This is a genomic window from Peribacillus sp. B65, from assembly GCF_058513295.1.
The window spans coordinates 4,846,428-4,904,098 of sequence record NZ_CP195840.1 but is presented as its reverse complement, the minus strand read 5'-3'; the positions used below and the strand labels follow the sequence as shown (position 1 = coordinate 4,904,098).

Below are 57,671 nucleotides of genomic sequence, written 5' to 3'. Positions count from 1 at the left end.
TTGTCTGCAGCAAGGGAGTTAGCCTTGCTTGGCTACAGTGTAACCATTTTCGAAGCTGAAAAGAATCCAGGCGGATTAAATACTTACGGGATTGTATCGTTCCGTTTGCCTCAGAGCATTTCTTATTGGGAAGTTGAACAAGTAAAGAGTTTGGATGTTGATATTAAAACGAATACACGGGTCGGAGTGGATGTTTCCGCAAACCAGCTGACTGCCGACTATGATGCGGTCATTTTAGCTATCGGCATGTCCGATGTCCCTAAGCTTGGAATTGAAGGGGAGGATTTGGCTGAAGTTTATGATGCAATCGATTTCGTAAAAGCAACGAAAACAGGGGCAATCACTGATAAATTCATTGGGAAGAAGATGGCGGTGATTGGAGCTGGAAACACGGCGATCGATGCCGCAACCTGTTCTGTACGCCTGGGCGCCGAACAGGTGAGCATTATTTATCGTCGTACCCAAAAGGAAATGACAGCCTATGATTTTGAATATGAGTTTGCCAAACAAGAAGGTGTCGGGTTTCACTGGCTGACTGCACCCTCCAGGATCCTCTCGGATGAAAGAGGTCAGGTTACGGGCATCGAGTGCGTGAAGATGGTGCTTAGCGAGGCAGGGGAAGATGGGCGGCGCCGTCCAGTCCAAATTCCCGGGTCGGAGTTCGTCATACCGGTCGATGGGGTAATTCGTGCTATAGGCCAATCCAGGTATATAGGATTGATTGAACAGTTCGGCATTGAACATGATGATGGTGTCGTTACATTGGATGGTGATTCCTATAAGACATCGCATGAAAAGATCTTTGCGTGCGGTGACGTGATCTTCGGAAAAGGCCAAGGTGAGGCAATGGTTGTTTCAGCTGCCCAGCAAGGGAAAAAGACAGCCTATGAAATTGACTCGATTTTGATGGGCGAAGCGGTGGATATTGCTTAATAACTATGAAAAATAGGAGGCTTATCATGGCTGATTTATCAATTGATCTTGCAGGTATTAAATCTCCCAATCCTTTTTGGCTTGCTTCAGCACCACCTACTAATTCAGGTTATCAAGTCCAGCGCGCATTTGAAGCTGGCTGGGGAGGAGCCGTTTGGAAGACATTGGGTGACCCAATCCTGAATGTCTCATCACGTTTTGCAGCGGTCAGCTTTAATGGACAGAGAGTTGCCGGGTTCAACAATATAGAATTGATTACGGATCGTCCGCTTGAAGTGAATCTTAAAGAAATATATGAAACGAAGAAAAGGTTCCCTGATCATGCAATCATTGCATCGGTGATGGTGGAGCCGCAACAGGAAAAGTGGCATGAAATCATCAAGCGTATAGAAGATGTAGGGGTCGATGGTTACGAGTTGAACTTTGGCTGCCCGCACGGTATGGCAGAGCGTGGGATGGGAGCTGCTTCGGGACAGGTTCCTGAACTTGTGGAAAAGCAAACATACTGGGCCAAGGAAGCTGCATCCAAACCCGTCATCGTCAAGCTTACACCGAATATAACCGACATTACGGTTACGGCTGAAGCGGCGGTGCGCGGCGGTGCGGATGCAATAAGCATGATCAATACGATCAACAGCTTGGCAGGAGTGGATATCCATTCATGGAATACGATTCCCCATGTTGGCGGCAAGGGGGCTCACGGAGGGTATTGTGGTCCCGCTGTGAAGCCGATCGCTTTGAATATGGTGGCAGAGTGTGCAAGGAATAATAAGATCAATGTTCCCATTTCCGGAATAGGCGGTATTTCAAATTGGCAGGATACGGTGGAATTTTTATTGATGGGTTCGACTGGCGTGCAAATTTGTACGGCTGCCATGCATCACGGTTTTAGAATAGTAGAAGACTTGATTGATGGACTTTCCAATTACCTTGATGAAAAAGGGATATCCTCCGTGATGGATATTGTCGGTAAGTCCGTACCGCGCTATTCCGACTGGGGGAATTTAGATCTTAATTATAAGGTCGTTGCGCGCATTAATAATGATGTGTGCATTAACTGCAATAAATGCCATATTGCATGTGAAGATACTTCTCATCAATGTATAGATATGTTCAAGGACACGTCAGGCAGCTCCTTTTTGAGAGTGCGCGAAGAAGATTGCGTAGGCTGTAATCTATGCTCGATCGTCTGTCCGGCCGATGGGGCGATCGATATGATCGAATTGACAAATGAATTACCGCCAATGACGTGGAATGAACGCCAATCGTTCCTTGGGGGCATAAGCAGTGAAAGTGTTGATTTCGTAAAATGATGGAGGGGTCTAATATGAAGAAGATCATTAAAAATGGAACGATTGCAACGGCTGCAGATACGTATCAAGCCGATATATTGATTGAAAATGAGAAGATTGCAATGATTGGCAAGGACCTCCCGGCTGAGGGGGCTGAAATCATTGATGCAAGAGGCGCTTATATTTTTCCGGGGGGCATTGATCCGCATACACATCTCGATATGCCGTTTGGCGGGACAACGACAAAGGATGATTATGAAACGGGGACGATTGCCGCTGCATATGGAGGCACGACAACGATCATCGACTTTTGTTTGACCGAAAAAGGGGTGCCGTTAAAGAAAGCGATAGAAACATGGCATGAAAAGGCCACTGGAAAAGCGGCCATAGATTACGGTTTCCATTTAATGATCAGTGAGATTAACGATGATGTATTGGCTGAGCTGCCGAGCATCATCGATAATGAAGGGATTTCTTCCTTTAAAGTGTTCATGGCTTACAAGAATGTTTTTCAGGCTGATGATGCCACGCTATACCGCACTCTGTTGCAAGCAAAGGAACTTGGGGCACTTGTCATGGTTCATGCTGAAAATGGCGATGTCATCGATTATCTTACGAAGCAGGCGCTGGCTGAAGGTAACACCGATCCAATTTACCATGCATTAACAAGGCCTCCAGAGCTTGAAGGGGAAGCAACTGGACGGGCTGCCAAACTTACGGAAATGGCAAATGGCCAGCTCTATGTCGTTCATGTCACCTGTGAAGATGCGGTTGAAAAGATTACTGAGGCAAGAAATAAAGGGGTGGATATTTGGGGGGAGACTTGTCCGCAATATCTGGTTCTTGACCAATCTTATCTTGAAAAGCCCCATTTCGAGGGATCTAAATATGTATGGTCCCCGCCGTTAAGGGAGAAGAAAAACCAGGAAGTGCTATGGAATGCTTTGAAAACGGGCCAGCTGCAAACGATCGGCTCCGATCAATGCTCTTTTGATTTTAAGGGACAGAAGGAACTTGGACGTGAAGATTTCACGAAAATACCGAACGGCGGGCCAACGATTGAGGATCGCATGAGTATCCTCTTTTCTGAAGGGGTCATGAAAGAGCGTATTACCTTGAATCAATTCGTCGACATGACATCCACGCGTGCCGCCAAGCTATTTGGATTATTCCCGAAGAAAGGTACGATAGCGGTAGGTTCGGATGCTGATATTGTCATTTTTGACCCGAAAGTTGAAAGAGCCATTTCTGCAGAAACCCATCACATGGCTGTAGATTATAATGCTTTTGAAGGTATGGGAATTACAGGTGAACCGGTGTCCGTTTTATCGAGAGGTCAATTCGTCATTAAAGACAAACAATTTGTAGGCGAAGCTGGAAAAGGGCAATTCCTGAAACGGGCAAAATATAATGCGGCGCTGAAGCCGGATACAGGGAAAAAGCTTACAGTCTAACTTTGGTAAGGAATCTTGCAAATTAAATTAGGGGGATTTTCTATGAGTGATAAGAAAGATTATTTAAAGTCTCCCGATTTGCTGCCTATACCTCATAGTGAGAAAAACATAAGTGCAGCCGGATTTGGTTTCATTTGGGTGGGCATGGCTGTAGTATTGGCTGCCTTCGCAATCGGTGGGAACGGTGTCCAAAGTTTATCCTTAGGCTGGGTCGTTCTTGCAACGGTCATTGCCTGTGTGGTTCTCGGCTTTTTGATGACAATGACAGGGGATATAGGTGTTGAACATGGAATATCATTCCCTGTTTATATGAGGGCGCCGTTCGGTACGATTGGCACCCACATCCCTTCGGTTGTACGCGGTTTTGTAGCGTCATGCTGGTTCGGCTTAAATACTTACTTTGGAGCCACTGCAATGAACGCTATCTTCACAACCCTTTTTGATTTTGATAATTGGTTTATCTGCTTCCTCATTTTTGCCGTTTTACAATTAGTCAACACGGCAATGGGAATAAAGTCGATAGAACGATTCGCCGACTTGGCGGCGCCCGTCATCATTTTAATTTCCGGCTGGATGTATTTCACCCTATCCGATCAGGCTGTAGCCCAAGGAAGAGATGTATGGTCCTGGATTGAAAGTCCGGTCACTGGCGGGGCCGCCGCAACGGCTTTCATGGTCGTCATTATGGCAAATATGGGATTTTGGGGCACGTTGACTGCAGATATGCCAACGCTTTCCCGCTTTATAAAGGCACCAAAAAATGAAAAAAATTGGTTCAAGCGCAATAAGGGGCAAATAATTGGGAATATTATCACCTATCCCATCACTCAGACGTTCATGGTGATTATCGGAGCGGTTTCTTATATGGCTGTTTCCAATTATGATCCTGTAGTTGCCATACAGGGATCAGCAAGTGGAATTGCCCTCGGCGTCCTTTTGATCATGATCGTATTTGCTCAATGGTCGACGAATACTACGGCCAATGTCATTCCCGCAGCTACCATTTTCTCCAATGTCATGGGTCCTAAAATGCCATTTTGGGCGGGAGTCGTTGTAGCGGGGGTGATTGGGATAGTAGTTCAGCCATGGAGCCTGTTCGGCATCATAATAGAAGTTTTATTAATAATAGGCGGAATCCTGGCATCCATTGTCGGCATCCTGGTAGCGGATTACTATTTCCTTCGTAAACGGAGAGTGAATGTACAAGAACTCTATGAAAGTGAAGGCCAGTATAAATACTTGAATGGAGTGAATTGGGCAGGAATCATTTCTTGGGTGATTGGAGGAATCGGTGCAACGATTTTTTCAAATTATTCGTTTATTATTGGCTTTCTTCTCGGCGGTGCAAGTTATTTTATATTAGCTAAGTATTGGTGGTTCAAGCGATATGAACAAGCTGAAATCATTGATCCGAGCGATGAGAAATATTTAGGCATTTCCGTCGGCAGGGATTGGATAATTGGGAAAGGTCCAGAACTTGAGGAAGAGATGGCTTTTACGACTGGCAAGGAGAACGTTTGAAAAAGGGGGAAAGGAAATGTCCGAATATCAAGACTATCGCTTAGAAAGGGAACAAATCGATTTTTTACTTGAAAGAGGATATCGAATCACCCGGGTTTCCGAAAGTTTAAGTGGAGCCTTTCTCGATTTTGAACTGATTGAAGGAACGAAGCAGGAATGGAAGCAATTGAACATCAAAACCCCGGAAGGAAGGAAATACTTCTCTACATTGCTTTTCAAAAAAAAATTGAATTGAAATCGTCATGTACCGGGCCTATTCCTTACGAATGGGCCCTTTTTGTTCGAGTTTTTTGTAGAATTTTGACGTTAGATTTTCTGACAAGTGTCTGGAGATTTAAGGGTTGTCCGTTTATAATAGATTTTAAAGCAGTTTTATAAAAGGATGTGGCTGGATGAATACATCGATTACAATCGAGGAAATTCTAACACGCAAGCATTTTGATCTGACGGATATAATTGCAGGTAGAAGTGGGATAAAGCGTCAAGTGAAGTGGGTCCACTGCATGGAAGTCACACAAATCAGCCATTTGTTAAATGGAAACGAACTGATACTGACTACCGGTTTAGGGTGGAAAGACTGCGATGACACATTTCTATCCTACTTAAGACAGTTAATAGAATGCGATGCAGCTGGACTCTGTATAGAGATTGGCGCCAACACCATGGCAGTGCCGCAATGTGCCATCGATCTCGCAAATGAACGGCAATTCCCTATCATCCTATTTCATGAAGAAGTCCCTTTCGTAGAAATCACGCAGGATATACATTCCCTTATCATCAATAAACAATATCAGATGATCTCCAACTTAGAAAGCTACTCCCAGCAGTTAAATAAAAATCTCCTCGAAATTGACCATTATGAACCAATTCTAAAATTTCTCCACAGCTATTTAAATGTACAGGTTATTCTTATCTTTAATGAAAATGATATAGCCAGCTTTCCAAAAATAAAGAAAAAAACAACCTATCAAATGGTGGCGGACATATACGAAGAGAAGCGGAACATGGATAAAACCGTTCTTGGACAGCCGATTCGAGTGCTTGGTGAAAATTATGCTGAATTGCTCATATGCAGCAACGGCAGAGAGTTGACTGATTTTGATTCACTGATTTTGGATCGAACGGCTACCGCATTGGCACAGCATCTATTAAGGGAGTTATATATTGAAGAAAAGAAAATGTCGGAAGAAAGTATATGGCTTACAAATTGGATTGAAGGTGAATATAGTGACGAAGCAATCCGGGAGAGGCTTTCCTATATTGATCCGAAAATGCATTTGGATGGCGGAATTGTTTGCATTTGCAAACAACACCCAAAGTATAATAAAAACTCCGCAAAATTAGATGGAACCTATTTTAAGATAATGTTTAGAACTGTTTTTGAACAGTACGGCTTTCAGATATTTTCTATGGAAATACATCAGCATCTTGTTTTTATTTTAGGTGATAATCGTTCATCTGAAGATTGGAAATCAAGGGTTACAAGCGCGGTGGATCGAATCATGAAAATGGATGTAAGCGGGCGTAATCGTATGGGTCTGCTTTCCATTGGGTTTGGTAAGCATGTTCAAAGGTTAAGTGAGATTTATAAAAGTTATGAAACGGCCCGTGAAACTTTGCTGCTTCAGGATACGTTACCGGAGGATAACAGGAGCATCTTTTATCAGGACTTACATATGCATCGCATGATATCGCTCATAAATAAGCATGGTAATCTGGAGGAAACGGTGTACGAATATTTAGGTCCTGTCATTGAATATGACAAGCAAAACAATGGTGAGTTAATGCCTACCTTAAAGACCTACCTTGCCTGTAACGGTTCTAAACAGGAAACATCGAAACAACTATTCATTGTCCGGCAAACGCTATATCATAGACTTGAAAAATTGGAGAAACTGCTAGGTTCTGATTTTATGCGCTCAGATAAGCGTCTGGGCCTAGAATTCATGATTTTTGCATTGGACTTCTTACAATACAGCAGCAGGAAGATCAGAGGGAAATATGTAGACAAATATATTGGAAGATAAGTAAGACTAAAGGGTGTCCCAAGGACATCCTTTTTTGAATGCAAGGAAAGGGAGGCAGAAAACAAGGTAAATGCTGACATCAAAATGGCTTATATAACATCTTGATGTCAGCATATTATATTAATATTCATCTTTTTTGGAAAGGCAGCGGTCACATTCCAAGAGGTAGGATTCAGCTTGTTCAATGATATGGGTCCCGCATTCCGTACATTGTTTAGGCGGCAGTGTCCTGAAGAATTCCAATGGGTTTTTAGTTTGCATGATGATTCCTCCTTATGATTTGGTTTAATCAGTCTTCGTGTTTGGAAAGGCAGTGGTCACACTCCATCAAGTAAGATTCAGCTTGTTCAGTGATATGGGTTCCGCATTCCGTACATTGTTTAGGCGGCAGTGTCCTGAAGAATTCCAATGGGTTTTTGGTTTGCATGATGATTCCTCCTTTTTGATATGGTTTAATCAGTCTTCACGTTTGGAAAGGCAGTGGTCACATTCCATTAAGTAGGATTCAGCTTGTTCAGTGATATGGGTTCCGCATTCCGTACATTGTTTAGGCGGCAGTGTCCTGAAGAATTCCAGTGGATTTATAGTTTGCATGATGGTTCCTCCTTTTTGATATGGTTTAATCAGTCTTCGCGTCTGGAAAGGCAGCGGTCACATTCCATTAAGTAGGATTCAGCATGCTCGATAATATGGTCACCGCACTCGGGGCAATGTTTAGCAGGGATATTGTTAAAAAACTCAATGGATTTTTTCATTTGCATGATGATTTCCTCCTTTTAATGTTAGATATATTTTCCGATCGCTTTATTCTTCACGTTTGGAAAGGCAGCGATCGCATTCCATCAGATAGGAATCTGAGTGGTCCACATGTGTTTCACCACATTCCGGGCAATGTTTAAATGAATCGATTATGAGTAAATCTGATTGATTTGCTTGCATGTCTCGCTCCCCCTCTTTATAGTACAGTTTTTGTTGTTTGCTTGTTGTTATAATACAGTATATACCCGAATTTGGAAAATGTATAGGTATTTTACAGAAAATTCGAAATTTTTTTCGCTGATTGTCTAAAAACCCTATAGGTAAGGGAATTATCATCTGTTTATTTTTGAATTTACCTTCATGGCAAGTAGGAAATGGAAGAAATGACGCTTTTTATAAAACGAAAAAACAAAGAGGGAACGAAACGGACAGACAATTTTCAATGTGTTGTGATAGGCATTAATGTAACAGATGAGAAACAGGAAAATCAGTGATCAATGAATGCCTGTTTCACAGTCGATGTAACATATAAGAGCTTGTTCTAAAATTTCAGCAAAATTCAAGCAGCAGCGATTATGTGTAAGTTCCTGTCTGTGTGGTTTTAATACAACAGTAAAGAGGTAACTTGCTAGTAGAAGTACAAAAATGGGAGGTAGCATATGTCGAAAGCGATGATTATCGTCAATCCATCTTCAGGTAAGGAAAAAGCAGGAAGGATTTTGCCGAAAGCGGAAAAGGCACTTGGTGAAATTTTTGATGAGGTATGCGTTCGTAAAACGGAAGGAGAGGGGGATGCTACGGGTTTTGCTAAGGAGGCCTGTGCAGAAATGTTCGATGCTGTCATTTCCATGGGTGGGGATGGAACGGTGAACGAGATAGTGAATGGCTTGGGCGAGCAGCAGCATCGGCCTACTTTCGGAATCATTCCACTAGGAACCATCAATGATTTTGCTAGATCTTTGGGAATACCATTGAATCCCAATGCTGCCATCGAGATTTTGAAGGATATGAATATTAAGGAATCGGACATAGGGAAGATCAATGACCGTTACTTCATGAATGTGTTGGCAGTTGGGGCAATCGCAGAGGCCACCTATAATGTTACCGTTGAACAAAAAACCCGTCTTGGTTCTTTTGCATATTTCATTGAAGGAGCAAAAGCGATCATTAAAAAGACTCCGTTTCCTTTAACGGTTGAACATGATCAGGGAAAGTGGATGGGCGAGGCTCATTTACTAATTGCAACAATGACTAACTCTGTCGGCGGTTTCGAACAACTTGCACCAGAGGCGGAAGTGAATGATGGAAAGCTGCACACATTCATCATTAAGGATTTATCTCTTCCTCTCATCGTCAAGATCATTCCCAGTTTGATTAGGGGGGAGATCATGGGGAATGACGAAGTTGAATATATTAAAACATCCAAGCTCCATTTAACTACTTCAGATGATCTTGCAGTCAATATCGATGGAGATGAAGGCATTCTTCTTCCTTTCCAGGCAAATGTACTGCACAAACATCTTCGTCTCTTTGTCCCGGGAACTAAATAGCTTGTTATGTGGGTTCATTGTCTTACTGGGAAAAGCTGATCATGGGTTAGCCAATCAGCTTTTTTTTCTATGCGGTTACCCAAGGCTTATTGATGGAGTGGTTTGCGGTGTTCATCGTGCACAACGTAAGCTCCTTCGCTTTTATAAAAGGTATCATTATTCAGGGGGATTCCAGGTTAGAATAGTTAATGCATGAATGACTGGGTATAAATATGTTACGCTTATAGTTATGATTATAGATGAGAGAGGAAGTTTGATGTTTGTATGGAGTTTTTTCTTGTTATATTAGCGCTTCTTATATTGATTGGAGTGTCTAATGTAATTAACCATTTTATACCTTTTATACCTGTACCATTAATACAAATAGCACTGGGTGTCATATTGGCACTTTTACCCCTGGGTATGCATGTTGAGATGGAGACGGAATTATTTTTGCTATTATTCATCGCACCCCTATTATTCAATGATGGCAAAAATGTACCACGAACAGCACTATGGAAGTTGAGAGCACCCATTTTGATGCTTGCACTAGGCCTGGTATTCATAACGGTTTGGTCAGGCGGGTATTTAATTAATTGGATGATCCCTTCGATACCATTGCCGGCAGCGTTCGCTTTAGCGGCCATTTTGTCACCTACGGATGTAGTGGCAGTAAGCGCTTTGGCGAGTCGGGTCAAGTTACCGAAGAGCATCATGCACCTTCTCGAAGGCGAAGGGCTAATGAATGATGCCTCAGGTTTAGTTGCCTTTAAGTTTGCCGTTGCAGCTACAGTCACTGGTGTTTTCTCCCTAGTCGACGCAACCTTCAGTTTCATATGGATTGCAATTGGTGGGTTTGTAGGTGGAGCGATACTATCTTTCATCATTATCAGGCTTCGTGTATTTCTTCGCCGTTTAGGGATGGAAGACGTCACGATGCATATGCTGATCCAAATCCTAACTCCTTTTATTATTTTCCTCGCTGTGGAACATTTCCACCTTTCTGGGATTTTAGCAGTCGTGGCTGGGGGAATTGTCCATGCCATTGAACGAGATCGGGAAATATCACCAACTGTAGAACTTCAAGTCGTTTCAAAGAGTACATGGTCCGTCATTTTATATGTATTGAATGGCCTTGTATTCGTTTTGCTTGGCTTGCAAATCCCAAGCGTTGCGAAAACTATCTTTCAAGATCCAGCCTTCAATAATGGACAAGTGATCCTTTATATCGTGATCATTACACTTTTCCTCTTCGCTTTACGATTCATTTGGCTTACGGCTGCCTGGTCGATTGGCTGGATGACGAAAAAAGCGGGAGCCCAAAAACCAGACTTCAAAGCTGCTGGAATCATTACCATTTCCGGTGTTCGCGGAGCTGTAACCTTAGCAGGTTCGTTCTCGATTCCATATGTGTTGGCAGATGGAAGTCCTTTTCCTGAGCGTTCGTTAATCATTTTCATTGCAGCAGGTGTCATATTGCTGACACTTATTGTTGCGAGTGTATTTCTTCCAATCGTGGCAAGGTCAGAAGAAGAGGAAGTGGTGGACAAGCAGTCTGACAAAACGAAAGCTGCTGCCATTCACTCACATCAAGCCGCTATTCGGGTGATTGAGTCCCAAATGACAGATGAAAACCGGGAAGCGGCTTTATCGATCATTTCCAGGTACTGTACCAAGATCAATGAACTGTCCTATGTAGAACAGGAGAAAGAACCGGCGGCATTAAGGGAAGAAGAGAAGGATCTTCGCTTCAAGGCCCTTGAAGCAGAGCAAAGATTCTTGGATAAACTTATTAAGGATGAAAAAGTGGACCGGGAAACGGCGTATATATGCAAGGAATACATCCAGCGTATGGAAGGTGCGGTAACAAATCGACTGAAGTTCCGCTTTTTCAGGTCAGTAACGCTGTTCAGAAGAAGTATGCTGAGGGTTTTAAAATTATTTTTCCCTAATAAAAGTGAAATAAGAAAAATCAATCTTGAGAGATTGGAAAAGGTCAGGGATCTTAAAATCAGGATGTATAAAGCTGCCATCCAAGAGATACAAGCCGGAATTACATCCGATAATCATAAGACATCCTCGATGATCATAGACGAGTATAAAGTGTTGATTTTAAAATGCAAACGTGAAAATAGAGGCCGTACCCCGAGTAAAATGGTCGAATATGAAAGAGAGCTGTTCTATAAAGCGATCCAGGCAGAACGGGACGAAGTGCAGGATATGTTTGAAAAACGACAAATCTCCCGTGATGTTGCCAACATACTCCGCCAGCAAATCAATTTACGGGAAGCACTGACAATCAATGAAAATACACACTGATTAACAAAAGGAGCACTGCCAATAAATTCGGCAGTGCTCCTTCCGGTTTGTGAAGGAAATATCGGAAGGGGCATCGAATTATTAATGTATCCAATAATTGATGAAAGAGGCTGTACTTAATGGAAATGGAAATCGAGACCATCACCTTAACGCCTTATTTACCGGAACATCTTCACCAGCTTTCCCAGTTTTATTTACCGGGTACACAAACCCCTTTTTCGGCTTTGCCGGAAGAGTCACTGAAATATTGCCGGGTAGATTGCGACAGGCACCCTATTGTAATATTGGCCGATGGTACCCCTGTTGGCTTTTTCGTTTTACACATTGGCGAAAACATCGCCCCTTTCACCAGCGATAAAAAAGCGATATTACTCCGTGGATTACTTGTTGATCAAAAACATCAGGGCAAAGGGATTGCGAAGAAGGCCTTGCAAATCCTTCCGGAATTCGCAAAAGGGATTTTTCCAAACAAGGATTCGATCATTCTGGCAGTGGACGCCATGAACGTGATTGCAAAAACGCTTTATGCAAAAGTGGGGTATCAGGATACAGGGATTCAAAAAGAAGGCAGATGCGGGTTGATGGAAATAATGGAGTATAGATTAGATTACGATGAACAAGGATATGGAGTAAGGGATAAATAACAAACATGTAGACTTTTCCAAAAGGGGAGGTCTTTTTTTTGTCCAATTTGTTACAGGTTTCATTATTAAACCAGTGATTTAGAAGGGCTGCTTTTAATAATCCTGCTGCCTTATGGTACACTTTACTTAATGCAAAATTCGTTAATCGAGGTGTAGTCCTAATGAAAACAGTCGTAGTCGTAGGTGGGGGCATTACCGGTTTATCAACCATGTATTATTTACAAAAAACAGTTAAAGCGAGGAGTCTCCCGGTACGATTGATATTAATAGAAGGAAATGAAGAGCTTGGCGGTAAAATAAGGACTGTGCACGAAGGACCTTTTAAAATTGAAGCGGGTGCTGATTCGATTGTCGCCAGGAAACAAAATATACAACCATTTCTTAAAGAATTGAACCTGGAGGATCAAGTTGTCTATAATGCGACGGGAAAGTCATTCATCCATACAGACGGGATGCTGAAGGGAATCCCCGAAGATGCCCTTTTCGGAATACCAATGAGCCTGGAGTCGCTGGCGAAAAGTGATCTGGTTTCTGCCCAAGGCAAGGTTGACGCTTTAAAGGATTTCTATACAAAAAATGAGACCTTTACGAAAAATGACTCCATCGGCTTATTTCTTGAAAGCTTCTTAGGCAAGGAATTGGTGCAAAAGCAGATATCGCCTGTCCTTTCTGGTGTTTACTCAGGAAAATTAAATGAATTGACCATTGCCAAAACACTGCCAGAGATGCTGGATTATAAAAATCAATATGGCAGTATAATACGAGGTCTTTCGGAAAATAAGCAGAAATACCAAAGCAAGGGAAATAAGAAGTTCCTTTCGTTTAAAAATGGCTTATCAACATTGGTTGAACGAATTGAGGAAAGCCTCGATATGGTCAAGATTTTAAAAGGGGTCCGTGTAAATGAAATTGGAAGAAATGATGAGGGGTATATCATTTCATTGGCAAACGGTGAAACGTTCGAAACGGACTTTATCGTGTTGAGTACACCGCATACCGTTGCCCAGAAATTATTGGGAGATCGGGAGCTGGATGAGGACTTCGACGGCTTGATCAATAGTTCGATGATTAGCGTTTACCTTGGATTCGATATCCCGGACAGCATGCTTCCTAAAGACGGGACAGGTTTCATTGCAGGTGATAATAGTGATTTGATCTGCAATGCATGTACTTGGACAAGCCGGAAATGGGAGCATACTTCTGAAAACAGTCAGCTTTTGGTAAGGCTTTTTTATAAAAGCTCAAGTCCGGACTATGAACGGTTACGGTCCCTTACAAACCAGGAATTGATCTCCGTGGCTTTATGCGACATTAAAAACAGTCTAAGCATTTCTGGTAATCCAATTACGAGTGAAGTGACGAAATGGCATGAAAATATGCCGAACTACCATATTAAACATCCTCAAATCGTTCAATCCCTGGAGGAGAAAATCTCCGAGAGTTATCCGAATGTTTTACTTGCGGGCTGTTCATACAATGGTGTCGGAATCCCGGATTGTATTGCTGATGGGGAAAAGAAAGCACAAGAAATATGTCTGAAGTTGTAAAAGGGGGACTGCCAGATGGCGGTCTCAGACTGTAGATAAACTCGAGGGAAATTGAGTGTTTGTAAAATTGGAACGTTGATTTCCACTCGAGGCACTCGCTTGCCGGGGTCTCCCCTGGACGCGCTTTTCCCGCAGGAGTCTCGTACCTTACGCTCCAATCAACTTTATTTTCCCTTTTAATTAGAACCCTTTTGCCTAGTTTTAAAATTAAGGTGATAAAAATACTTTCTAAAACATTTCCGCTAAATCCTTGAAATGATTACTTTAGATCAATTGATCAATAGAACGATTTTGTAAACGTCACGATCGTAACACCAGGTATGATAATAATATCCTAGAGTCTCTTTGAAAACGTGATTAGAAGAGGCTACCAAACATATTAGAGGATCTTTTTTTAGTACAATGTACGGAAAGAAGATCATCAAAAAAATGGAAGATTCACGAGAGGTTACCTATTATCTATACCTGATTCATTTCATTTCCAATAGTAAATCAGAATGGACTGCCAGGTGGCAGTCCATTTTTTATGCATGCTGGAAATTCAGTTTGAAGTTTCCGGCATTTCCTGTATAATGATATTCGTAAAATTAAACTGAAAGTTTACTTATATAAAACTTTATCTACTGTGGGTTTACTATAAGTAAACTGTTGAGGGTAAATATGATGCAAATTGGAAAAAAAATAAAGAACCTTCGCTTGAAAAAAGGATTGACCCAGGAAGAATTGGGGGAAAGAACGGATTTAAGCAAAGGTTATATTTCACAGTTGGAAAGGGATCTTAGTTCCCCATCAATTGAAACTCTTTTCAATATTTTAGAAGTGCTTGGCTGCACGCCGAAGCAGTTCTTCGATGAAGAGGATCAAGTCCAAAAGGTAGTGTATGAAGAAGAGGCACAAACGTTTTTCATCGATGAAGAACGCGGGTATCAAATCCAGTGGCTCGTGCCTGAATCGAATGAGAAGGAAATGGAACCTATTCGACTGACTCTCCAGGAAAAGGGGGAGTTCAAACAATTTGAACCATCCTTGTCGGAAACATTCGGCTATGTATTAAACGGAAGAGTCATTGTAAAGCTTGGTAAACATACGTATTTCGTCAAGGCAGGGGAGTCGATTTATTTTCATGCTTCAGATGAACATCAAATCATCAATGATTTTGAAGGTCCTTCCGATTTATTACTCGTGGTGACGGAATCATACTTATAGAATTCAAATCAAATGCAATCGCTGAAAATTGATGAGTAAGGTAATGGAGAGAGGGAAGAGCTATGGCAAACGGGAATATAATACGCTTCGATCAGGTTACGAAGCAATTCGATGATGATACGGTAGTTCTCGATAATGTTAGTTTTGAAATCGAGAGAGGGAAGTTCTATACGCTCTTGGGTCCTTCCGGATGCGGGAAGACTACGATCCTTCGTTTGATTGCCGGATTTACGGAAGCCTCCAAAGGTGATATTTACTTTGAAGGAAAAAGGATCAATGATGTGCCAGCCAATAAAAGGCAAGTGAATACGGTATTTCAAGATTATGCACTTTTTCCGCATTTAAATGTGTTTGAAAATGTAGCATTTGGTCTTCGGATTAAAAAAATGAAAAACTCGGAAGTGGAAATAAAGGTGAAGGAAGCCCTCAGCTTTGTTAATTTGGAGGGTTATGAAAAACGGGAGATCAGGGAAATGTCCGGCGGTCAGCGGCAACGGGTGGCGATTGCCAGGGCGATCGTTAATGAACCGGAAGTCATCCTTCTTGATGAACCGCTATCTGCCCTCGATTTGAAATTGCGTACAGAAATGCAATATGAATTGCGGGAGCTGCAACAGAGGCTTGGAATCACGTTTATCTTCGTCACTCATGACCAAGAGGAAGCATTAGCGATGTCAGATGAGATTTTTGTCCTTAACAAAGGGAAAATCCAGCAAAGCGGGACCCCTACGGATATTTATGATGAACCGCTGAATCGATTCGTTGCCGATTTCATCGGCGAGTCCAATATTGTAAAAGGAAAAATGATTGAAGATTACCTCGTGGAATTCGTCGGCAGACAGTTCGAATGTGTCGACCAAGGATTGAACAGTAATGAGGCTGTCGATATTGTCATCCGCCCGGAAGATTTAGAGATTACTTCCATCAATCGCGGGAAACTGCAAGTTCGTGTGGACTCCCAGCTATTTCGCGGAGTTCATTATGAAATCAGCTGCTATGACCATGATGGAAATGAATGGCTTGTCCAATCAACGAGAAAAGTGGCAGTTGGGGATGAAATAGGTCTGTATTTCGATCCGGAATCCATCCATGTCATGCGATTGGGTGAAACTGAAGAGGAATTCGATAAGCGTCTGGAAGCGTATCATGATGGGGAAAGTCATGAAGAATAAAATATCCCGTAATATTTACTTCATACCATATGTCTTATGGATTGCTTTATTCGTTATCGCACCCATTTTGTTGATCCTTTACTACTCCTTCTTTGATATTGAAGGCAATTTATCTTTGATTAACTATCAAAAGTTCTTTACGCCAGTATATTTAAAAATGACTTTAAGCTCATTCTGGTATGCGTTCCTGATTACGGGGATATCCCTTTTAGTCGCCTATCCGACAGCATATTTGTTAACGAAAACCAAGCATAAGCAGCTATGGCTTTTGCTGATTATCGTGCCTTCCTGGATCAATTTACTTTTGAAGGCTTATGCCTTCATTGGTATCTTTGGCACGTATGGTGTGGCAAATGGTTTTCTGGAGGCGGTAGGAATCGGAAAGCAGCAGATTCTCTTTACCGATTTCAGCTTCATATTCGTTTCGGTTTATATTTTCATCCCGTTCATGATCTTACCGATATTCAATGCGCTTGATAAAATGAATCCAACCCTTCTGGATGCGGCCAATGACTTGGGGGCGTCCAGATGGATGACATTCCGCCGAGTCATTTTTCCATTGACGATAGATGGTGTAAAGACGGGATGCCAGGTAGTCTTCATCCCGGCACTTTCATTGTTCATGCTTACAAGACTGATTGCCGGTAACCGCGTCATTACGCTAGGTACGGCTATCGAGCAGCACTTCCTTGTAACACAGGATTGGGGAATGGGTTCCACAATTGCGGTATTTTTGATTATTATAATGTTCCTGATTATGTTTGTAACGGGTAACCGAAAGCAGGGTGTGTAAATTGGGCAATAAATTATCACCAATATCAAAAGCGTTTCTCGTTTTGATTTTTCTCATACTCTATGCACCGATTTTCTTTTTAGTCTTTTACTCTTTTAACAGCGGTGGAACGATGTATGACTTTAAAGGGTTCACGATGGAGTGGTACAAGGAGCTGTTCCAAGATACAAGGCTGTTGATCATTGTATTGAATACACTTGTGATTGCTTTATTATCTGCACTGATCGCAACGATCATCGGGGTGATAGGGGCAATTGGAATTCGGTCCTTTACGAGCAGCAAAGCTAAGAATACGGTATTGTCATTGAATAATGTATTGATTGTCAGTCCCGATGTGATCATCGGTGCTTCCTTCCTGATTTTATTCACGATGGCCGGGATCAAGCTTGGATTCTACTCGGTACTGTTGTCGCATATCGCCTTCAGTATCCCGATCGTTGTGCTTCTGGTCCTTCCGAAACTTCAGGAAATGAGCCCTACTTTAATTGATGCGGCACGGGATTTAGGGGCAAGCCGGTGGGATGTATTGACGAAGGTCATCCTTCCATACATCCTACCCGGTATTTTTGCTGGTTTTTTTATGGCATTGACTTATTCACTTGATGATTTTGCGGTTACGTTCTTTGTGACCGGTAATGGCTTCTCCACTCTTTCTGTGGAAATCTATTCATTGGCACGCCGTGGAATTTCATTGAATATCAATGCACTGTCGACACTGCTGTTCGTCGTGACACTGCTGTTGGTTGTCGTTTATTACTTTATAACACAACGTGTAAGGCAAACGGGAATGGGGGGGAAACGATGAAAAGGCTTGTCCAAATGTTTTTGATCATCTCCCTCGTATCGGCCTTGCTTCTATATGCGATTTCAAGATTGAATTCATCGCAGGGATTTACGAGCAGTAATACGCTTACCATCTATAATTGGGGAGATTACATCGATACCGATCTAATCGAACGTTTTGAAGAAGAGACGGGCATAAAGGTCATTTATGAGACATTTGATTCGAATGAGGCCATGATGACAAAGATCGAACAGGGCGGTACGACTTATGATATTGCCATTCCATCTGAGTATATGATCGATAAGATGAGGCAAGAAGACTTGCTCGTTCCCTTGGATCATTCCAAGCTTCCGAATTTGAAAAATATCGATGAGCGATTCATCGATCTGCCATTCGATCCGGAGAATAAATATTCCGTGCCGTATTTCTGGGGAACGGTTGGAATTGTTTACAATTCCAAGATGCTCGGTGGAAAGGAAATAACGGCCTGGGCGGATTTATGGGATAAAGATTTAAAAAATGAAATCCTTTTGACGGATGGAGCTAGAGAAGTGATGGGCATGGGCCTGAACTCTTTGAATTATTCATTGAATGATATAGATGAAGAACACCTTCAAGAGGCAAAATCCAAGCTAGATGCCCTCACCCCGAACATTAAAGCGATTGTCGGAGATGAAAGCCGCATGCTATTGGAAGCCCAGGAAGCGGCGATTGGCCTTGTTTGGTCGGGAGTCGCTTCTGAAATCATGGCTGAAAATGAAGATCTCGAATACGTTGTTCCAAAAGAGGGGTCCAATTTATGGTTTGATAATATGGTCATCCCGAAAACAACCAAAAATGTCGATGCTGCTCACCAGTTCATCAACTTCATGCTGGACCCGAAAGTTGCAGCACAGAACGCGGAATATGTAAGTTACTCGACACCTAATAAAGAAGCACTGAAATATATGCCTGAAGAAGTGGTGAAGGATGAACGTTTCTATCCATCTCCGGAACTGACAAAGAAACTGGAAGTTTACGAAAACCTGGGGAAGAAAAACTTAGCCCATTACAACGAACTCTTCCTTGAATTCAAGATGCATCGTAAATAACACACAAAAAAAGCATGGTGTAGGAATTCCCTCCGTACACCATGCTTTTTCGATTATGTGTTTCACGAGTATTTACTCCAAATCCACGAGTAAAAGCCCAAAACTCACGAGTATTTGCTCCAAACCCACGAGTGAAAGCCGAATTGCACTCTGTTACCTATTTATCAAAAGGCGAAATAACGGTATAATATCTTTTTTTGTAATGATCTACCAAAGTCTCAATGTAAAATGGTAGCAGAAGGAAATACTCTAAAATATATGTAGGTATATAAGTATGTTAGTATAATGATTGTGTTGGTGCATATTGAAGGTGGAACTAAAATCTTAAGGATTAATTAATAATTCCAAGCTATCATTATAGAAAAATTAAGGGAGAGTATTCATGAAACTATTAAGGAGCACGAAGGCATATATTTGGGCAGGGAGCATTTTAATCATTGGAGGGATCATGGCATTTGCGATGATTTCATCCACGGATAAGACAATGGCGAGTATCGATGGCGAGAAAATCAATAAGGATGAGCTGTATGACGCGCTTGTTGCGGGATACGGAGCAGATACTTTAGACCTGTTGATTACGAATAAATTGGTTGAATTGGAAGCGGAAAAAGCAGGGATTAAAATTAAGGATGAAGAAATCCAGAAAGAAATCGATGTTATGGTAGAGTCCTATGGTGATGAAAAGTCGCTAAAAGAGCAATTGGAAGCAAGCGGTTCTTCAATGGAAGCCTTAAAAAAGGACATCGTAGTTTATCTGCAAACGAAAAAACTGGTAGAACCGAGAATTACCGTGACGGATGAAGAAATCAGTACGTATTTTGAAGATAACAAAGATACATTTGCTCAAGCGGAACAAGTGGAAGCCAGTCATATTTTAGTCGAAGACGAAAAAACGGCTAAAAAGGTTGCGAAAGAAATCGCAGATGGCGGTGATTTCGCTAAATTGGCAGCTGAATATTCCACTGATACCGAAACGGCGGATAACGGTGGAAGCCTGGGGTATTTTGGGAAAGGCGATATGGTGGAAGAGTTTGAAAATGTTGCCTTTGATCTTGATATAAATAAAGTCAGTGATCCAGTCAAATCCGAATATGGATACCATATCATAAAAGTAACCGGTAAGAAGGAAGCAAAAAAAGCTAATTTAGAAGACAGTAAAGATGTAATTAAAGAAACGCTTCTTTCTGAAAGATTACAAGAGGAATATCCCGTTTGGTTAGCTGAAGTGAAAAAAGACCATGAGATAACGAATAAATTGGAGGACTCTAACTAAGGTATCAAGTGAAGGATATATGAAAAAACAAAAGGGTAATGGTGTACCTTTCATCGAATGATGTCCCCAATCCAATTGGCCCTACGTTCCAATCAACGTCCAAATTGTACAAGCCATAATAAAAGCTGAGGCATAATGCCTCAGCTTTTTTATATATTAGAAGTTGGATGAGATGGACTTTTGATTGGATAATCCTGAATTTTTAACGATTTCATCACTCTCTTTTTCACCTTTATCAATATCGGATTTCAATGATTGTGCTGGCGTTTCTTTCAGCTGTTTACCGGCTACGACCACCTTTGAACTGATGTCTTTTAATTCACTTGTTGCTTCCTTCGCTGTACCAAGGGCATCAGTGGAGATATCCTTTACTTCTGATACTTTACCCACCACGTCTTCATTGACGGTTTCATATAGTGTTTCGACGTCATTGATTGCCTCTTTAATCGTCTCGGTTGCCCCTTTGACTCCTGATACCATCTGTTCCTTCATTTCGCCGGGATTTTCCTTGACCTGTTCTATCATATTCATGGAGTTGTCTTTTAAAAGGACGGCTGAACGCTTTACTTTATTTCTTGTGTTGGAGTCAAGTAAGGTCAACGCACCACCAACAAGCCCCCCGATTAGAATCCCTTTTAAAAGTTTGCTATTCGTTTGAGTTTCGATAGTTGATTGAGTCATTTATATTTCCTCCTTTAGAATAGTGGATTGTATGCTTACTTTGGGTTTTCCCTTATTTACCATAAGTTAAACTGGAAATAATAAACTGTCATGGGATTGACATAATAAATAAAACAATAGTAATCTACATATAGTTAAATGACTGAACTACTTATTGGGAGGTGCAACGATGACTAATGTAAAAGTTACTGGATTGATTGATCGATATATGAAGGTTTCCTTCTATGTCAATAAGATGGGGGAGCTTTTAATAAAAGACCAGATTTGTGATGTGCTGACGAACGAACAATACTATACTTTACGGTTCATTCAACAACAGCGGTTGTGTACATCGACGGAAATCAGTGATGCCTTTTATGTTAATAAGAGTGCCGTCACATCCAACATCAATAGGCTGGAAGGCAAAGGATTGATAGAACGGGAACAGGACCTGGTTGACCGAAGGGTCTTTCACTTGAAGCTTTCAAAAGAGGGGGAAGCATTGTTACAGGAAACGGAAAATAAGATTCATAAGTTGGTAGAGAGCATCATGACGAAATTCGATTATGAAGAGATCGTTAGATTCCTTGATACATATGAGAAGCTTGCACAAATTTTCATACAAATGAAGAATGAGGAATGGGAGGAAATATAATGAGGGGGATCATAAAGGGAAGATGGCTGGTCATTATCGCTTGGGTTGCAATTACGGCAGGTCTATTGTTTGCGGCACCGAATATGGCGGACCTTGTCCGGGATAAGGGGCAGCTGGATGTACCGGCAGAGTACTCCTCTGGGATGGCCAATGAGCTAATGAAAGAGATCCAGGATAAGGATGAGTCACAAGTGGCCCTCGTATTTCATGGTGATAAGAAGCTGTCTTCCTCGGAATTGAAAGAGATTGAGATAGCGATCCAAAACCTTGAAAAGAATAAAGCAGAGCTTGGCATCAAAGAGGTCATGACCCATTTTAAAGAGCCCTCGCTAAAAGGTCAGTTGGTCTCGGAGAATGAAACGACGGTTTTGACATCCATCACGATGGTCAAGGGGGACCGAGAAGCTAAGGAAGTGATCGATGCCCTTTATAAAAAGCTGGAGCAAGTGGATGTCGAGCATTATTACACAAGCAGCTGGATGATCGATGAAGATCTTAATGCCAATTCCCAAGAAGGGCTGAAGAAAACTGAAGGCATCACGGTTGTCTTCATTCTGGCTGTATTGCTGATAGTCTTCCGTTCAGTGGTGGCACCGATCATTCCGTTGGTAACGGTAGGTTTCACTTATTTATGCTCACAATCCATCGTCTCATTCCTGGTGGATAAATGGGACTTTCCGATTTCGTCTTACACCCAAATATTCCTGGTAGGTATTTTATTTGGAATCGGGACTGATTATTGCATCCTGCTGCTTAGTCGTTTCAAGGAAGAGCTATCGTCACAGGAGTCATTGCCTGAAGCGATCGTTGCGACTTACCGAACTGCGGGTAAGACGGTCTTCTTCAGTGGGCTGACCGTAATGATTGGTTTTGCGGCAATCGGTTTTTCTACTTTTAAGCTCTATCAATCTGCGGCGGCCGTTGCCATAGGGGTTTTCATTTTAATGATCGCCCTCTATACGATCGTTCCATTTTTCATGGCGGTTCTTGGCAAAAAGCTATTCTGGCCGGCAAAAGGGAAACTTGAGCACAGTGAAAGTAAACTATGGGGAATTCTCGGTAACTTCTCCATGAACCGCCCATTGTTGGCGCTAATGATCGTTGCAATCGTCTGTGTTCCCTTTTTGTTTATGTATGATGGGAAGATTTCATATAACTCCCTTGAAGAAGCGGGTGATGATGTTCCTTCCATCATGGCATTTAATATCATTTCCGATGAATTCGGACCGGGACAATCCATGCCAACACAGATTGTCATAAAGAATGACGAACGCATGGATTCGGAAGAGTACGTCGCACTTGCTGAAAAAATCAGCCAGGAAGTCGTCAAGGTGGATGAAGTCGATGTAGTTCGATCCATGACCCGCCCGGCAGGTGAACCGATTAAGGATTTATTTGTAGCGAACCAGGCCGAAACTTTGGAGAAGGGAATCGGAGAAGGAAATGAAGGCATTAAACAAATAAGTGATGGATTAAAAACGGCAGGCAGTGAGCTTTCAGATTCAGGACCGCGGTTGAAGCAAGCGACGGACGGAATAGGGGGTCTAATATCCGGGACCAATGAATTAAAGAGCGGTGTAGGCCAGGTGGAGAAGGCGTTAACAAGCATTGAAGCAGGCATTCGCGATGGCTCTTCAGGGACTGGGGATATAAAAAATGGACTGAATGAGGTCAAGGCAAACTTGGAGAAGCTCGCCACCGGAAGCGGACAGCTCCTCGAAGGCTATAAACAATCAGCTAATGGGCTAAGTGGGCTCACAGATGGATACAAAGAGATTCAAACTAATCTTACGGGCGTATCACAAAGCCTTGCTGGCTTAAATCCTTCCTTTGAGCAAATGGAAGCCACTCATCCAGAATTACAGGCGGATCAGTCCTATCAAACGATCAAGCAAACAGTGCAAGGGGCACAGGGTGGCTTGGAGCCCATGGCAGCAGGCCTTGCCGAGCTAAATAGGAATCTTGGATCAGTGTCCGGCGGTTTGAATACGGCGAACGAAAATATGGCACAAATCGTAAACGGTCAAACATCTCTCGGGGAGGGCCTGAACCAATTGATTTCAGGTGTTGACACTTTACAAAAAGGTCTAAGCACGATGGCCAATGGTCAGGGGGAAGTCATAAATAATCTGTCAGGATTTAAAGGAGGCCTTACCAGCTTAAGTAATGGGCAGCAAGAACTCCTAAATGGTTTTTCAAGCCTCGGCGGGCAACTTACTGATTTGACAGATGGCTTAAATGAAAGTGCCGATGGCCTGAATGAAGTCCATGATGGACTATCGTCCGCACAGGGTTATTTATCAGGGCTGGCAAAAACGGATAAAACGGTAACAGGCATGTATATTCCCAAAGAAGTAGTCGAAAGCGAAGAATTTGGGGAAGCATTGAACGCGTATTTATCTGAAGACGGTAAAACCATGACCATGGATGTGGTGTTCAAGGCGAATCCATATTCCAATGAAGCAATCGAGCAAATTGATTCGATCGAGGCAACCGTTGAAAGAGTAACGAAAGATACAAAGCTAGAAAATGCGCAAGTGGCGATAGGGGGAATCACAAGTACACATCATGACTTGGGCATGATGTCTGAGGAGGATTTCTCACGGACGGTCGTTTTGATGCTGTCGGGTATCGCCATCATTCTCTTTTTCATGCTGCGATCCCTGGTCATGCCGATCTATTTGATTGTATCGCTCGTTTTGACTTATTATACAGCGGCAGCCATTACCGAGTTGCTTTTTGTTAATATTCTCGGTTACGCCGGCATCGGCTGGGCAGTTCCTTTCTTTGCTTTCGTCATCTTGATTGCTCTTGGCATTGACTATAGCATTTTCTTGATGGATCGCTTTAACGAATGGAAGGATAAACCGGTCAAGGAAGCGATGTTACTGTCCATGAGAAAAATGGGAACGGTGATCATCTCGGCAGCCGTAATTCTTGGCGGAACCTTTGCTGCCATGATGCCAGCAGGAGTTTTATCGCTCTTGGAGATAGCCACTTTAATATTGGTGGGGCTTGCTTTATATGCGTTTGTCATATTGCCATTGTTTATTCCAGTGATGGTTGCGACGTTCGGAAACGCGAATTGGTGGCCGTTTTTGAAAAATAAGGAATAAACTTAAATTAAAGAAGGCATCCGAATGGATGCCTTCAGTTTTTCGACTGAATGGGGGTTCTTGAATGGATGGAACCTCCCTAGATTGAATAAATTTGCGACACTCCTGGCCGAATAACTCCGCTAGATTGCTTGCTTTGATGAGAGCTTGGCAGACAGTTGGTGAAAAGGAGCGAATTTAAGGAGTGTTCCGCAAAATAAATGCTTCGGAATGCGAAGGTCGAATAAAATCGTGAACGGTCGAATAAAGAGTGGGCTAGGTCGAATAAAATCGTGAACGGTCGAATAAAGAGCGTGGTAGGTCGAATAAAGAGCGTGGTAGGTCGAATAAAATCGTGAACGGTCGAATAAAGAGCGTGGTAGGTCGAATAAAATCGTGAACGGCCAAAAAAAGTGTGTTGAAGGACGAAAAGCTGCGTGGACGGCCGAAAAAAGCTCCGGATGACGAATAACTGCGGCTCCGGAAACATATTCAAATAAAAAAACTGCAGACAATCTCGTTTTTCTTCGAGTTTGTCTACAGTAAGAAGGCATCCGCATGGATGCCTTCTTTAATTATGTATTCCTTTGTGGCTAAACCGATTCATAATTGGGGGATTCTTGTTTTATATTTCGCGATGATCTTTTGATTGTGTTCATCTGCCCCTTCGATATTACTGCTTAGGAATACGGGAGGGGTCTCCCCTGATTCAATAATCGTTTGGATGACTTGCGTGAAAATCATATTGAGGAGAACGGCCCCGACCACGGTCGATCCAGAACCAAAAGGTATATTATTTGATTTCAGTAATGTGTCACCTTTGGCAATATGATTGTCTATGACCAAATCAACGACATCGTGGAGATAATGCTTCTGTTTATGCCGTGAAGGACAACTTTTTGCATACTCCGGTGATGTTAGTCCAATGACGAAGGCCCCTTTTTCTTTTGCGATAGTGGCGACATCTATGGGAACGGGATTTACGCCGGATGATGAAATGACGATACAGACATCACCAGGACGGATATCCTCATCATGCATGAATTTCTCTGATAGGTCATTTTGCCGTTCAAGTTGGGATGATCTTGAAGCACCCTTAAAAAGCATCAAATCCTCAACGAAAATAGGACGAATTGCTGCTAACCCACCTGCCCGGTAGAATACCTCTTCGGTCAAAATATGAGAGTGCCCGCTTCCGAATAAATGGATGATTCCATCTGACATCACTGCTTTTGCGATATGTTCCACAGATTCCTTAATTGATTGCTTTTCCTGTTCTTCCACAATTGTGAGTAAAGCCTGCACTTCTTCAAAGTATGAGTTCATATATGTGACACCCTCCGATTGAAAATATTCAATTTTATCTGCTTATTTTGATACTGAACTTATACCTGTCCGCACGATAAGCCGATTTAACATATTCAAGGGGAGTTCCATCTATCAGGAACGTATGCCTTTGAATGAATAATATGGGTGAGTGCTTTGGAATCGCTAAATGGGTGACTTCTAATTCAGAAGCAATCGATGATTCCAACGTTTGTGTAGCATAGTCTATTTTAAGTTTAACGTAGTTCTCCACATATTGGTAAAGAGAAAGGTTAATGATTTCTTCCGTTAATCCTTTAATTAAATTGGCAGACATGTACACGGTCTCGAGCGCCATTGGAACATCATCAGCCAACCGAATGCGTTTTATTTCATAAACGGGAGCATAAAGGGAAATGTGCAATTCACTGGCAATCTTCTTATCGGCCGGAATGATTTCAAAGCTCAGCAGCTTACTGCTTGGATTCAAACCCCTGGCTTTCATGTCCTCGGTAAAACTGGTCAACCCATTGAGCTGCTGCTCCAACTTCTTATCGGCGACAAAGGTTCCCCTTCCTTTTTGACGGTATAAGTATCCGTCATTCACCAAATTATTTATGGCTTGCCGGACGGTCATCCGGCTAATTCCGAATTGCTCGGCATATTCACGTTCAGATGGAAGGGCATCGTGCGCTTGGAACTCACCGTTTTCTATTTGTCTTTTTATTTGTTCTTCGATTTGAAAATAAATCGGAAGAGGTGAGTTTTTATCAATCATCGACTTTCGCTCCTTTTAGGGTATTAATACTCCGGATAACGCTTTTTGGTCTGCGATAATTGTAACATTATTATGTTTTTTTAGGATAGATGCAGGGAATTCCTCTGAAATGTCACCGTGTATCAATTTCTTCAGTGTTTCGGCTTTTTCTTCACCAGATATCAGCAGCAGAATTTCTTTGCTTTTCATGATTGTTGAAATGCCCATCGTAACGGCATGTGTAGGAACTTCGTCTATGGAATCGAAATAACGTGCATTCGCTTGGCGCGTTGAATCCTCGAGTGTCACGACATGTGTTCCTGATGTGAAGGAAGTTCCAGGTTCATTAAAACCAATATGGCCATTTTGCCCAATGCCAAGTATCTGAAGATCGATCCCTCCGACGGAATCTATCATTTCATCATACCGTTTACATTCTCCGTTCGTGTCATCTGCTGTGCCATTTGGCAGGTGAGTGCGCTCTTTATTTATATTGATGTGAGTGAATAGGGAGTCATTCATATAATAATGGTAACTGTTTGGATCATTTGGTTTTAAGCCGATATACTCGTCAAGATTAAAAGACGTTACATGTTCATAAGATGTATGATTGCGCACGTGATCTTCAATCAAATTATCGTACATTCCTTTAGGGGTACCGCCTGTTGCAAGGCCCAATTTGATATTAGGATTTCCTTTGACCTTTCCGATCACTATTTCTGCGGCTGTCCGGCTCATTTCCATGTAGTCCTGCACTTGTATGATATTCATTATACATTCTCCTTTTTAAAAGCTATATTTCCTCTGCAGAACGTCATTTCAACGTCCAAGCGGTCATTCAATATTACAAGATCGGCGTCTTTGCCGACCTGGATGCTTCCTTTCCTGTCAAAAATCCGAAGTTGTTTGGCAGGGTTTTCCGCCGTCATTTTTATAATGTCAGTCATGGAACAATCGGTATATTCCATTGTGTTCTTGATGGCATCGTTCATTTTCAATATACTGCCGGCTAGTGTACCATCTGAAAGCGTTGCTTTCGTTTCGTTAACATACACAGGCTGACCGCCTAAATCATAGGTTCCCTTTTCAAGCCATTTGGCACGAAGCGAATCCGTTATCAAGATCATTCGTTCGCTGGTAATTTGGTTATATGCCAGCTTGATCATTTCCGGCCTGCAATGAATGCCGTCAGCAATAAGTTCAACATATAGCTCGTCTCGAAGATAAGCAGCTCCCAAAACACCGGGTTCACGGTGATGGAGTCCCCGCATCCCATTATAAAGATGTGTAACGTGGGTAGTCCCTGCTTGGATTGCTTCATCGATTTGGTCATATGTTGCATCTGAATGTCCAATGGAAGCGACGACGCCAGTTGCCTTTAAGTGAGCGGCAAGATCTAATCCGTTTGGTTGTTCAGGAGCAAGCGTTACAAGCTTGATTTGATTTTCGGCCATTTCCTGCCACCTTTTAAATAGAGTGACATCAGGGTCAACGATATGCTCTTCAGGCTGTGCTCCTTTACGGACCGGTGATATGAAAGGACCTTCTAAATGGATTCCAATTATTTCAGCGTGTTCTTGAGATTGATTTTCGATATATTTACCAGCATTAAGAAGTGCTGATTCAATGGCTTCGGCAGTTTGAGTCATTGTAGTGGCCAGAAAGCTGGTGGTTCCTTCTTTGGGAAGAGTCTCTGCCATTGTGGATAATGCTTCATGTGTGGCATCCATTGCATCGGAATTGGATGCTCCGTGAATGTGGATGTCGATCGCACCGGGAATTACCTGATAATCCGGTGAAAGAGTAATTACCTCGGCATCATCATCCTGTCTGTATTGGCTGACTGGACCAACTTCGGCAATTTTTCCATCCACGACTTTAATATACCCATTTTTGTATGTTTCCTTTTCGCTATGAACTATTAGATTATTAATAATGAATGTTTTCATACATAATCTCCTTTATGAAAGTAAAACTTAATGAATGAGTCAATATATTTTGCCCTCATTTTATCGTTTTTATTAAAAGTTGTCTAGACCAGTTGGGGTATATCAGGATTAAAAAAGCATTTTTTGCTTTTTTTTCGAAGAAAATAGTATATTTTTAAGTGAATTGGTATAGACATCTATATATTTTCTGTGCTAGTATAAGCCAAAGAAAAGTTATTATATTGATAAAATGAAAACGCTTTATACGTCTTTTCGTTCTGCTGAATCAAAAGAAGTTAGGAACAAGGGAGATGAGTTCGATGTTAAATTTTTTACAAAAGATAGGTAAGGCTTTAATGTTACCGATTGCTGTTTTGCCAGCAGCGGCTTTATTGCTTCGTTTAGGGCAACCGGATTTACTCAATATTCCATTTATGGCTGCCTCGGGACAAGCCATTTTTGATAATCTTGCCATATTGTTCGCTTTAGGTATAGCGATTGGATTATCCAAAGATGGAAGCGGTGCTGCGGCATTGGCAGGTCTTGTTGGTTACTTTGTTTTAACGAATGGTACACAAGCGATTAATAAAGATATCAACATGGCTGTTTTAGGCGGTATTATATCCGGTATAGTTGCCGCTCTTCTATATAATAGATACTCCGACATAAGACTCCCTGAATGGCTTGGATTCTTTTCAGGGAAACGATTCGTCCCGATCATCACTTCGCTTGCGATGATTATACTTGCGGCAATATTCGGTTTTGTTTGGCCGCCGATTCAAGATGTAATCAATAGTGTTGGTGACTGGATTACAGGTGCAGGGGCATTGGGTGCCGGCGTATTCGGCGTATTGAATCGCTTATTGCTTCCAGTAGGATTGCATCATGTCTTGAATAGTATGGTTTGGTTCGTCTTTGGTGAATACAATGGAGCGACAGGTGATATAAATCGTTTCTTTGCAGGGGACCCGACTGCTGGGCCCTTCATGACCGGCTTTTTCCCGATCATGATGTTCGGTCTTCCAGCTGCGGCATTAGCAATGATTGCAGCTGCAAAGAAAGAGAAACGTAAATTGGTGACGGGGATGCTTGTTGGGTTAGCGTTCACTTCTTTCCTTACAGGAATCACTGAACCGATTGAATTTCTGTTCATGTTCATCGCACCGGTGTTATATGTAATACATGCCCTTTTAACCGGGGTCTCTCTGGCACTTGCTGTTATATTGGATATCCATCATGGTTTTGGATTCTCCGCAGGAGCCATTGATTATTTCTTGAACTTTGGTATTGCGCAAAAACCGCTATGGTTAATACCGATTGGATTGGTATACGCGGCAGTTTACTTCGTGATTTTCTATTTTGTCATCAAGGTCATGGATTTAAAAACACCTGGCCGTGAAGACGATGAGGAAGAAGTGGAAGAAGAAACTCTTGTGAAAACAGGGGATAAATATACCGATATGGGATCGCTTTTCATTCAAGATCTTGGCGGTAAAGAGAATATAAAGCTAATTGATAACTGTGCAACACGCTTGCGTTTACAAGTGGCCGATTCAGGAAATGTGAATGAAGCAGCCTTAAAACGGCATGGTGCGCGCGGTGTCATGAAGTTGAATAAATCGAGTGTGCAGGTCATTGTTGGAACGAATGTTGAATTCGTTGCAAATGCAATGAAACAACTTGTCAAGAATGGCGTCGACCCAAGCCAAGTGAAAGCAATTCCATCTGCACAAGTGGCAGAGGATATAGTAGAGGAAAACCAAGCTTTGGGTGCAAATGACTTTGTCCTTCCAATTGAAGGAACCGTTTTACCGATAGAACAAGTTCCCGATCAAGTGTTTGCTATGAAAATGATGGGGGATGGCTTTGCTATCGAGCCAGTCAACGGAAAACTAGTATCCCCAATCGATGGGGAAGTGCTAAGTATCTTCCCGACAAATCATGCACTGGGATTGAAAATGGATAATGGTCTGGAAATTTTGATCCATGTTGGTTTAGATACGGTTAAATTAAATGGAGAAGGGTTTACATCTCTTGTACAAGAGGGTCAAAGACTAACAAAAGGAACACCTCTTTTGGAAATTGATTTAGATTTCATAAAACGGAATGCCCCATCAACGGTCACTCCTATTATATTCACTAACTTACCTGAAGGAACGGCAGTGAAATTGCAAAAGTCAGGGATCCAGAAACAAAATACACCAGATATCATCAAGTTGGAAAAACTATAAATTTATCAAAAAAGGGATGTCGACATTGTCGACATCCCTTTAGACTGTGGACAAACTCAAAGAAAAGCGAGTTTGCCTGCAGTTTTTTTATGGCTTGTACAATTTGGATGTTGATTTCCGCTCAAGAAACTCGCTTTCCGCGGGCGCTCGTGGAGCCTCCTTGGCTTGCGCCTGCTGAGTCTCACACACTCGCTCCAATCAACTATGTTTTTTAAATTCAGATGGAAACCAAACTTGAGGAGTTGGTTTGGGTCAGTTGATTCGGGAATATCATTTGATGAAATATACGTTTTCCGAACCACTTTTAGAAGCACACCTTTCAATTGGATGAAACGGCTTCTTTATATACTTCTTGCTGTGATAAATTGTCATAACCAAAACAAACGGGTGCCCCATTGGCAGGATCCATCATGACCCTTGCATGAATACGAAAGACTTCTTCTAAAACGGGAGGTGTAATGATTTCGGTGGGGGTACCGATTTTAACGATTTCTCCTTCCTTCATCGTTATGATTTCATGTGAAAACCGGGACGCATGGTTAATATCATGCAGCACCATGACAGTCGTTATTTTTTGTTCTTTATTAAGCTTTTCAACTATCTGCAAAACCTCCAGTTGATGAGCCATATCAAGGTAGGTGGTCGGCTCATCCAATAATAAAATCTCCGTTTTCTGTGCTAAAGCCATTGCTAGCCAAACTTTTTGTCTTTGACCACCGGAAAGATTTGTGATCTCCCGGTTTCTAAATGAAAGGGTTTTGGTGATATCCATGGCCCATTCAATCGTTTCTTTATCTTCTTTCGTTAATTTATTTACATTATTGCGGTGCGGATACCTTCCATATGAAATAAGCTCCTCTACCTTCAATTGGGCTGGAGCAACCGGGTTTTGGGGAAGTAGAGCCAAGTGCTTGGCAATCTGCTTCGTATGGATCTTATGTAAATCCTGACCTTGTAAAAAAACGCTTCCGCTCTTTTGCTTTAGAATGCGGCCTATCGTTTTCAGTAATGTGGATTTACCACAGCCATTAGGACCAATGATGGTAGTGACCAGGCCTTCTTTTATTTCCAAGTTCAAGTCTTTGAACACCGTGAATTTCTCGTAATTCGTTTCTAGATTTTCCATGCGGAGAATACTCACTGATCATCTCTCCTTCTACGCTTTAGCTTTAATTAGTAAATAAAGAAAATATGGGACACCAATAATTGAGATGACGATCCCAACTGGCAATTCAGCCGGTGCAAAAACGGTTTTTGCGATAAAGTCGGATGCGATCACCAGCAATGCGCCAATTGCTCCCGATACTGGAATTACCTGATTGTGATGGATACCTACAAGGTGCTTTGCTATGTGGGGAGCCATTAAACCTACGAATCCGATATTTCCCGATACTGAAACGGAGGCGCCCACCAACCCGATGCTGCAGAGTAAAAGGATGATCGTTTCCTTTTCTACTGAAACCCCCAAACTTTTAACGCTCGATTCGTCCAACTGATACAAATCCAGTAAATACGCCTTTTTCTTAATAATCGGAATCAGGACTATCATCCATGGTAACATCGATGCGATGTATTTCCAGTTCGCATCATATATCGTTCCTGAAAGCCAAACCGTTGCCATTTCAAAATCGGTTGACTTCATTTTTAATGATAAATATAAGGAAAGGGCACCAAATGCCGAGCCTATGGCGATTCCGGTCAGTAAAAGGCGGCCCATGTCCAGGGTGCCATTCTTCCAAGAGAAAAGGAAAATCAATAGGGCTGCCAAAAGCCCGCCCACCAAACCGAATAGCGGAAAACTCATAATGGATAACCAGTCCGAGCCGCTGTTTTGACCTTGATAGAAAAACATGAAAATGACAATGGCCGTACCAGCACCGGCATTAATACCGAGAATACCGGAATCGGCTAGGCCATTTTTCGTAACCCCTTGAATGACAGTCCCTGCAATTCCTAAGCTCACTCCCACCAAACCGGCGATTACAATGCGGGGGAGCCTGAAATCAAAGATGACCAAATCAAAATCGGAAACTGGATTCACCCTGAATAATGTCTGAAGGACAGCTTTGACGGTCATGTCGAATGTACCGGATATCAAACTAAAATAACTTGTAATAACGATTAAACATAAAATGATGGTCATCGTGATGGTGAAGCGCCACCGAGTATTCTTATCCATTCTTTTCTCCTCCTCTCGTTCTAATTAAGTACAGGAAGAAAGGAATGCCGATCAGGGAAGTAACGACTCCTATGGGGGTTTCGAATGGATAATTAACAAACCGGCTCAAGACATAGCAAAGAGCTAGAAAAACCGCACCGATTACCCCAGCACATGGAACGATCCACTTATAATCTATCCCAATTAAAAACCGGGTGATGTGGGGGATGATAAGTCCAACAAAACCGATTTTCCCTACAAGCGCCACTGCGATTCCCGTTAAGCAAATGATGGAAAGGAGGGCCACAGCTTTTACTATTTTTGTGCGCTGACCTAAATTGATGGAAATTTCTTCGCCTAAAGATAATATCGTAATGGATTTTGAGATGAATAGGGCGAGGATGATTCCCACCATTCCACACGGTATCGCCAATTTTAGTACATTGGGATCGATCTGGTGCAATCTTGAGTTATACCAAAAACTTACATTTTGGGAAATTTGGAAATAGGATGCTATGGCAGCAGAAATACTGCTTAAAAATGTCCCGATCACAGTTCCGATTATGGCTAATCGAACGGGTGATAATCCATTTGGAAGCAGCGACCCAAAACCAAAGACAATTCCGGCTCCCAATGCAGAACCTAACATGGAAAAGAGGATCATTTGGAATGAAGACATACCTGGAGCAAATACCATACAAAGTGTAATTACGAAAGCAGAGCCATCCGTCACTCCCATGATTGAAGGGGATGCAAGATAATTTCTTGTCATCCCCTGCATGAGTGCTCCTGATATGGCTAAAAATGCCCCGACGAGTAGGGCACCCAAAACTCTAGGCAAGCGAGAAGCCATAATGATCGTATGGTCAACGTTACTAGAGTCATAGTGGAAAATGGCATTCCATACCGTTATGGAATCTATATTTTTGGCACCATATAAAATCGATAATACGATGGAGAAGCAAATCAATAGAGGTGCCATACAAAGAATTATTATTGGTAATGAATTTGTTTTTGCCATATCAATCAACGCACCTTACTGTTTATTTAGCTAATTCTTCCGTTGCAGCCTTCAGGAAAGCTGTTTTACTCCAAGCCGTTCCACCTTGGGCAAGGGGGTCAACCGAGTTTACAAACACTTTCTTGTCTTTTACTGCCGTGATGCTCTTCCAAATGGAGTTGTTTTCCAAATCTTTTAACGCTTCCGGTTTTTGTGCATTTTCACTTTCCGAGAATTGCAAGAAGACATAATCTGGGTCCAGTTCTGCAAATTTTTCTATTGAAATCATTTCTTGTGCTTTAATAGGCTTAATTTCTTCAGGGACAGTCAAGCCTAGATCTTTATAAATTACTGGGTTGAAATATACATCCTCAGGATATAGGAATAGGCTGCCGTTCCGGATTCTCACCACTAAAGCCTTTTTATCCTTCAGTTTTTCACCAATTTCCAGTTTTGCTTTTGCGGCGTCATCATTATAGGTTGTGATGATTTTTTCAGCTTGATCTTTTTTTCCGGCTAGGCTGGCCATTAACCGCAGGTTGTCTTCCCAATTTGTCGAAATATGTGAATAAGGGAATGTTGGTGCCACTTTTTCCAATTGTTCCGTCACATTAGCTGGGGATTTAGAAGACCACATGATCACATCAGGTTTCATCCCAAGAAGAGTTTCATAGTTCGGCTGCATTTTTTCACCGATCGACTTAGCACCTTCGAGGTCTTTAGCCAAATATTCAGGTATTTCTCCACCTACAGTAACAACACCAGAAGGTTTAATCCCTAATATGGCTGCATCCTCCATTGATTCTAAACTAGCAGTGGCGATACTGGTGACTTTGGCTGGGATTGTATACTCCTTATCCAGATATGTGACGGTTTGGGTCTTTGCTTCTTTTTTCGCCGTATCTGTCACCTTGCTCTTCTGTGAAGCATCCTCGGAAGTCTTTTCGGCATTACCGCAAGCTCCAAGTCCTAAACTGAATACTGTTGCCATTCCAAGTACGAATAATTGCTTTTTCATTAGTCGATTCCCCTTTTGGATATATAGTATATAAATTTATCGCTTCTTCATGGTCTCCACAGACAAATCTTTATTTGTTGTAAATGCTTTTTCACTTCCTTCAACAAATAGCATAGCCACCAAAAAAGATATGCTTTTCTACATTTTATTTGATAACGATTATCATTATCAATTTAACATGCTATTAAATATATAATTAATTTCCTATTAGTTCAAGAATAATTTTCCAAAGTTGTATTTTTGGTGAACTAACATTCATCCAAAAATGCTTTGGAAATAAGGGCAGAAAGGGAAGGGAAAGCTCTTTTCTGTAAAATGATAGGGGGAAATTATTGATGTATGGTTGATATATCCATTGAGAAAGATTATCATTATCGATATCATGGTAATCTTTCACAATTATATTCTTTTGATATTAAAAGAGCTTAAATTATTTGAGAAGTAAACAATGAATAAGATTACGAGTATTAGAGGTTGGGGGAATTCATTTAGATGATGCATAAAAAAATGGACAAAAGCGTAATGGACAAAACTGTTGCCAGTTCAGAGGTTACGATCAAAGGAACTCAACACTTTCTCATGCATTCGAGTACCGGGGAACGTGAATACCAAATCTTTGTATCAAAGCCTTTGGAAGTGCCGCCACCTACGGGATATCCGGTCATTTATTTGCTGGATGCCAATTCTGTATTTGGAACGATGGTCGAGGCGGAACGATTGCAATCACGCCGGCCGGAAAAGTCAGGAGTGGTACCGGTTATCATTGTAGGTATTGGATATGCCACCAATGAACCATTTTCTTCTGAACGTTATTATGATTTCACTCTGCCCGTTGAGGTTAGAGAGTTACCTGTAAGACCAGACGGAAGTCCATGGCCTTCACATGGAGGGGCGGAAAACTTTCTGAAATTCATAGAAGACGATTTAAAACCGGAAATCGGTAAAAGGTATAAGGTCGATTACAATAGCCAAACGCTTTTCGGGCATTCCCTTGGCGGTCTTTTCGCTTTATATGTTCTTTTTGAAAATCCGTATGCTTTCCAAACATACATAGCTGGGAGCCCATCTCTCCATTGGAACAAAAAGTGGTTCCGTGAGGAGGAGGATAGGTTTCTTTCCCGATTAAATCAAGGAAATGGTGATATTTCCTTATTGCTTGGCGTGGGGGAGCTGGAGGGCACCCATAAAAGTGGCATGAATGAAAATGCATTAGAATTATCAAAACGTTTATCCATTATTGATAGTGGAGTGAACGTTCAATTCAAGGAGTTTGAAGGGGAAGGGCATCTTTCTGTTTTGCCGCCTTTGATTAACAGGGCCTTACGTTTTGCTTTGAAGAGAAATGTGTCTGGTAAGAAATAGGTCTTTCTCAGTAAATCCGTGGAGGGCACTTGACCATTAAGTTATAAGTATATATCATTACCTGTAGATTTGTATTGATAATGATTATCATTGTTAGTTGGAGAATGCAGGGTGCTGAAATTGGCCAGGAGATTGCTAACAAACATCCAATATCTAGAATTTGAAAAAAATATTAAGGAGGACAATAATTGATGACCAACCTTTTCGTGAATGAAACTGGCATCTACAATGGATTTATAAATGAAGAAGGTCGGCATTCCCTTTGTCCCGCCTTTTTGGTTATTCCAGAAGGCGGATCATTGATATATCGAGAGGACTGCTGGAAATACATAAAACTAGTTGCTAGCATTGATGGAACAAAATGAAAACAAGGATACAAATGGACCCTAAATTAGTAGTGAGCATCGTTTATGTCATAGCGATGTTCATGGTTTCGATGGACGGGACGATTGTCAATGTGATCCTGCCAACTATCAGTAATGAATTTAACCTCGATCCCTCTTCAGCCAGTGGCATTAATGTTGGATATTTAGTGAGCCTGGCTGTATTCCTTCCGGTAGCTGGTTGGCTTGGGGATCGTTTTGGAACCAAGAAAATCTTCTTGATGGCATTGGGTGTCTTTACGGCCGCCTCCTTTTTATGCGGATTCGCTAATAATCTTCAAACCTTGAATTTGTTCAGGGTTTTGCAGGGGGCAGGAGGCGGGATCCTGACACCAGTTGGAATGGCCATATTATTTAGAACGTTCTCTGTTGAAGAACGCCCAAAGGTTTCCCGTTCCCTTGTGCTCCCCATTGCATTCGCACCAGCTGTTGGTCCGATCGTTGGCGGATTCCTTGCGGAGCAGCTGTCTTGGCGTTGGGCATTTTATATAAATGTCCCTTTCGGAATTATGGTCCTGTTATTCGGTGTATGGTTTTTAAAAGAACATAAAGAACCAACTGCTGGCAGATTGGACCTTCCAGGATTCTTAATGTCAGCTGCAGGCTTTTCCATGCTGATGTATGCAATGAGCTTAGGACCATCTAAAGGATGGGACTCCCCAGTGATTATGTATACAGGTTGTATCGGTGCAATTCTTGTTCTCTCATTTATTCTATTGGAGCTGCGTGTGAACGAACCGATGCTTGATTTGCGTTTATTATCCGATCGATTGTTTCGGACATTGGGCATCATTTCATTATTTTCAATGGCGGGCTTATTGGGGATGCTCTTCGTGTTCCCGTTAATGTATCAAAGTTCGCTTCATGCTTCAGCTTTAGAAAGCGGGCTGACCACTTTCCCGGAAGCTATAGGTTTGATGGTGGCATCCAGGATGATGCCTTGGACTACGAAGAAACTGGGCATACATCAGGTGATCCGGATAGGGCTGCTTGGTACAATCATCATTTATACATTGATTAGCATTGTCGGGCCGACAGCCAACCCCTGGTTCCTTCGTGCCTTATTATTTAGCGTAGGTATATGTTTGGGACATACTGTTGTAGCCGTACAGTTTTCCACTTTCACCAATATCAACTCTGCTTCGATGGGAATGGCAGCTACATTGTTCAATGTCCAAAACCGGATTGGCTCTGCCATTGGTGTGGCCATCCTAGCCAGCATTCTGGGGGAAGTGGGCACTAGCTCGATAGGAACGAATGGTGAGCAGCATGTTAATTTAATATCCTATCAATTTGCTCTCCTAGGTTCTGTGGCTTTGCTCGTGATAGCCCTATTATTTGCAATGCGTTTGAAAAAGGATGATTTTAAGGCCAAGATACCGAAACAGCATATGGCTAAATCCCTTGATGTAAAACAGGTCAGAAGCGGATAAGTAACTCATTCGGTTAGGTTTCTGGTAAAGGAAGGCCAATGTGTTTTTGCCAGTGACCTCCCTTTCATTTTGCTAGCAGTATAGGGAATGCCTACATAAAATATTAATTAAAGATTGGTTTTGCGGCTCACTACCACATATGAAAAAAAGAGCCTGTTCGATTAGAAACAGGCTCTACATAGTATATGAGGTCTTAAGACTCAGTGGGAAAGAGTATTATGCATTCGAGCATATGCTGGTTATTTCTGCTGCATCAACGATACGCTGAACTTCAGATCCCTCAAGTGTTTCTTTTTTCAATAACTCTTCAACAAGCTCTTCATACTGTAGGCGATTCGAGTCAATCAACATTTCCGTTTCAGAAATCGCTTTCGTGAATAATTCCTGCATCTTTTGCTCCTTCTCGCCTTTATTAAAGGTGAGGGTAAATCCATCTTGAAGCATTCCGGTATCGACCATTTGTTCAAGTAGATGTTTCGCCTGCTGCACATCCCCGCCTACACCGATGCTATGTTCTCCTAAATACATTCTTTCCGCCACGCCGCCTGCTAAAATCATTTTGACTTGATCAAGCAATTCACTGGCTGTTGCCAGATGGAGTTCTTTAGGTATTGGCGCTACATACCCAAGGGCTTCTCCACGCGGAATGATGGTTGCCTTTCGAACGGAACCGGGCTTTGTCAAAGCTGCGATCAGGGCATGTCCACTTTCATGGATGGCCACGCGCCGCTTCGTATCCACATCATTCAAGGTACGTGATGTCGCTCCAAGTATCGTGCGATCAATGGCGTAATCAAGATCCTGTTTACGAATCATATCCTGTTCATTCCTCAGGGCATGACGTGATGCAGTATCGAACAGGGAGCTTAAGTCAGCACCGGAGAAACCGGATGTACTTTCAGCCAACTCATCCAGGGAAGCAAGGACATCTGTCGCCAGACGCTTACCCTTCGTATGGATATTGATGATTTCCTTTCTTCCTTGTGTATCCGGAAGTGGAACTTGGAAAGAGAAATCGATCCTGCCTGGACGTAGAAATGCCTCATCGAGCATATCTTTCCGGTTGGTCGCTGCAATGAATAAAATCCCTTCATTTGGATGGCCCCCATCCAATTGCACTAGCAGTTCAGTTAACGTTTTTTCGCCTTCTTCACCGCCATGAGCTTTCCTTTTACCAGCCAATGCGTCGACTTCATCGATGAAAATGACAGCTGGCGATTGCTTACGTGCATTTTGGAAAAGGCTGCGGACACGGGCTGCACCGACTCCAACAAACATTTCGTTGAAGGCTGAACCGCTCGTTGAGAAGAAGTTTGCACCAAGCTCTTTTGCGATTGCCTGTGCAAGCAAGGTTTTCCCCGTTCCAGGGGGGCCGTATAATAAAATGCCTTGAGGCGGCTTAATTCCAATTTTAGCTGAACGCTCAGGTTCCTTTAGTGTAGTGAGTGTCTGCAGGATTTCCTGTTTGATTTCGGATTGCAAACCGCCTACATCATCCAAAGTTATCTCTGGCAGGGGCTTTGGGGTGGAAAGGCTTTGTTTTTTACTGCCGATCCGCAATCCGCCCTTTGATTTTTTCTGTATAATGACAGCGGTTGTGACGAGAGCCGCCATTAATCCGCCTAAAATCCATAATGCTGATTTATTAGTTGATGAAAAAGAATATTGAACGTTATAAGTTTCGACAAGTTTATTGATCATTTGACTGTTGGGAGGAATACTGGAAACGTATTCTCCATCTGGTGTGGAGATGTGAAGAGTGCCATTTCTTTTTTCTTCAATGGTGACAAGGGCTCCATCTTGGGCTTTAATCGTCTTTTCCACCGAGGAAAAAGGAATGACCATATCCTTTGACTGAGTAACAACATACCAACTGATTCCAGAAATTATCACAATGAGAGCCGTCAGGAACGGCAGCAATTTCGAAACTAATTTAGAGTTCGAGTTCAATTTTTCATCTCCTTTAAGTATATATATTCAGTATAAAATTTTTAAACATGTTATCTATAGGTCTTTATGCCTTAAATTAAAGGTAAATAATGTTAAAGTCAAAAAATAATGTTTATTACGAAAGTTTAAAGGGTCCGGAATTTAGAAATATTTAATCTAACCGGCATATTAGACTTTTTAAATGCGAAATGCTAAAGTGAAATGGTCTAAGTCATGAAAAAATAAAATGGTAGAAGAGTGTGAAGTTCTATGAGTAAATTTATAAAAGACTATATGATTACGATGAAGGATATCGTTAGAGAAGGTGATCCCATTCTGCGTCAGGTAACGGATGAAGTTAGCCTGCCGATTTCGGATGAAGATCGTGAAACGTTGGAATGCATGATGCAATACCTGAAAAACAGCCAGGACCCAAAACTCCAAAAGAAGTACAACTTACGTGAAGGAGTTGGGTTGTCTGCAAATCAGATAGGCTTGAATAAACGCATGTTCGTCATGTATTTTCCCGACGAAAAAGGGAAGCTGTTTGAATATGCCCTTGTGAATCCGAAAATCATCAGCCATTCTGCGACAATGATCTATTTACCGCAAAGTGAAGGCTGCCTTTCCGTCGACCGTGACATTAAAGGGTATGTACCTCGTTATGAACGGGTTAAAATCAAAGCTTTGGACGGTAATGGCGAGGAAATAGAGATGCGGCTGAAGGGCTTTGCTGCAATCGTGTTTCAACATGAGTTAGATCATTTAAACGGGATGATGTTTTATGACCGGATCAACACCGAAAACCCTTTCAAGCTTCCGGAAAACGTGGAAGTGAAAAGTCTGTAAGGCAAAAAGGCAAAGCGACATGCTTTGCCTTTTTACTGTTTTATGGCTGCACAAGCATATCCTCTTCCATATGCTTGTGCAGATCACTGAGTATGGCAAGGTTCTGTTAGCTTAGCTAAGAGTTCGGATAATATACCCTAATATAAGAAATGCCTCTGGTTTAACTGTCTCCAAAACATACGTCCTTCAAACTTCTCACCTCGGTATGATCTTTCGGCTATCTTCACTTCCTATTATAGAAGGGAGATGAAAAACAAAAAGCGCTTCAAACGCAGCGCTTTTTGTTTATTGTAAGTATTCCTTTTTTGAAGGTGTTTCCACTCTTGTTTTACCCATGAAGAATACCGTGATTGCTGCAAGACCGATCGGAATGAGAGCCAAGGTGAATATCAATGATATCGAATCGGACATCGCATGAACGATTTTATCCAGGATAAAGTCCGAAATCTCGGCACGTGCATCCGATTGGAAGAGCTGACGTGGGTCATCCATCAAGCCGGCTGTATCCGGACCTCCTTGCATTCCTTTAAATGCATCCGTCATTTTACTTTGGAATACATTGGTCTGAATCGCTCCATAAATCGTTACACCGAGTGTCATCCCAAATGAACGGAGGAATGAGTTTGTTGAGTTGGCTGACCCCCTGAATCTAGGTTCCAAGTTGTGAATGGACGCAATAGGCAAAAGGGAGAAGGAAAAGCCCATTCCAAATCCAGTCAGAATCATATACAAAGTTAATAAAGTCCTGCTGGTATCAGGGGTGATGGTTCCTAATAGAAGCATTCCTGCAAAATAACAGATGACAGAAACCGTCATTAAGTTGCGAAAACTTGTCTTTGTATTGAATATCCCGCCAACTGCACTGCCGAATACAGAACCAAGCATCATGGGAGTTAGGATCAATCCGGCATTTGTTGCAGAACCACCGTAAACTGCCTGCACGAAAATCGGGATATAGACGGTTAATATAATGAATGTACCGCCATAAAGAATGGCTAAGATCTGAGAAGTGGCAAATAATCGCCTTTTAAACAGCCATAATGAAATGATTGGATCTTTTGCCCTTTTTTCGAAAAAGAAAAATGCAACGAAGAAAACCAAAAAACTGGCAAACAGGCCTATGATGGGAGAGGAACTCCAGCCATACTCCCCGCCCAGTTCGAGAGCGAACATTAAGCTGATAACGGCAATGACGAGTGTTGCTGCGCCACCCCAATCAATTTTTTGCTCTTGGTTGTTGGGTGACTCCTTGTAGTAATTCCAGATGAAAAATAAAGAAATGATCCCAATCGGAACATTGACGTAGAAAATCCAGTGCCAGCTGGAATATTCAGTGATATAAGCGCCTAAAAGTGGTCCCAATACGCTTGATGCCCCAAATACAGCACCGAAAAGTCCAGTTAATTTTCCCCGTTTTTCAGGTGGGAAAATATCAAAAATGATCGTAAAGGCTATAGGCATCAAAGCGCCTCCGCCTATCCCTTGGATTGCACGGAAGATACTTAACTGCACTATGCTCTGGGCCATGCCGCATAATGCGGAGCCGATTAAAAAGACTATAAGTCCAAAAATAAAAAACCTCTTTCTTCCATACATATCGGAAAGCTTACCGAATATCGGCATACTTGCCATCGTGGCGACCATATAGGCAGATGTCACCCATACAAACTTATCGAATCCGCCTAAATCAGAAACGATCGTTCCCATTGCAGTCGCAACAATCGTATTATCCATTGCTGACATCAAGATACCCAATAGTAAACCGGCAACAATGAATTTTTGTTTTTTTTGAGCGTTCATTTATTTTCCTCCTTCGTATCAACCAGCTCATGAATTTCCTTTACATGGTTGAAGGGTAAACGTTAAGATGAAACAAAACATTTATCTTGAAAATCAAGATAAATTTAAGTGTAAAAGGGGTGGCATTTTATGTCAAGCGATAATAAGGTGAATGGAGCTCTGCTAAAGAGCTTAACACACAGATTGCAGCGGTATGGAATGAGATCCGTATTATTTCAACAAAATATGGCCCACAAAATAGGTGTATCCCATACGGACTTAAAGAGTGCTGAAATATTGAATGAAACTGGACCGATTACGGCCGGTGAATTATCCAAAATTACAGGATTGAGCACGGGATCGGTCACGGCACTGATCAATCGCCTTGAGAAATCCGGTTATGTTAAAAGAGAACGAGATCAATTGGACGGAAGACGGGTAATGATTGCACCGATACCCGAAAGGCAGGAACAGATCAAATCGCACTATCAATCGCTTTCTATGGCCACCAAGGAGTTATGTTCATCTTATAATGAACAAGAGCTAATATTGATCAATCAATTTGTTGAGGATATCACAAAAATCATGGACAAAGAAAATGACAAATTAATGAGTGAGCGGGAAAGGTAGCCGGTATGCAGGCTGCCTTTTTTATTTTTAGCCAGCTGGCAGTTTCTTATCAATAATAAAAGGAGTAGAGTGAAATTTATTTAAAAAAGAATGAACAATGTCACGTTTCCAGTAAAATATATATTGATAATGATTTTCATTATCTGCTAATATGAATCTACAAATCATTTCAAAGGGAGAATACACTATGAAAAAAGCAAAGGCGTCATTAGCGGTCTTACTATCAACCAGCCTATTATTTGGCTGTGCGCAGGAAAAGGAAGAAGCCAAGCCGGCAGATGATAATGCCAAAGAAGCAAGTGCGAGTAAGCTTGATGATGTATCTAGCGAGTACCGGGAATATGCCATCGGTGAAATAGAAGAGTTCGTAAACGCAACGGAAGAATTCACTGAGGCCGTATCTGCCGGTGATATTGAAAAAGCGAAGGAATTATACGCACCAGCCCGTATGCATTATGAGAGAGCGGAACCAATCGCTGAAGTATTTGGGGATCTTGATCCCAAAATCGATGCGCGTGAAGGGGATGTCAAAGATGAAGACTGGGGCGGTTACCATAGGATTGAAATGGGGCTATGGCAAGAAAATACAACGAAGGGCTACGAAAAGTATGCAGAACAATTAATGAGTGACGTCAATTTGCTTCGAGCCAAAGTTGAAACGGTTGAGGTAACACCTGATTTGTTGATCACGGGTGCGGTGGATTTATTGAATGAAGTTTCCACGAGCAAAGTGACAGGAGAAGAAGACCGATACTCCCATACCGACCTGTATGATTTCGTTGCAAATGTTGAAGGTGCAGAAAAGATCTATGAACTGCTTACTCCAGCGCTGAAAGAAAAGGACGCGAAGCTTGCTGAGGAAATCCAACAACGTTTTGACGATGTATACGGCTTGCTTGAAAAGCATAAAGAAGGGGATGGCTACATCTCATATACGGATTTAAAGAAATCTGAAGTCAAGGAGTTAAGTCAAGCAATTGATGCATTGGCTGAACCACTTTCGCAAATAGGGATTGTAACGGAGGAATCTTAATTGAAAGAACATACGCCTAAAGATGAAACCGGACTTTTTACAAAAAAAGTGAGTCGTCGAAATATGTTGAAAACGGCAGGAGTTGGTGGAATCGGAGTCGTGATAGGGGCTTCTGGATTTGGCGGGCTGCTGACACTTTCTGAACAAAGGGCAAAGGGACAAACTAAGGATATCGTTCCTTTTTATGGAGCACATCAAGCCGGTATCACCACTGAGGCGCAAGATAACCTTTACTTCGCATCATTGGAAGTAACCACAGATAAAAGGTCAGACCTAATCCAGTTATTTAAGGATTGGACAGAGGCTGCGGCTCAGATGACTGAGGGGAATTTGATTGGTGAAGCATCACATAATACGAATATGCCCCCAAAGGATACGGGGGAAGCGAAAGAATTATCACCCTCCAATTTAACGATCACTTTTGGAGTGGGTCCGACCCTGTTTTCGAAGGATGGCAAAGATCGATTTGGTTTGAAATCGAAAAGGCCTGCAGAATTAAAGGATCTGCCTCAATTCCCTTTAGATGCTTTAGAAGAAGAATGGAGCGGTGGGGATATTTGTATTCAAGCATGTGCAGATGATCTCCAAGTGGCTTTTCATGCCGTCCGGAACTTAGTGAGGATCGGAAGAGGGAAAACGATCATTCATTGGGCACAAACAGGTTTTCAACGGACTAAGCAAGCCGATTCACAAAAAACGACACCTCGTAACCTTTTCGGGTTTAAGGATGGGACTGTCAATCCGGATACGAATAATGACAATGAAATGAATGAGCATGTTTGGGTGAAGGGTGAGGACGGTCCTGACTGGCTTGTTGGGGGCAGTTATATGGTGGTGCGCCGAATCCAGATGTACATTGAAGTTTGGGACCGGACAATATTGAAAGAACAAGAAAATACGTTTGGCCGTCATCGTGACAGTGGAGCTCCATTAGGAATGAAGAATGAGTTCGATACCGTGGACCTTGAAGCTAAAGATCCAAATGGAAATCGGGTCATTCCGGAAGATTCGCATATGAGTCTCTCCAGGGGGGACGGAAAAGCAAAGATATTGAGGCGTCCATATTCATATGCAGATGGAATGGATCCTAAAACAGGGAGCTTCAATGCAGGCTTGCTATTCATTTGTTTTCAGCGAAATCCAAGTAAACAATTCATTCCCATACAAGAGCGACTGGCGAAAAATGATAAGCTCAACGAATATATCGTTCACAAGGGCAGTGCCATGTTCGCTTGTTTACCAGGTGTGAAAAAGGGTGGCTATATTGGGGATTCCCTTTTTGGATAAATATAATCTCAAATGAGGACGTGAAAATCGCCAGCATGGAAATTATCCAGTTGGCGATTTTAGTTCATGAATAAGGAGGGACCAGTATGACCGTTTCTAAATGGAAGAGTGGTATATTGGTTTTAATCGTCAGCCTTTTATTTCTTTCGACGGCTGTAAGGGTTGTTTCGGCGGGTGAAAACCATGATCAGCTTTTTGTTTATATTGGCGATAGTTTAATGAAGGTAAAATCCGGAGAACTTGAGGAAGTATCGAAAAATATCGATCTTTTCGAGAAAGATTGGCAAACGATAAAAACGGACAGCAAGAGTGCGAGGGAAGTCGACGAGAGGCTGTCTGCGGTAAAAAGTGCTGTGAGAGACCAAGCCTCCACAGATGAAATCAAGAAGCGATTATCGGCATTATCCAGTACTCTTGTTATTTATGATACCAACGAAAACCCTGTTGACAAGACGGACTATGAAGAACGCTTAGAAGCAATACTTCCTTTAATAGATAAGTTGGAAGCTTCGATAACTGAAGGTGACTTTGATCAAGCTAAAGTTCAATATACCAGCCTTCTGAGTCAATGGACGGACGCAGAGGTCATTGTCAGGGAGAAAAGTGTTGCTGCATATGGTGAATTTGAAACGAAAATGGCCTTTGTGCGGATAGCGATTACCCAAGACCCACCTGATTCGGAAAAAGCCCAAAAAAATCTAGCTGAATTGAAGGGCCTAATCGAGGATTTCCTTGCAGGTAAAGTTGAAGAGGGAAGCCAGGAGAATACCTATTCCCTTGGGGATGTAACGCAACTTTTACAAGGAAGTGCAACGGATATTGAAAAGGGTGACATCGATTCTGCCGTTGATCAGCTAAATGAGATCTTGACAATTTGGCCTAATGTCGAAGGGGAGGTCTCCACAAGGGACAGCAAGCTTTACAGCGATATGGAAACGAAAGTCCCGACCGCAATCAGCCTATTAGAATCGAAAAAGGTAAAGGCGGAGGAAGCGAAGGGAATCGTTTCCGATTTAAACACAAGGTTACTCCCTTTAATTAATGATACGGGATATACGACATGGGATGCCGCTTCGATCCTTTTGCGGGAAGGGTTGGAAGCACTCTTAATTGTAGCTACATTGCTGTCTTTCCTAAAGAAAATCGGGCAAGCGGACAAACAAAAATGGATTTGGACAGGGGTTGGTGCGGGTTTAGTTGCCAGTTCCATATTGGCGGTCATAATCAATATCGTTTTCTCTCAGATCACGGCTGCGTCAAGCCGGGAATATATTGAGGGAATCACAGGGATAATAGCCGTATCGATGATGTTGACAATTGGTCTTTGGCTTCATGGTAAATCGAATGTTCATGCATGGAACCGGTATATCGACAAGCAAATGAACCAAGCCATTGCTACGGGAAGCATCATCTCTTTCGCTTTGATCAGTTTTCTATCCATATTCCGTGAAGGGGCCGAGACGATTATCTTTTATGCCGGTATGGCTCCTTATATGGAATTAAAGCAGCTGCTGAGCGGGATTTTCCTTGCCTTCCTCATTTTAGTGGTAATTGGTTTCATCATGCTGCGCTATAGTGTGAAATTACCGATGACCCTATTCTTTAAAGCGGCAACGGTACTCATATATGCCTTGGCTTTCAAGATTCTTGGAGTCTCCATTCATTCACTTCAGGTTTCACAGGTGATACAGACAAATACGATCAGTTCCTTTCCGTTTGTAGAAACGATAGGTCTTTATCCAACAATGGAAACGCTGGTGCCGCAAGCTGTATTAATTTTGCTGATTGTTTTGGCGACCATTTGGGTCAAAAAGAGTAATTCCTTACGTACAACCGAATAATATAATGGGACTGATGCATGTCAGTCCCATTTGTGTGTGGTATTAGCGAATAGATCGGCGATAGGAATATTGCTTCCATTGATAAAGGATAAAGCAGCCGATGCAGAATCCAAGGATGGCTATGAGAGAAGCCAATCCGACCATCAAGGTGAATATATAACCGGTAACATCCCAACCCAGCAAAAAAGATATGAATCCAAGTCCTAAGCAAACGACAGCTATTGCTTGGTTGAACTGTTGCTGTGAATGATCTTCAGGAATATAATCGGAGGGTTTCTTTTTAAGAAAGAGCTTGGCGAGACGCATCACTGGATTGAAATTAAAGAGAAGACCTAAAAGTCCTGCAGTTAAAGGAATCACTAATATCCACATTTGTCCCGTTAATAAGGCGGTAGCTACGCTTAACAAAATGACCCATTGATTCGTTCGTACTAAAGGCCGGGGAATGGAACGGATTTCACTCGTCATACTAATACCAACCTTCCTGATATGTTTTGTTTATATTTTATCTTTATATTAATCATATGTGAAGTCTAACAAATTAAAGATAAAACCTTATTTATAATAATTTTAATTTAGTATTGATTATCATTAATAAAGTAGTATAATATGTATAACAAGCAAATAAAGTGAGGAGGACAGTATAAATGGTAGCAAAAGTTTGTGAAACATGCGGAACACCAATAAAAAAGCTAAAGCATTCTGCCCTTTGCCAATGCGGTCCTAAGATATTGAGCAATCAATTCTCAGTTAAAACAAAAAAATAAATCTGTGGAATAGATCATAAATTAAACCATTAATCGGTTTGAGTTTGTAGACAAAAGGGGTTCCATATTAATTTTTCATACAAAGTTGATTGGAGCGGGTGTTCGAGGCTCCAGCGGGAAAAGCGTGCTCAGGGAGACCCCGCAGGCAAACCGAAGAGGCTCCCGGACCGCCCGCGGAAAGCGAGTGCCCTACGTTCCAATCAACGTTCATATTTTATACACTCTCAAAATGCAGGCAAACTTAATTAATATCAAGTTTGTCTACAGTCTGAACCGATTATTCAATTAATCGGTTTTTGTTTTTCCAATGAAGGGTAAAGAGGTAATAAATATTTTCCATTTCAATTAAAATAATGTACGATTAGGGAATAGAATAAAACGTCATGGAGGAAAAAGACAAGACATACTTTCAGTTTGTCAAACCATCACGTGACGGTTAGGAGGGGTTATGTTGGGAACGAGACTTTAAAAATTGGCGAGTTGGCGGAAATGGCGAATGTTACGAAACGAACTGTAGATTATTATACAAACCTAGGCTTGCTTAAAGCAGAACGTTCCGCCTCTAATTACCGTTATTATTCAGTCGGTGAACTTGAAAGACTTCGCCGTATCGAGGGATACAAAAGAGAAAACCTTTCATTGGAAGATATTAAAGAATTACTTAAGAAGGATAAGGAAGAAGCATCAGCAATTGAGGAAAAAGGTCTTCAACTCAAGAATAAAATGGATGGCCTGAACGAGGAACTTCAGGAATTCATTAGCTTGATTGAAAAGGACGGAAAAAGTGAGCTTCTTTTAAAAAAACAGATATCCCGCGAAAGCATGGCCTTAATCCAATCATTGCTAGTGTTGCTGGTATGATTAAAATTTATCCCTATAGTTTTTTGCACAAAGGTGCATATTAACGAAATAGGCTAAAGGGTTTTGATTAGGCAAAAATCGCTTTTTGAAACGAAAATAACCATTTATACAGGAGGTGCTTGGGATTTAGCCGTACATGTCTAATCCGAAGGTCAGAAGGATGGGCACAATATGGCGAACCCGCACATATTGGAGATATTTTTAAAATTATTAGCAGTAGCTGTATTAATAGCATTAACCGCATTTTTCGTTGCATCGGAATTTGCAATCGTGAAAGTCAGAAGTTCCCGAATCAATCAATTGATTGAGGAAGGGCATAGAAATGCCCTTGCAGCCAAGAAAGTGACATCACATATCGATGAATACTTATCTGCCTGTCAATTGGGGATTACGGTAACCGCCTTAGGTTTAGGGGTATTGGGTGAACCGACGGTCGAGGCCATCTTAAAACCATTGTTCACTAAATGGGGATTAGAGGAGTCCGTAAGTCACATCATCTCGTTCCTGATCGCCTTCGGTTCTGTAACATTCCTTCATGTTGTTGTCGGCGAACTTGCACCGAAAACGGTTGCGATTCAAAAGGCAGAAGAGGTAACCTTGCTATTTGCAAAGCCGTTAATCCTCTTTTACCGCATTTTGTACCCATTCATTTGGTTACTGAATGGTTCTGCACGTCTCCTGACGGGCATGTTCGGATTAAAGCCTGCGTCCGAGTCCGAAATGGCCCATTCCGAAGAAGAGCTGCGCATCATTTTATCGGAAAGCTATAAAAGCGGTGAGATCAACCAATCAGAATATAAATATGTCAATCAGATATTTGAATTTGATGAGCGCATTGCCAATGAAATCATGGTTCCGCGTACGGAAATGACCGTTATCGAAAAGGGCATGCCATTATTGGAAGTTGTTGAACTGATTCAGGAAGAACAATACACAAGGTATCCGGTCATAGACGGTGATAAAGATAATGTCGTGGGAATGGTCAATATCAAGCGACTTTATACAGCGACGATTACAGAAGATAATGTAACAGCTTTGACGGTGGATTCCTTTGTAACACCCATTATCCGTGTTCTTGAAACGATCGCCATTCATGATTTGCTGCTGAAAATGCAGAAGGAACGGATCCATATGGCTGTTTTGACTGATGAATATGGCGGAACTGCCGGTCTTGTTACGGTTGAAGACATACTTGAAGAAATCGTCGGGGAAATCCGTGATGAATTTGACCAGGATGAACGTCCGCTCATTCAAAAGATTGATGAAGGGCATTATGTATTCGACGCAAAAACATTGGTTGAAGATGTCAATGATACCCTTGCGATCGATTTGCCGGAGGAAGATATCGATACATTGGGAGGTTGGTTCCTGACAGGCAGATTCGAGATTGCTGTCGGGGATAAAATCGAATACGCCGGATATGAGTTTACTGTAAAGGAAATGGACGGCCACCATGTTTTATATGTTGAAGTGAAGAAGATTAAATAAAACAGGATTACAACAAGAGCCGAAAGTGGAAACTTTCGGCTTTTATTATGTACGAAGATGTCTATTCGGTGTTTAGAACAATGGTCAAGGCAGACTGTTACTTAATTGGAAAATGAATTCATTAAAAATAACACTGTAGGTAACTATTTTAGCTTGGAAAATGTTAAAATTGACTTTGAGCAATGAATCTATCTATATATCATTTTAAGTTTCAAAGAATATAAGGAAATTCTTCAAAAGTAATACTAATGATAGCATTAAGATTTATTTTGCAATGCCGTTTATTTATGGCTGGTATAAATAAGTATTGAAGGTGGGCGGGAAAATGGGTTTTAAGAAGAAGCAAATGTTGGGATTTGGTTTGATCTTGCTTTTCTTGGCTATTTTACTTTCTTTCATGATGGTTACGCTTAACAATTTAAAGAGCAGCATGACTGAGATAGTTGAAAATCGCTATGAAAAAGTTTCAGCTTCGATGGAAATCCGTCAGCTTTTTTCCAGGTCGGACCGTGAGATCCTGTTTGCAGCTAATGATGCAAACAAAGAAGAAAGAGCAGAGAGCCTCGAAATCATCAATGAGAATCATAGTTTGATTGAATCAAAAATTGCCGGGTTATCAGGTTCGTTAAATAAGGCGAAAGCAAAGCAATTATTGAAAGAGTTCGAGACTCAATATGCTTCTTACTCCATAACGGAGGCTGAAATCATCCAAAAGATAAAATCGGGAAACTCTTCGGATGATCTTTCAAGCCTGATGGAGGACCAAAGGGAAAAACGGACGAAAGTCATCAGTACGATGGATGAATTTAAGGATTACCAGGAAGGTGTCATGAACGATACCTTAAACAATTCGAAACAAACCTATGAAGATATGATTGGTTTTGTGATTTTTGCGGTTATTCTTAGCATTTTGGTTATTTCAGTAACGGTTGTTTGGATGATCCGCAGTACATCGAAAGATCTGCAATCGATTACGAAGGTCATCAAAAATATCGATTATAAAAATTTATCGGTCATACCGAGAGTTCCGGTTCGGACTACTGATGAAATTGGTGATATAGCGAGATCTTTCAACGAAATGGCGGGATCGCTTGAAATCTATAATCAAAAAGAGAAAGATTTCACCGAAAAGATCAGTGAACAGAACTGGATCCAGACCCGTGTTGCAGATATAGCTACGATGTATCAGCGCATTGTTGATGTGGAGGTGCTGGCTGACCGGTTCATTACAAGACTTGCACCGATGATGGGAGCTTCAATTGGAGCTTTTTACGTCAAACGGGGCGAGGGCGTGGATATGCGTTTTGTGAAGCTTGCAAGCTTTGCGGGAGATGGCGAAGATTCAGGCAGGCGTGAATTCCGTCTTGGCGAAGGTTTAATTGGACAATGCGCCCTTGAAAAGGAATCGAAAGTCATTGAAGATATTCCTGAAGATTTTCAATTGGTTACGACAGGATTAGGGGAGGTAAACCCGAAAAGCATTGTCATTGCGCCGGTCGTTTTTGAGGATGAAGTGGTGGCGATGGTCGAACTGGCGAGTTTGGAGAGCTTTACGAAGCTGCAAAAAACTTTCCTGAACCAGGTTCTTGATACTCTGGGCATCACGATTAATAATGTTGAGGGCCGGATGGAAATAGAGCGTTTATTGCAAGAATCACAAGCACAGACCGAAGAGTTACAGGCTCAATCTGAAGAATTGCAATCACAGTCAGAGGAAATGCAAGCCCAATCGGAGGAACTGCAAACACAGGCTGAGGAATTGCGAATGATCAATGAACAATTAGAAGAAAGAAATCGTGAAACTGAAGAAAAATCGAAAGAGCTTCAAGTCGCAAAATTGAATCTTGAAAAACAAGCGGAGGAATTAAAGTTAAGTTCCAAATATAAATCGGAGTTCATGGCGAATATGTCCCATGAATTGCGGACACCGCTCAATAGTATCCTGATTTTATCAGAAATGCTTTCAGATCCGAATGATAGTAAATTAAACGAAGAGCAACAGGAATTCGCTCGGGTCATTAACTCATCAGGTCAAGATTTATTAACGTTGATCAATGACATTTTGGATTTATCGAAAGTCGAAGTCGGAAAGCTTGAAGTAGTCTTTGACGAAATGAATTTGAGTGAGCTTCCAGAGCAATTGCACCGTAATTTCGATCATGTAGCGAAGAAAAAGAACATTGACTTTATAATAGAAAAAAGTAAAAACGTTCCGGATATTTTCTTTACGGATGAACAGCGCTTCCAGCAAATTCTGAAAAACCTATTATCCAATGCATTTAAATTCACGGAAAAAGGTTCTGTGACTGTCCAAATCAAAAAAGCTGATGAAGAAAATGTAGCACAATGGATACAGACAAAAGGAGCTAGCAATTGGGTTGAAATTAAGGTGACGGATACGGGCATCGGAATTTCTAAAGAGAAGCAAAAACTTATCTTTGAAGCGTTCCAGCAAGGTGACGGAGCTACAATGAGAAAATATGGCGGTACAGGACTAGGGCTATCGATTTGCCGGGAGTTCGCCAAACTTCTGGGAGGCTGGGTCATTGTAGATAGTGAGGAAGGGCAGGGCAGTACCTTTACTTTCTTTATTCCAAGCATGCCAGAAGGCTTCAAAAATATCGGCGAAGCAATGGCTGCTTCTCCAGAAGTGGCAGCAGCCAACAACGATGATTCTGCCGCCGCACCTTTTGACGGTCAGGGAGAACCGGATGTAGTTATAGTGGATGAAGAAGATCGAGATAAGGCCAAACCATTCTGCAATAAAACAGTACTGGTCGTCGATGATGATCACCGTAATATATTTGCCCTGAAAAATGCGCTGAAGCATGAGGGGATGGAAATCCTTACAGCTGAAAACGGCTATGAATGTTTGGAACTCCTTGAAAAAGGAAACAATATAGATGTCATTTTGATGGATATCATGATGCCAGGCATGGACGGTTACGAAACGATGACCAGAATTCGCGAGCAAAGTAAGTTCGAGGATCTTCCAATCATCGCGCTAACTGCGAAAGCGATGAAAGGCGACAGGGAAAAGTGCCTGAAGGCCGGCGCTTCCGACTATGTCAGCAAGCCGTTAAAATTGGATCAGTTGCTATCAGTCCTAAGGGTATGGCTGACTAATTGATTGATAGTACGGGTAAGGAAGGTTTTGCATGAAGGATACTTTAACGATTGAAGAAAGAGAAGACTTGGAAATCGAATTATTGTTAGAGGCCGTCTATTCCGTTTCGGGCTTTGACTTTCGCAAATATATGCGTTCTTCAATAAAAAGAAGAGTTGAAAATAGAATGAGGCTGGACCATGTTCGCAGGATCAGCGGAATGATTGAAATGGTTTTATATGAAAAAGGGTATGTCGAGAAGCTATTGAGAGATTTTTCAATAAATGTCACTGAAATGTTTCGCGATCCGGATTTCTTTAAAGCCTTTCGTTTAAATATTGTACCGCTCCTGAAAAAACTTCCGGAAATTAGAATTTGGCATGCGGGATGTTCAACCGGTGAAGAAGCCTTTTCCATGGCGATCATCCTCAAGGAGGAAGGACTTTATGATAAGGCGAGGATTTATGCCACTGATATGAATGATGAAGTCCTCCGTCATGCGGAAAAAGGAATATTGCCTTTAAATAGAATGCAGTCTTATACGAAAAACTATTTGCAAGCTGGAGGCAACCAGGAATTTTCGGAGTATTATACAACCGATTATCAAAATGCTTATCTTGATTCGAATCTCCTTAAAAACATTGTGTTTTTTCAGCATAATTTAGTTACTGATGGTTCGTTCAATGAGTTTCATATCATCATGTGCCGGAATGTGATGATTTACTTTACCGGTGAATTGCAGACCTATGTTAATCAGTTGTTTTATGACAGCCTTTGTAAAGACGGCTTCCTTGCGGTTGGCAGCAAGGAAACACTTCATACATCATCCTTTTCGGAAGATTATGAGGACTTTGACTCAAAGGAACGAATTTATCGGAAATTGTAAAAAGAAGGAGTCCGCATATAAGCGGACTCCTTCTTTTTAATTTAGTGCATTATTTTTCGATTTTTTTTCATTTCTATGTTTAAGGTAACGGAAGAAGGGGTATAAATAATGAGTTGGTCTCCAAATAGAATAACTGCCGTTGTTTATTATTATTAAAAGAGACTGAACTTCGTTATAATATAATAGGAAAATCCCTATTAAGGGAGCTTTATGAAAGTACTGATCCATATAAAAAAGATAAATGTTGCCGCTCGATATAAGCCAAAAGGGGAATGAAAGAATGACGATTTTAATCGTAGATGATAACCAGGTTAACCTTTTCGTTATAGAGAAAATTCTAAAACGAGCTGGCTATACGGATTTTCTATCATTAACTTCAGCTGTTGAGATGTTTGAATATTTACAGGTGGATAGTCCGCAACCTAAAGAGACTTCAGTTGATATCATTCTGCTCGATATCATGATGCCGGAGATCGATGGGATAGAGGCGTGCAGGAGACTTCAAAGCATTCCTCACCTTAGAGATATACCCGTAATTTTTGTGACCGCCCTTGAAGATTCAAATAAGGTTGCCGAGGCACTTGATGTTGGCGGAATTGATTATATTATGAAGCCTATCAATAAAATAGATTTACTTGCGAGGATTCGCGTGGGGTTAAGACTTAAATATGAAAAAGATTGGCATAAAATGCAGGATGAAAAAATCCGCAATGAATTGGATCTTTCCATGCAGGTTCAAAGCGGTTTATTAAGTGAACCCATTATAAATGATCACTTAACCATAAGGGCATCATACTTACCTGCGAATAAATTGGCAGGGGATATGTACTATTGGCATCGCATCGATGAAAGTCGGTATGGGATCATCCTGCTGGATATGATGGGGCATGGCATATCCGCCTCACTTGTGTGCATGTTCATTTCCTCCGTATTGAGGGATGCCATCAGGATACATACTGATCCGGTGGCAGTAATAAACGAAATGAATCGCTGGATGAGTACCCTTAATAAAGAAGATAATCCAGTGCATTATTATTTTACCGCGATTTATATGGTCATTGATACAGAGCAAAAGACTGTGGAATATGTGAATGCCGGACATCCTCCGGGCTTTGCTTTAATGGACGATGGAAAAGTGGCCTCGCTTTCAAAAGGGACATGCCCTGTTGGGTTCTTCACCGAAATGAAAATAGAGAAGTCAGTCATTCATTATGAAGAGAAGATTCAGCTCATGCTATTTACGGATGGAGTCATGGAAGCGATAGATCGAGAAGGGACGGAAGGACTCGACCAAATAAAAGAAGCGGTCTCGACGAGATGGTTCGATTGTAAGGAATCTCCCCCTATCGATTTTTTGATGTCCCCGGAAATGCAGCAAGATCAACCGGATGATATGTGTGTTGTTGTTATTCAAGCAAATTGAACAAGGAAGAGGCGGCAGATTATCTGCCGCCTCTTCTATAAAAGGGGGGATATGTTAAGAGAGTGAATCATATATTCGGCTATTTGCAATTAACGGTCATTTTTTAATTTACCAATGCCATCTTGGAGATTGCCTTTTAATTTATCAACTTTACCTTCTGCTTGTAAGTGAGGATCATTTTTCGCGTTTCCGACTTGGTCTTTCGTTTCACCTTTAACTTTATTTACAGCACCTTTTACTTTGTCTGATAAACCGCTCATCATGTTACCTCCTTTTTCTTTATATACTGTATATACCCATGAAGTGTACGGATAAACCTGTTTTATATGGAGAAAGGAGTTTAAGAAGCGATTATAGCCCTTTTACTTAACCTTTGAATGAACTGATATGACCGTTCAATGATATGATCCTTGTCATGATCCAACGAGGCCACATGATATGAATTTTCAAGGGGCGCCATCTCTTTATCCCCGGACATGACCTTATCGTAAATCTGGTAGGAACACGAGTCTGGTACAACGTGATCTTCTGGAGAATGGAAGATAAGAATCGGGCACGAAACGTCTATTAGTTTTTGACTGGTATGTTCCATTATATCAAGCAATTGATTAATCGCTTTTAACGGAACCTGGTCATTTGTGATTTCTTTAGTTGTATCGTCTTTTATGTCAGGTTTGCCCTCAGGAACGAAGCGTGGAACCGATTGGTTACGGTATATTTCATATTCAGGAACTTCGAGAGCGGCATTGATGGTGAGAATTCCATCACAAGCCACTTTTGTAGCTAAATCGAGAACAAGGGCGCCTCCCATTGATTGTCCGATGGCGAATACATGGGTGCAGGTTCGTTTTAATTTTGCATAAGCCATTTCAACATCTTGTATCCATTCCTGATAAGTACTCGTTTCCATTTCATATTCATCCGTCCCGTGGCCCGCCAGTCGAGGAGCGAAGACAGTAAAGCCTTTGGCGGCAAATTTTTCACCTAAATATCTTACGCTTTGTGGCGTTCCGTTAAAGCCATGGCAAATAAGAATGCCGATAGAATTGCCGGGTAAGAAAAAAGGTTCCGCACCTGGTATTACCATTGCTGCTGTCATAATCCCATCTCCTTTAATTTGCTATACTTAAAATAATAAAATTAACTATTCCGATTATTTTACTTGGTTATATAATATCATAATGAAAATTATGAAGTCAACTTGGTTATATGCCAAATTTCATTATAAACAGGCATTAAAAAAAGATACAAAGATACTTAGTTAGGTCTATCCCGTGTTTGTTGCCATTCTTACCATTATATAAGTACTGTCCTTGCATTGTTGATAAACAGAAGAAGCTAAAATAACCGGTTGCAGGGTATAAATAAAAGAAAAGGAAAAAAGAGTTGACTTTAAACTGAAATGGGATTAATATAAATAAGCACCAACTAAGACAAACGAAAAACTTCATCACTTTTGGCTG

Annotated in this window: 51 protein-coding genes (1 of these 51 only partly in view); 32 read left to right on the top strand and 19 right to left on the bottom strand. The window is 41.6% G+C overall.

The window, feature by feature from the left end; genetic code table 11:
- The 6 genes from ACSR9O_RS23980 to ACSR9O_RS23955 all read left to right on the top strand — a co-directional run.
- Window positions 1-933: the 3' portion of an NAD(P)-dependent oxidoreductase gene (locus ACSR9O_RS23980; protein WP_402945419.1), read on the top strand. The gene continues 426 nt to the left of window position 1, outside the view; the window shows 933 of its 1,359 coding nt (coding positions 427-1,359); its start codon lies off the left edge, out of view; it ends in the stop codon at window positions 931-933.
- A gap of 26 nt (window positions 934-959) precedes the next feature.
- Window positions 960-2,246, top strand: a complete 1,287-nt coding sequence (preA, locus tag ACSR9O_RS23975; RefSeq protein ID WP_427575392.1) for an NAD-dependent dihydropyrimidine dehydrogenase subunit PreA — start codon at window positions 960-962, stop codon at window positions 2,244-2,246.
- A 14-nt stretch (window positions 2,247-2,260) separates the two neighbouring features.
- Window positions 2,261-3,679, top strand: coding sequence for a dihydropyrimidinase (gene hydA, locus ACSR9O_RS23970; protein ID WP_491725227.1), 1,419 nt, complete (start codon window positions 2,261-2,263; stop codon window positions 3,677-3,679).
- A gap of 42 nt (window positions 3,680-3,721) precedes the next feature.
- Window positions 3,722-5,200, top strand: coding sequence for an NCS1 family transporter (locus ACSR9O_RS23965; RefSeq protein ID WP_491725226.1), 1,479 nt, complete (start codon window positions 3,722-3,724; stop codon window positions 5,198-5,200).
- Window positions 5,201-5,216: 16 nt separating this feature from the next.
- Window positions 5,217-5,435, top strand: a complete 219-nt coding sequence (locus tag ACSR9O_RS23960) for a hypothetical protein (RefSeq protein WP_101225679.1) — start codon at window positions 5,217-5,219, stop codon at window positions 5,433-5,435.
- Between the two features lie 157 nt (window positions 5,436-5,592).
- Window positions 5,593-7,227, top strand: a complete 1,635-nt coding sequence (locus tag ACSR9O_RS23955) for a PucR family transcriptional regulator (protein WP_260359292.1) — start codon at window positions 5,593-5,595, stop codon at window positions 7,225-7,227.
- Window positions 7,228-7,347: 120 nt separating this feature from the next.
- Here ACSR9O_RS23955 and yhfH (ACSR9O_RS23950) read toward each other — a convergent pair whose 3' ends face one another.
- From yhfH (ACSR9O_RS23950) to yhfH (ACSR9O_RS23930), 5 genes are read right to left on the bottom strand one after another with little or no spacing between them, the layout of a single operon-like run.
- Window positions 7,348-7,488, bottom strand: a complete 141-nt coding sequence (yhfH, locus tag ACSR9O_RS23950; protein ID WP_072274044.1) for a protein YhfH — start codon at window positions 7,486-7,488, stop codon at window positions 7,348-7,350.
- Between the two features lie 28 nt (window positions 7,489-7,516).
- Window positions 7,517-7,654: a protein YhfH gene (gene yhfH, locus ACSR9O_RS23945; protein WP_101225681.1), complete on the bottom strand. Its 138-nt coding sequence runs from the start codon at window positions 7,652-7,654 to the stop codon at window positions 7,517-7,519.
- 29 nt (window positions 7,655-7,683) lie between these two features.
- The gene (gene yhfH, locus ACSR9O_RS23940) at window positions 7,684-7,821 is read right to left on the bottom strand and encodes a protein YhfH (protein WP_082196596.1); all 138 of its coding nucleotides are present in this window, start codon (window positions 7,819-7,821) and stop codon (window positions 7,684-7,686) included.
- 29 nt (window positions 7,822-7,850) lie between these two features.
- Window positions 7,851-7,988 carry a protein YhfH gene (gene yhfH / locus ACSR9O_RS23935; protein WP_082162914.1) on the bottom strand — a complete coding sequence of 46 codons (138 nt, stop codon included), beginning with the start codon at window positions 7,986-7,988 and terminating at the stop codon, window positions 7,851-7,853.
- Between the two features lie 43 nt (window positions 7,989-8,031).
- Window positions 8,032-8,166, bottom strand: a complete 135-nt coding sequence (yhfH, locus tag ACSR9O_RS23930) for a protein YhfH (RefSeq protein ID WP_137017534.1) — start codon at window positions 8,164-8,166, stop codon at window positions 8,032-8,034.
- A 479-nt stretch (window positions 8,167-8,645) separates the two neighbouring features.
- Here yhfH (ACSR9O_RS23930) and ACSR9O_RS23925 point away from each other — a divergent pair, with 479 nt between their 5' ends.
- From ACSR9O_RS23925 to ACSR9O_RS23880, 10 genes are all read left to right on the top strand, one after another.
- Window positions 8,646-9,536, top strand: a complete 891-nt coding sequence (locus tag ACSR9O_RS23925) for a diacylglycerol/lipid kinase family protein (RefSeq protein WP_101225683.1) — start codon at window positions 8,646-8,648, stop codon at window positions 9,534-9,536.
- Between the two features lie 264 nt (window positions 9,537-9,800).
- Complete coding sequence (locus tag ACSR9O_RS23920) at window positions 9,801-11,834, top strand: Na+/H+ antiporter (RefSeq protein ID WP_491725225.1); 2,034 nt, start codon at window positions 9,801-9,803, stop codon at window positions 11,832-11,834.
- 119 nt (window positions 11,835-11,953) lie between these two features.
- A complete protein-coding gene (locus ACSR9O_RS23915; RefSeq protein WP_101225685.1) occupies window positions 11,954-12,478 on the top strand; it encodes a GNAT family N-acetyltransferase in 525 nt (174 codons plus the stop codon).
- A gap of 161 nt (window positions 12,479-12,639) precedes the next feature.
- Entirely contained in the window at window positions 12,640-14,025 is a 1,386-nt protein-coding gene (locus ACSR9O_RS23910; protein ID WP_491725224.1) for a protoporphyrinogen oxidase, read from the top strand.
- Window positions 14,026-14,688: 663 nt separating this feature from the next.
- Window positions 14,689-15,231: a helix-turn-helix domain-containing protein gene (locus ACSR9O_RS23905; protein ID WP_230178743.1), complete on the top strand. Its 543-nt coding sequence runs from the start codon at window positions 14,689-14,691 to the stop codon at window positions 15,229-15,231.
- A gap of 62 nt (window positions 15,232-15,293) precedes the next feature.
- Window positions 15,294-16,403 (top strand): ABC transporter ATP-binding protein, encoded by a 1,110-nt coding sequence (locus ACSR9O_RS23900; protein WP_101225687.1) that lies wholly within the window; start codon window positions 15,294-15,296, stop codon window positions 16,401-16,403.
- Window positions 16,393-17,196, top strand: coding sequence for an ABC transporter permease (locus ACSR9O_RS23895; RefSeq protein WP_101225717.1), 804 nt, complete (start codon window positions 16,393-16,395; stop codon window positions 17,194-17,196). The genes ACSR9O_RS23900 and ACSR9O_RS23895 overlap by 11 nt, the downstream gene beginning before the upstream one ends.
- A gap of 1 nt (window position 17,197) precedes the next feature.
- Complete coding sequence (locus tag ACSR9O_RS23890) at window positions 17,198-18,001, top strand: ABC transporter permease (protein WP_034304873.1); 804 nt, start codon at window positions 17,198-17,200, stop codon at window positions 17,999-18,001.
- Window positions 17,998-19,071, top strand: coding sequence for an ABC transporter substrate-binding protein (locus tag ACSR9O_RS23885; protein WP_144480945.1), 1,074 nt, complete (start codon window positions 17,998-18,000; stop codon window positions 19,069-19,071). Before ACSR9O_RS23890 ends, ACSR9O_RS23885 begins: the two co-directional genes overlap by 4 nt.
- Before the next feature lie 382 nt (window positions 19,072-19,453).
- Window positions 19,454-20,344 (top strand): peptidylprolyl isomerase, encoded by an 891-nt coding sequence (locus ACSR9O_RS23880; RefSeq protein WP_101225689.1) that lies wholly within the window; start codon window positions 19,454-19,456, stop codon window positions 20,342-20,344.
- A 156-nt stretch (window positions 20,345-20,500) separates the two neighbouring features.
- On the opposite strand, the gene ACSR9O_RS23875 is transcribed toward ACSR9O_RS23880, so the two are convergent.
- Complete coding sequence (locus ACSR9O_RS23875) at window positions 20,501-21,025, bottom strand: YtxH domain-containing protein (protein ID WP_491725223.1); 525 nt, start codon at window positions 21,023-21,025, stop codon at window positions 20,501-20,503.
- Window positions 21,026-21,194: 169 nt separating this feature from the next.
- Here ACSR9O_RS23875 and ACSR9O_RS23870 point away from each other — a divergent pair, with 169 nt between their 5' ends.
- On the top strand, window positions 21,195-21,659 hold the full coding sequence (locus tag ACSR9O_RS23870; protein WP_101225690.1) for a MarR family winged helix-turn-helix transcriptional regulator: 465 nt from the start codon (window positions 21,195-21,197) through the stop codon (window positions 21,657-21,659).
- The gene (locus tag ACSR9O_RS23865) at window positions 21,659-24,775 is read left to right on the top strand and encodes an MMPL family transporter (protein WP_101225691.1); all 3,117 of its coding nucleotides are present in this window, start codon (window positions 21,659-21,661) and stop codon (window positions 24,773-24,775) included. The genes ACSR9O_RS23870 and ACSR9O_RS23865 overlap by 1 nt, the downstream gene beginning before the upstream one ends.
- A gap of 582 nt (window positions 24,776-25,357) precedes the next feature.
- Here the strand turns inward: ACSR9O_RS23865 and ACSR9O_RS23860 are convergent.
- Genes ACSR9O_RS23860 through nagA form a run of 4 tightly spaced genes read right to left on the bottom strand, consistent with a single transcriptional unit; the run spans window position 25,358 to window position 28,765 of the window.
- Window positions 25,358-26,080: an SIS domain-containing protein gene (locus tag ACSR9O_RS23860; protein WP_260359303.1), complete on the bottom strand. Its 723-nt coding sequence runs from the start codon at window positions 26,078-26,080 to the stop codon at window positions 25,358-25,360.
- 34 nt (window positions 26,081-26,114) lie between these two features.
- Window positions 26,115-26,837: a GntR family transcriptional regulator gene (locus ACSR9O_RS23855; protein WP_101225693.1), complete on the bottom strand. Its 723-nt coding sequence runs from the start codon at window positions 26,835-26,837 to the stop codon at window positions 26,115-26,117.
- Window positions 26,838-26,852: 15 nt separating this feature from the next.
- Window positions 26,853-27,587, bottom strand: a complete 735-nt coding sequence (gene nagB / locus ACSR9O_RS23850; RefSeq protein WP_230178693.1) for a glucosamine-6-phosphate deaminase — start codon at window positions 27,585-27,587, stop codon at window positions 26,853-26,855.
- Window positions 27,587-28,765, bottom strand: coding sequence for an N-acetylglucosamine-6-phosphate deacetylase (nagA, locus tag ACSR9O_RS23845; protein ID WP_491725222.1), 1,179 nt, complete (start codon window positions 28,763-28,765; stop codon window positions 27,587-27,589). Before nagA ends, nagB begins: the two co-directional genes overlap by 1 nt.
- Before the next feature lie 299 nt (window positions 28,766-29,064).
- Between nagA and nagE the strand changes: the two genes are divergently transcribed.
- Window positions 29,065-30,975, top strand: coding sequence for an N-acetylglucosamine-specific PTS transporter subunit IIBC (nagE, locus tag ACSR9O_RS23840; protein ID WP_491725221.1), 1,911 nt, complete (start codon window positions 29,065-29,067; stop codon window positions 30,973-30,975).
- Between the two features lie 319 nt (window positions 30,976-31,294).
- Here nagE and ACSR9O_RS23835 read toward each other — a convergent pair whose 3' ends face one another.
- From ACSR9O_RS23835 to ACSR9O_RS23820, 4 genes are read right to left on the bottom strand one after another with little or no spacing between them, the layout of a single operon-like run.
- Window positions 31,295-32,116, bottom strand: a complete 822-nt coding sequence (locus ACSR9O_RS23835; protein WP_101225697.1) for an ABC transporter ATP-binding protein — start codon at window positions 32,114-32,116, stop codon at window positions 31,295-31,297.
- A 15-nt stretch (window positions 32,117-32,131) separates the two neighbouring features.
- The gene (locus ACSR9O_RS23830) at window positions 32,132-33,154 is read right to left on the bottom strand and encodes a FecCD family ABC transporter permease (protein ID WP_491725220.1); all 1,023 of its coding nucleotides are present in this window, start codon (window positions 33,152-33,154) and stop codon (window positions 32,132-32,134) included.
- Entirely contained in the window at window positions 33,147-34,154 is a 1,008-nt protein-coding gene (locus tag ACSR9O_RS23825) for a FecCD family ABC transporter permease (protein WP_491725219.1), read from the bottom strand. Before ACSR9O_RS23825 ends, ACSR9O_RS23830 begins: the two co-directional genes overlap by 8 nt.
- A gap of 22 nt (window positions 34,155-34,176) precedes the next feature.
- Window positions 34,177-35,151, bottom strand: coding sequence for an iron-hydroxamate ABC transporter substrate-binding protein (locus ACSR9O_RS23820; protein ID WP_491725218.1), 975 nt, complete (start codon window positions 35,149-35,151; stop codon window positions 34,177-34,179).
- 492 nt (window positions 35,152-35,643) lie between these two features.
- On the opposite strand from ACSR9O_RS23820, the gene ACSR9O_RS23815 reads away from it, so the two are divergent.
- The 3 genes from ACSR9O_RS23815 to ACSR9O_RS23805 all read left to right on the top strand — a co-directional run bounded on the left by ACSR9O_RS23815 (window position 35,644) and on the right by ACSR9O_RS23805 (window position 38,329).
- A complete protein-coding gene (locus ACSR9O_RS23815; RefSeq protein WP_491725217.1) occupies window positions 35,644-36,513 on the top strand; it encodes an alpha/beta hydrolase in 870 nt (289 codons plus the stop codon).
- Window positions 36,514-36,704: 191 nt separating this feature from the next.
- Entirely contained in the window at window positions 36,705-36,878 is a 174-nt protein-coding gene (locus ACSR9O_RS23810) for an MbtH family NRPS accessory protein (protein WP_230178741.1), read from the top strand.
- Window positions 36,875-38,329: a DHA2 family efflux MFS transporter permease subunit gene (locus ACSR9O_RS23805; RefSeq protein WP_311736001.1), complete on the top strand. Its 1,455-nt coding sequence runs from the start codon at window positions 36,875-36,877 to the stop codon at window positions 38,327-38,329. The genes ACSR9O_RS23810 and ACSR9O_RS23805 overlap by 4 nt, the downstream gene beginning before the upstream one ends.
- A gap of 216 nt (window positions 38,330-38,545) precedes the next feature.
- Here ACSR9O_RS23805 and ACSR9O_RS23800 read toward each other — a convergent pair whose 3' ends face one another.
- On the bottom strand, window positions 38,546-40,279 hold the full coding sequence (locus tag ACSR9O_RS23800; RefSeq protein WP_101225704.1) for an AAA family ATPase: 1,734 nt from the start codon (window positions 40,277-40,279) through the stop codon (window positions 38,546-38,548).
- Window positions 40,280-40,528: 249 nt separating this feature from the next.
- Between ACSR9O_RS23800 and def the strand changes: the two genes are divergently transcribed.
- On the top strand, window positions 40,529-41,107 hold the full coding sequence (gene def / locus ACSR9O_RS23795) for a peptide deformylase (protein ID WP_101225705.1): 579 nt from the start codon (window positions 40,529-40,531) through the stop codon (window positions 41,105-41,107).
- 285 nt (window positions 41,108-41,392) lie between these two features.
- On the opposite strand, the gene ACSR9O_RS23790 is transcribed toward def, so the two are convergent.
- Entirely contained in the window at window positions 41,393-42,907 is a 1,515-nt protein-coding gene (locus tag ACSR9O_RS23790; RefSeq protein ID WP_491725216.1) for an MDR family MFS transporter, read from the bottom strand.
- Between the two features lie 129 nt (window positions 42,908-43,036).
- Here ACSR9O_RS23790 and ACSR9O_RS23785 point away from each other — a divergent pair, with 129 nt between their 5' ends.
- The 4 genes from ACSR9O_RS23785 to ACSR9O_RS23770 all read left to right on the top strand — a co-directional run bounded on the left by ACSR9O_RS23785 (window position 43,037) and on the right by ACSR9O_RS23770 (window position 47,677).
- Entirely contained in the window at window positions 43,037-43,516 is a 480-nt protein-coding gene (locus tag ACSR9O_RS23785; protein WP_230178679.1) for a MarR family transcriptional regulator, read from the top strand.
- A gap of 187 nt (window positions 43,517-43,703) precedes the next feature.
- Window positions 43,704-44,549, top strand: coding sequence for an iron uptake system protein EfeO (gene efeO / locus ACSR9O_RS23780; RefSeq protein WP_101225708.1), 846 nt, complete (start codon window positions 43,704-43,706; stop codon window positions 44,547-44,549).
- Window positions 44,550-45,836 carry an iron uptake transporter deferrochelatase/peroxidase subunit gene (efeB, locus tag ACSR9O_RS23775; RefSeq protein WP_491725215.1) on the top strand — a complete coding sequence of 429 codons (1,287 nt, stop codon included), beginning with the start codon at window positions 44,550-44,552 and terminating at the stop codon, window positions 45,834-45,836. It begins immediately after the preceding gene.
- A gap of 86 nt (window positions 45,837-45,922) precedes the next feature.
- Window positions 45,923-47,677 (top strand): FTR1 family iron permease, encoded by a 1,755-nt coding sequence (locus tag ACSR9O_RS23770; RefSeq protein WP_491725214.1) that lies wholly within the window; start codon window positions 45,923-45,925, stop codon window positions 47,675-47,677.
- 42 nt (window positions 47,678-47,719) lie between these two features.
- On the opposite strand, the gene ACSR9O_RS23765 is transcribed toward ACSR9O_RS23770, so the two are convergent.
- Window positions 47,720-48,145, bottom strand: coding sequence for a DUF4395 domain-containing protein (locus ACSR9O_RS23765; RefSeq protein ID WP_101225711.1), 426 nt, complete (start codon window positions 48,143-48,145; stop codon window positions 47,720-47,722).
- 728 nt (window positions 48,146-48,873) lie between these two features.
- On the opposite strand from ACSR9O_RS23765, the gene ACSR9O_RS23760 reads away from it, so the two are divergent.
- From ACSR9O_RS23760 to ACSR9O_RS23740, 5 genes are all read left to right on the top strand, one after another.
- Window positions 48,874-49,305, top strand: coding sequence for a MerR family transcriptional regulator (locus tag ACSR9O_RS23760; protein ID WP_491725213.1), 432 nt, complete (start codon window positions 48,874-48,876; stop codon window positions 49,303-49,305).
- 189 nt (window positions 49,306-49,494) lie between these two features.
- Window positions 49,495-50,793 carry a hemolysin family protein gene (locus tag ACSR9O_RS23755; protein WP_101225719.1) on the top strand — a complete coding sequence of 433 codons (1,299 nt, stop codon included), beginning with the start codon at window positions 49,495-49,497 and terminating at the stop codon, window positions 50,791-50,793.
- Window positions 50,794-51,118: 325 nt separating this feature from the next.
- Window positions 51,119-53,923 carry a sensor histidine kinase gene (locus ACSR9O_RS23750; protein ID WP_230178672.1) on the top strand — a complete coding sequence of 935 codons (2,805 nt, stop codon included), beginning with the start codon at window positions 51,119-51,121 and terminating at the stop codon, window positions 53,921-53,923.
- A gap of 28 nt (window positions 53,924-53,951) precedes the next feature.
- On the top strand, window positions 53,952-54,785 hold the full coding sequence (locus tag ACSR9O_RS23745) for a CheR family methyltransferase (RefSeq protein WP_101225713.1): 834 nt from the start codon (window positions 53,952-53,954) through the stop codon (window positions 54,783-54,785).
- A 280-nt stretch (window positions 54,786-55,065) separates the two neighbouring features.
- Window positions 55,066-56,208 (top strand): PP2C family protein-serine/threonine phosphatase, encoded by a 1,143-nt coding sequence (locus ACSR9O_RS23740; RefSeq protein WP_101225714.1) that lies wholly within the window; start codon window positions 55,066-55,068, stop codon window positions 56,206-56,208.
- A gap of 89 nt (window positions 56,209-56,297) precedes the next feature.
- Here the strand turns inward: ACSR9O_RS23740 and ACSR9O_RS23735 are convergent, their stop codons facing one another.
- Both ACSR9O_RS23735 and ACSR9O_RS23730 read right to left on the bottom strand, forming a co-directional pair.
- Complete coding sequence (locus ACSR9O_RS23735; protein WP_098866101.1) at window positions 56,298-56,468, bottom strand: CsbD family protein; 171 nt, start codon at window positions 56,466-56,468, stop codon at window positions 56,298-56,300.
- An 80-nt stretch (window positions 56,469-56,548) separates the two neighbouring features.
- Complete coding sequence (locus ACSR9O_RS23730) at window positions 56,549-57,307, bottom strand: alpha/beta hydrolase (RefSeq protein WP_491725212.1); 759 nt, start codon at window positions 57,305-57,307, stop codon at window positions 56,549-56,551.
- Window positions 57,308-57,671 lie beyond the last annotated feature (364 nt).

Coding starts and splice junctions, on each gene's coding strand:
- preA (WP_427575392.1), top strand. CDS start 960: ATGGCTGATTTATCAATTGATCTTGCAGGTATTAAATCTCCCAATCCT.
- hydA (WP_491725227.1), top strand. CDS start 2,261: ATGAAGAAGATCATTAAAAATGGAACGATTGCAACGGCTGCAGATACG.
- ACSR9O_RS23965 (WP_491725226.1), top strand. CDS start 3,722: ATGAGTGATAAGAAAGATTATTTAAAGTCTCCCGATTTGCTGCCTATA.
- ACSR9O_RS23960 (WP_101225679.1), top strand. CDS start 5,217: ATGTCCGAATATCAAGACTATCGCTTAGAAAGGGAACAAATCGATTTT.
- ACSR9O_RS23955 (WP_260359292.1), top strand. CDS start 5,593: ATGAATACATCGATTACAATCGAGGAAATTCTAACACGCAAGCATTTT.
- yhfH (WP_072274044.1), bottom strand. CDS start 7,488: ATGCAAACTAAAAACCCATTGGAATTCTTCAGGACACTGCCGCCTAAA.
- yhfH (WP_101225681.1), bottom strand. CDS start 7,654: ATGCAAACCAAAAACCCATTGGAATTCTTCAGGACACTGCCGCCTAAA.
- yhfH (WP_082196596.1), bottom strand. CDS start 7,821: ATGCAAACTATAAATCCACTGGAATTCTTCAGGACACTGCCGCCTAAA.
- yhfH (WP_082162914.1), bottom strand. CDS start 7,988: ATGCAAATGAAAAAATCCATTGAGTTTTTTAACAATATCCCTGCTAAA.
- yhfH (WP_137017534.1), bottom strand. CDS start 8,166: ATGCAAGCAAATCAATCAGATTTACTCATAATCGATTCATTTAAACAT.
- ACSR9O_RS23925 (WP_101225683.1), top strand. CDS start 8,646: ATGTCGAAAGCGATGATTATCGTCAATCCATCTTCAGGTAAGGAAAAA.
- ACSR9O_RS23920 (WP_491725225.1), top strand. CDS start 9,801: ATGGAGTTTTTTCTTGTTATATTAGCGCTTCTTATATTGATTGGAGTG.
- ACSR9O_RS23915 (WP_101225685.1), top strand. CDS start 11,954: ATGGAAATGGAAATCGAGACCATCACCTTAACGCCTTATTTACCGGAA.
- ACSR9O_RS23910 (WP_491725224.1), top strand. CDS start 12,640: ATGAAAACAGTCGTAGTCGTAGGTGGGGGCATTACCGGTTTATCAACC.
- ACSR9O_RS23905 (WP_230178743.1), top strand. CDS start 14,689: ATGCAAATTGGAAAAAAAATAAAGAACCTTCGCTTGAAAAAAGGATTG.
- ACSR9O_RS23900 (WP_101225687.1), top strand. CDS start 15,294: ATGGCAAACGGGAATATAATACGCTTCGATCAGGTTACGAAGCAATTC.
- ACSR9O_RS23895 (WP_101225717.1), top strand. CDS start 16,393: ATGAAGAATAAAATATCCCGTAATATTTACTTCATACCATATGTCTTA.
- ACSR9O_RS23885 (WP_144480945.1), top strand. CDS start 17,998: ATGAAAAGGCTTGTCCAAATGTTTTTGATCATCTCCCTCGTATCGGCC.
- ACSR9O_RS23880 (WP_101225689.1), top strand. CDS start 19,454: ATGAAACTATTAAGGAGCACGAAGGCATATATTTGGGCAGGGAGCATT.
- ACSR9O_RS23875 (WP_491725223.1), bottom strand. CDS start 21,025: ATGACTCAATCAACTATCGAAACTCAAACGAATAGCAAACTTTTAAAA.
- ACSR9O_RS23870 (WP_101225690.1), top strand. CDS start 21,195: ATGACTAATGTAAAAGTTACTGGATTGATTGATCGATATATGAAGGTT.
- ACSR9O_RS23865 (WP_101225691.1), top strand. CDS start 21,659: ATGAGGGGGATCATAAAGGGAAGATGGCTGGTCATTATCGCTTGGGTT.
- ACSR9O_RS23860 (WP_260359303.1), bottom strand. CDS start 26,080: ATGAACTCATACTTTGAAGAAGTGCAGGCTTTACTCACAATTGTGGAA.
- ACSR9O_RS23855 (WP_101225693.1), bottom strand. CDS start 26,837: ATGATTGATAAAAACTCACCTCTTCCGATTTATTTTCAAATCGAAGAA.
- nagB (WP_230178693.1), bottom strand. CDS start 27,587: ATGAATATCATACAAGTGCAGGACTACATGGAAATGAGCCGGACAGCC.
- nagA (WP_491725222.1), bottom strand. CDS start 28,765: ATGAAAACATTCATTATTAATAATCTAATAGTTCATAGCGAAAAGGAA.
- nagE (WP_491725221.1), top strand. CDS start 29,065: ATGTTAAATTTTTTACAAAAGATAGGTAAGGCTTTAATGTTACCGATT.
- ACSR9O_RS23830 (WP_491725220.1), bottom strand. CDS start 33,154: ATGGATAAGAATACTCGGTGGCGCTTCACCATCACGATGACCATCATT.
- ACSR9O_RS23825 (WP_491725219.1), bottom strand. CDS start 34,154: ATGGCAAAAACAAATTCATTACCAATAATAATTCTTTGTATGGCACCT.
- ACSR9O_RS23820 (WP_491725218.1), bottom strand. CDS start 35,151: ATGAAAAAGCAATTATTCGTACTTGGAATGGCAACAGTATTCAGTTTA.
- ACSR9O_RS23815 (WP_491725217.1), top strand. CDS start 35,644: ATGATGCATAAAAAAATGGACAAAAGCGTAATGGACAAAACTGTTGCC.
- ACSR9O_RS23810 (WP_230178741.1), top strand. CDS start 36,705: ATGACCAACCTTTTCGTGAATGAAACTGGCATCTACAATGGATTTATA.
- ACSR9O_RS23805 (WP_311736001.1), top strand. CDS start 36,875: ATGAAAACAAGGATACAAATGGACCCTAAATTAGTAGTGAGCATCGTT.
- def (WP_101225705.1), top strand. CDS start 40,529: ATGAGTAAATTTATAAAAGACTATATGATTACGATGAAGGATATCGTT.
- ACSR9O_RS23790 (WP_491725216.1), bottom strand. CDS start 42,907: ATGAACGCTCAAAAAAAACAAAAATTCATTGTTGCCGGTTTACTATTG.
- ACSR9O_RS23785 (WP_230178679.1), top strand. CDS start 43,037: ATGTCAAGCGATAATAAGGTGAATGGAGCTCTGCTAAAGAGCTTAACA.
- efeO (WP_101225708.1), top strand. CDS start 43,704: ATGAAAAAAGCAAAGGCGTCATTAGCGGTCTTACTATCAACCAGCCTA.
- ACSR9O_RS23770 (WP_491725214.1), top strand. CDS start 45,923: ATGACCGTTTCTAAATGGAAGAGTGGTATATTGGTTTTAATCGTCAGC.
- ACSR9O_RS23765 (WP_101225711.1), bottom strand. CDS start 48,145: ATGACGAGTGAAATCCGTTCCATTCCCCGGCCTTTAGTACGAACGAAT.
- ACSR9O_RS23750 (WP_230178672.1), top strand. CDS start 51,119: ATGGGTTTTAAGAAGAAGCAAATGTTGGGATTTGGTTTGATCTTGCTT.
- ACSR9O_RS23745 (WP_101225713.1), top strand. CDS start 53,952: ATGAAGGATACTTTAACGATTGAAGAAAGAGAAGACTTGGAAATCGAA.
- ACSR9O_RS23740 (WP_101225714.1), top strand. CDS start 55,066: ATGACGATTTTAATCGTAGATGATAACCAGGTTAACCTTTTCGTTATA.
- ACSR9O_RS23735 (WP_098866101.1), bottom strand. CDS start 56,468: ATGAGCGGTTTATCAGACAAAGTAAAAGGTGCTGTAAATAAAGTTAAA.
- ACSR9O_RS23730 (WP_491725212.1), bottom strand. CDS start 57,307: ATGACAGCAGCAATGGTAATACCAGGTGCGGAACCTTTTTTCTTACCC.